This window comes from Sphingomonas sp. jy18 (genome assembly GCF_056931895.1).
Genome location: NZ_JBXPBT010000001.1, coordinates 338,474 through 394,145 on the forward strand (window position 1 = coordinate 338,474; position 55,672 = coordinate 394,145).

Annotated in this window: 56 protein-coding genes (2 of these 56 cut by a window edge); 32 read left to right on the forward strand and 24 right to left on the reverse strand. The window is 66.9% G+C overall.

Features of this window, described 5'->3' with window-relative positions:
• From AC0QC4_RS01660 to AC0QC4_RS01690, 7 genes are all read left to right on the forward strand, one after another.
• A protein-coding gene (locus AC0QC4_RS01660) for a substrate-binding domain-containing protein (RefSeq protein WP_483657976.1) crosses the window boundary here: on the forward strand, positions 1–881 show its 3' portion. 163 nt of this gene lie to the left of the window's left edge; 881 of the gene's 1,044 nt are visible here — the last part of the coding sequence; the start codon falls outside the window, past its left edge; it ends in the stop codon at positions 879–881.
• On the forward strand, positions 878–2,263 hold the full coding sequence (gene pstC, locus AC0QC4_RS01665) for a phosphate ABC transporter permease subunit PstC (protein ID WP_483657977.1): 1,386 nt from the start codon (positions 878–880) through the stop codon (positions 2,261–2,263). The genes AC0QC4_RS01660 and pstC overlap by 4 nt, the downstream gene beginning before the upstream one ends.
• Entirely contained in the window at positions 2,256–3,527 is a 1,272-nt protein-coding gene (gene pstA, locus AC0QC4_RS01670; protein ID WP_483657978.1) for a phosphate ABC transporter permease PstA, read from the forward strand. The genes pstC and pstA overlap by 8 nt, the downstream gene beginning before the upstream one ends.
• Before the next feature lie 2 nt (positions 3,528–3,529).
• On the forward strand, positions 3,530–4,306 hold the full coding sequence (pstB, locus tag AC0QC4_RS01675; RefSeq protein WP_483657979.1) for a phosphate ABC transporter ATP-binding protein PstB: 777 nt from the start codon (positions 3,530–3,532) through the stop codon (positions 4,304–4,306).
• A gap of 98 nt (positions 4,307–4,404) precedes the next feature.
• Positions 4,405–5,094 carry a phosphate signaling complex protein PhoU gene (gene phoU, locus AC0QC4_RS01680; RefSeq protein ID WP_483657980.1) on the forward strand — a complete coding sequence of 230 codons (690 nt, stop codon included), beginning with the start codon at positions 4,405–4,407 and terminating at the stop codon, positions 5,092–5,094.
• A 15-nt stretch (positions 5,095–5,109) separates the two neighbouring features.
• Positions 5,110–5,808 carry a phosphate regulon transcriptional regulator PhoB gene (gene phoB / locus AC0QC4_RS01685; RefSeq protein WP_483657981.1) on the forward strand — a complete coding sequence of 233 codons (699 nt, stop codon included), beginning with the start codon at positions 5,110–5,112 and terminating at the stop codon, positions 5,806–5,808.
• Between the two features lie 310 nt (positions 5,809–6,118).
• Positions 6,119–7,009 carry an SDR family NAD(P)-dependent oxidoreductase gene (locus AC0QC4_RS01690; RefSeq protein WP_483657982.1) on the forward strand — a complete coding sequence of 297 codons (891 nt, stop codon included), beginning with the start codon at positions 6,119–6,121 and terminating at the stop codon, positions 7,007–7,009.
• Positions 7,010–7,046: 37 nt separating this feature from the next.
• Here the strand turns inward: AC0QC4_RS01690 and AC0QC4_RS01695 are convergent, their stop codons facing one another.
• The gene (locus AC0QC4_RS01695) at positions 7,047–8,390 is read right to left on the reverse strand and encodes a methyltransferase family protein (protein ID WP_483657983.1); all 1,344 of its coding nucleotides are present in this window, start codon (positions 8,388–8,390) and stop codon (positions 7,047–7,049) included.
• An 87-nt stretch (positions 8,391–8,477) separates the two neighbouring features.
• Positions 8,478–8,864: a DUF805 domain-containing protein gene (locus AC0QC4_RS01700; protein WP_483657984.1), complete on the reverse strand. Its 387-nt coding sequence runs from the start codon at positions 8,862–8,864 to the stop codon at positions 8,478–8,480.
• Positions 8,865–9,139: 275 nt separating this feature from the next.
• On the opposite strand from AC0QC4_RS01700, the gene AC0QC4_RS01705 reads away from it, so the two are divergent.
• From AC0QC4_RS01705 to AC0QC4_RS01715, 3 genes are all read left to right on the forward strand, one after another.
• Entirely contained in the window at positions 9,140–10,294 is a 1,155-nt protein-coding gene (locus AC0QC4_RS01705) for a M23 family metallopeptidase (RefSeq protein WP_483657985.1), read from the forward strand.
• 1 nt (position 10,295) lies between these two features.
• Positions 10,296–10,691, forward strand: coding sequence for a bactofilin family protein (locus AC0QC4_RS01710; protein ID WP_483657986.1), 396 nt, complete (start codon positions 10,296–10,298; stop codon positions 10,689–10,691).
• A 136-nt stretch (positions 10,692–10,827) separates the two neighbouring features.
• Entirely contained in the window at positions 10,828–11,307 is a 480-nt protein-coding gene (locus tag AC0QC4_RS01715; protein WP_483657987.1) for a hypothetical protein, read from the forward strand.
• A gap of 164 nt (positions 11,308–11,471) precedes the next feature.
• Here AC0QC4_RS01715 and AC0QC4_RS01720 read toward each other — a convergent pair whose 3' ends face one another.
• A complete protein-coding gene (locus tag AC0QC4_RS01720; RefSeq protein WP_483657988.1) occupies positions 11,472–11,783 on the reverse strand; it encodes a chorismate mutase in 312 nt (103 codons plus the stop codon).
• Between the two features lie 215 nt (positions 11,784–11,998).
• Between AC0QC4_RS01720 and AC0QC4_RS01725 the strand changes: the two genes are divergently transcribed.
• Positions 11,999–12,514, forward strand: coding sequence for an RcnB family protein (locus AC0QC4_RS01725; protein ID WP_483657989.1), 516 nt, complete (start codon positions 11,999–12,001; stop codon positions 12,512–12,514).
• A 61-nt stretch (positions 12,515–12,575) separates the two neighbouring features.
• Here the strand turns inward: AC0QC4_RS01725 and AC0QC4_RS01730 are convergent, their stop codons facing one another.
• The 3 genes from AC0QC4_RS01730 to AC0QC4_RS01740 all read right to left on the reverse strand — a co-directional run bounded on the left by AC0QC4_RS01730 (position 12,576) and on the right by AC0QC4_RS01740 (position 14,094).
• Positions 12,576–13,280: a hypothetical protein gene (locus tag AC0QC4_RS01730; protein WP_483657990.1), complete on the reverse strand. Its 705-nt coding sequence runs from the start codon at positions 13,278–13,280 to the stop codon at positions 12,576–12,578.
• Positions 13,277–13,489: a helix-turn-helix transcriptional regulator gene (locus AC0QC4_RS01735; protein ID WP_483657991.1), complete on the reverse strand. Its 213-nt coding sequence runs from the start codon at positions 13,487–13,489 to the stop codon at positions 13,277–13,279. Before AC0QC4_RS01735 ends, AC0QC4_RS01730 begins: the two co-directional genes overlap by 4 nt.
• Positions 13,490–13,587: 98 nt before the next feature.
• Complete coding sequence (locus AC0QC4_RS01740; RefSeq protein WP_483657992.1) at positions 13,588–14,094, reverse strand: SH3 domain-containing protein; 507 nt, start codon at positions 14,092–14,094, stop codon at positions 13,588–13,590.
• 145 nt (positions 14,095–14,239) lie between these two features.
• Between AC0QC4_RS01740 and AC0QC4_RS01745 the strand changes: the two genes are divergently transcribed.
• Positions 14,240–15,439 (forward strand): hypothetical protein, encoded by a 1,200-nt coding sequence (locus AC0QC4_RS01745; protein WP_483657993.1) that lies wholly within the window; start codon positions 14,240–14,242, stop codon positions 15,437–15,439.
• A 7-nt stretch (positions 15,440–15,446) separates the two neighbouring features.
• On the opposite strand, the gene AC0QC4_RS01750 is transcribed toward AC0QC4_RS01745, so the two are convergent.
• From AC0QC4_RS01750 to AC0QC4_RS01760, 3 genes are all read right to left on the reverse strand, one after another.
• Positions 15,447–16,847 (reverse strand): NAD(P)H-dependent flavin oxidoreductase, encoded by a 1,401-nt coding sequence (locus tag AC0QC4_RS01750; RefSeq protein ID WP_483658634.1) that lies wholly within the window; start codon positions 16,845–16,847, stop codon positions 15,447–15,449.
• 62 nt (positions 16,848–16,909) lie between these two features.
• The gene (locus AC0QC4_RS01755; RefSeq protein WP_483657994.1) at positions 16,910–18,064 is read right to left on the reverse strand and encodes a glycosyltransferase; all 1,155 of its coding nucleotides are present in this window, start codon (positions 18,062–18,064) and stop codon (positions 16,910–16,912) included.
• Positions 18,061–18,954 carry an alpha/beta fold hydrolase gene (locus AC0QC4_RS01760; RefSeq protein WP_483657995.1) on the reverse strand — a complete coding sequence of 298 codons (894 nt, stop codon included), beginning with the start codon at positions 18,952–18,954 and terminating at the stop codon, positions 18,061–18,063. Before AC0QC4_RS01760 ends, AC0QC4_RS01755 begins: the two co-directional genes overlap by 4 nt.
• Positions 18,955–18,982: 28 nt before the next feature.
• Here AC0QC4_RS01760 and AC0QC4_RS01765 point away from each other — a divergent pair, with 28 nt between their 5' ends.
• A complete protein-coding gene (locus AC0QC4_RS01765) occupies positions 18,983–20,362 on the forward strand; it encodes a protein adenylyltransferase SelO family protein (RefSeq protein WP_483657996.1) in 1,380 nt (459 codons plus the stop codon).
• A gap of 21 nt (positions 20,363–20,383) precedes the next feature.
• Here AC0QC4_RS01765 and AC0QC4_RS01770 read toward each other — a convergent pair whose 3' ends face one another.
• Entirely contained in the window at positions 20,384–20,896 is a 513-nt protein-coding gene (locus AC0QC4_RS01770; RefSeq protein ID WP_483657997.1) for a hypothetical protein, read from the reverse strand.
• Positions 20,897–20,970: 74 nt separating this feature from the next.
• Complete coding sequence (locus AC0QC4_RS01775) at positions 20,971–24,252, reverse strand: YadA-like family protein (protein ID WP_483657998.1); 3,282 nt, start codon at positions 24,250–24,252, stop codon at positions 20,971–20,973.
• Between the two features lie 395 nt (positions 24,253–24,647).
• On the opposite strand from AC0QC4_RS01775, the gene astD reads away from it, so the two are divergent.
• From astD to AC0QC4_RS01820, 9 genes are all read left to right on the forward strand, one after another.
• On the forward strand, positions 24,648–26,063 hold the full coding sequence (gene astD / locus AC0QC4_RS01780) for a succinylglutamate-semialdehyde dehydrogenase (protein ID WP_483657999.1): 1,416 nt from the start codon (positions 24,648–24,650) through the stop codon (positions 26,061–26,063).
• A gap of 115 nt (positions 26,064–26,178) precedes the next feature.
• Positions 26,179–27,036 carry a uroporphyrinogen-III C-methyltransferase gene (gene cobA, locus AC0QC4_RS01785; RefSeq protein ID WP_483658000.1) on the forward strand — a complete coding sequence of 286 codons (858 nt, stop codon included), beginning with the start codon at positions 26,179–26,181 and terminating at the stop codon, positions 27,034–27,036.
• A complete protein-coding gene (locus tag AC0QC4_RS01790; RefSeq protein ID WP_483658001.1) occupies positions 27,033–27,329 on the forward strand; it encodes a DUF2849 domain-containing protein in 297 nt (98 codons plus the stop codon). The genes cobA and AC0QC4_RS01790 overlap by 4 nt, the downstream gene beginning before the upstream one ends.
• 1 nt (position 27,330) lies before the next feature.
• The gene (locus AC0QC4_RS01795; protein ID WP_483658002.1) at positions 27,331–28,962 is read left to right on the forward strand and encodes a nitrite/sulfite reductase; all 1,632 of its coding nucleotides are present in this window, start codon (positions 27,331–27,333) and stop codon (positions 28,960–28,962) included.
• Entirely contained in the window at positions 28,955–29,377 is a 423-nt protein-coding gene (locus AC0QC4_RS01800) for a DUF934 domain-containing protein (protein WP_483658003.1), read from the forward strand. The genes AC0QC4_RS01795 and AC0QC4_RS01800 overlap by 8 nt, the downstream gene beginning before the upstream one ends.
• Positions 29,370–30,146, forward strand: coding sequence for a phosphoadenylyl-sulfate reductase (locus tag AC0QC4_RS01805; RefSeq protein WP_483658004.1), 777 nt, complete (start codon positions 29,370–29,372; stop codon positions 30,144–30,146). The genes AC0QC4_RS01800 and AC0QC4_RS01805 overlap by 8 nt, the downstream gene beginning before the upstream one ends.
• A 79-nt stretch (positions 30,147–30,225) precedes the next feature.
• The gene (locus AC0QC4_RS01810) at positions 30,226–30,771 is read left to right on the forward strand and encodes a peroxiredoxin (protein WP_483658005.1); all 546 of its coding nucleotides are present in this window, start codon (positions 30,226–30,228) and stop codon (positions 30,769–30,771) included.
• A 101-nt stretch (positions 30,772–30,872) separates the two neighbouring features.
• Positions 30,873–32,579: an Hsp70 family protein gene (locus tag AC0QC4_RS01815; protein ID WP_483658006.1), complete on the forward strand. Its 1,707-nt coding sequence runs from the start codon at positions 30,873–30,875 to the stop codon at positions 32,577–32,579.
• Positions 32,576–34,465, forward strand: a complete 1,890-nt coding sequence (locus AC0QC4_RS01820; protein WP_483658007.1) for a hypothetical protein — start codon at positions 32,576–32,578, stop codon at positions 34,463–34,465. The genes AC0QC4_RS01815 and AC0QC4_RS01820 overlap by 4 nt, the downstream gene beginning before the upstream one ends.
• 4 nt (positions 34,466–34,469) lie before the next feature.
• Here the strand turns inward: AC0QC4_RS01820 and AC0QC4_RS01825 are convergent, their stop codons facing one another.
• The 4 genes from AC0QC4_RS01825 to AC0QC4_RS01840 all read right to left on the reverse strand — a co-directional run bounded on the left by AC0QC4_RS01825 (position 34,470) and on the right by AC0QC4_RS01840 (position 37,497).
• Positions 34,470–34,919 carry a MaoC family dehydratase gene (locus AC0QC4_RS01825; RefSeq protein ID WP_483658008.1) on the reverse strand — a complete coding sequence of 150 codons (450 nt, stop codon included), beginning with the start codon at positions 34,917–34,919 and terminating at the stop codon, positions 34,470–34,472.
• A gap of 107 nt (positions 34,920–35,026) precedes the next feature.
• Entirely contained in the window at positions 35,027–35,809 is a 783-nt protein-coding gene (locus AC0QC4_RS01830) for an SDR family oxidoreductase (RefSeq protein ID WP_483658009.1), read from the reverse strand.
• A 305-nt stretch (positions 35,810–36,114) separates the two neighbouring features.
• Complete coding sequence (locus tag AC0QC4_RS01835) at positions 36,115–36,714, reverse strand: hypothetical protein (RefSeq protein ID WP_483658010.1); 600 nt, start codon at positions 36,712–36,714, stop codon at positions 36,115–36,117.
• Between the two features lie 81 nt (positions 36,715–36,795).
• On the reverse strand, positions 36,796–37,497 hold the full coding sequence (locus tag AC0QC4_RS01840) for a head GIN domain-containing protein (RefSeq protein ID WP_483658011.1): 702 nt from the start codon (positions 37,495–37,497) through the stop codon (positions 36,796–36,798).
• 202 nt (positions 37,498–37,699) lie between these two features.
• Between AC0QC4_RS01840 and AC0QC4_RS01845 the strand changes: the two genes are divergently transcribed.
• The 4 genes from AC0QC4_RS01845 to arsC are packed head-to-tail and all read left to right on the forward strand — an operon-like array spanning position 37,700 to position 39,562.
• Positions 37,700–38,128, forward strand: coding sequence for an ArsI/CadI family heavy metal resistance metalloenzyme (locus tag AC0QC4_RS01845; RefSeq protein WP_483658012.1), 429 nt, complete (start codon positions 37,700–37,702; stop codon positions 38,126–38,128).
• Positions 38,128–38,469, forward strand: a complete 342-nt coding sequence (locus AC0QC4_RS01850) for an ArsR/SmtB family transcription factor (RefSeq protein ID WP_483658013.1) — start codon at positions 38,128–38,130, stop codon at positions 38,467–38,469. Before AC0QC4_RS01845 ends, AC0QC4_RS01850 begins: the two co-directional genes overlap by 1 nt.
• Complete coding sequence (locus tag AC0QC4_RS01855) at positions 38,454–39,146, forward strand: aquaporin (RefSeq protein WP_483658014.1); 693 nt, start codon at positions 38,454–38,456, stop codon at positions 39,144–39,146. The genes AC0QC4_RS01850 and AC0QC4_RS01855 overlap by 16 nt, the downstream gene beginning before the upstream one ends.
• Positions 39,143–39,562, forward strand: a complete 420-nt coding sequence (gene arsC / locus AC0QC4_RS01860) for an arsenate reductase (glutaredoxin) (RefSeq protein ID WP_483658015.1) — start codon at positions 39,143–39,145, stop codon at positions 39,560–39,562. Before AC0QC4_RS01855 ends, arsC begins: the two co-directional genes overlap by 4 nt.
• A gap of 150 nt (positions 39,563–39,712) precedes the next feature.
• Here the strand turns inward: arsC and AC0QC4_RS01865 are convergent, their stop codons facing one another.
• On the reverse strand, positions 39,713–40,270 hold the full coding sequence (locus AC0QC4_RS01865; RefSeq protein ID WP_483658016.1) for an RES family NAD+ phosphorylase: 558 nt from the start codon (positions 40,268–40,270) through the stop codon (positions 39,713–39,715).
• Positions 40,180–40,401, reverse strand: coding sequence for a hypothetical protein (locus AC0QC4_RS01870; RefSeq protein ID WP_483658660.1), 222 nt, complete (start codon positions 40,399–40,401; stop codon positions 40,180–40,182). The genes AC0QC4_RS01865 and AC0QC4_RS01870 overlap by 91 nt, the downstream gene beginning before the upstream one ends.
• 93 nt (positions 40,402–40,494) lie before the next feature.
• Between AC0QC4_RS01870 and AC0QC4_RS01875 the strand changes: the two genes are divergently transcribed.
• Positions 40,495–41,031 (forward strand): GNAT family N-acetyltransferase, encoded by a 537-nt coding sequence (locus tag AC0QC4_RS01875; protein ID WP_483658017.1) that lies wholly within the window; start codon positions 40,495–40,497, stop codon positions 41,029–41,031.
• Between the two features lie 397 nt (positions 41,032–41,428).
• Here the strand turns inward: AC0QC4_RS01875 and AC0QC4_RS01880 are convergent, their stop codons facing one another.
• The 5 genes from AC0QC4_RS01880 to AC0QC4_RS01900 form a co-directional block, all read right to left on the reverse strand.
• Positions 41,429–41,992: a CarD family transcriptional regulator gene (locus tag AC0QC4_RS01880; protein ID WP_483658018.1), complete on the reverse strand. Its 564-nt coding sequence runs from the start codon at positions 41,990–41,992 to the stop codon at positions 41,429–41,431.
• Between the two features lie 270 nt (positions 41,993–42,262).
• Entirely contained in the window at positions 42,263–43,294 is a 1,032-nt protein-coding gene (locus tag AC0QC4_RS01885) for a DNA topoisomerase IB (protein WP_483658019.1), read from the reverse strand.
• 149 nt (positions 43,295–43,443) lie between these two features.
• Positions 43,444–43,782, reverse strand: coding sequence for a ferredoxin FdxA (fdxA, locus tag AC0QC4_RS01890; protein WP_483658020.1), 339 nt, complete (start codon positions 43,780–43,782; stop codon positions 43,444–43,446).
• Between the two features lie 110 nt (positions 43,783–43,892).
• Complete coding sequence (locus AC0QC4_RS01895; RefSeq protein WP_483658021.1) at positions 43,893–44,171, reverse strand: S4 domain-containing protein; 279 nt, start codon at positions 44,169–44,171, stop codon at positions 43,893–43,895.
• Positions 44,172–44,185: 14 nt separating this feature from the next.
• Positions 44,186–47,266, reverse strand: a complete 3,081-nt coding sequence (locus tag AC0QC4_RS01900; RefSeq protein ID WP_483658022.1) for a helicase-related protein — start codon at positions 47,264–47,266, stop codon at positions 44,186–44,188.
• Between the two features lie 270 nt (positions 47,267–47,536).
• On the opposite strand from AC0QC4_RS01900, the gene AC0QC4_RS01905 reads away from it, so the two are divergent.
• From AC0QC4_RS01905 to AC0QC4_RS01925, 5 genes are all read left to right on the forward strand, one after another.
• The gene (locus AC0QC4_RS01905) at positions 47,537–49,063 is read left to right on the forward strand and encodes a peptidoglycan DD-metalloendopeptidase family protein (protein WP_483658023.1); all 1,527 of its coding nucleotides are present in this window, start codon (positions 47,537–47,539) and stop codon (positions 49,061–49,063) included.
• 73 nt (positions 49,064–49,136) lie between these two features.
• Positions 49,137–50,126: a porphobilinogen synthase gene (gene hemB / locus AC0QC4_RS01910; protein WP_483658024.1), complete on the forward strand. Its 990-nt coding sequence runs from the start codon at positions 49,137–49,139 to the stop codon at positions 50,124–50,126.
• A complete protein-coding gene (locus AC0QC4_RS01915) occupies positions 50,119–50,670 on the forward strand; it encodes a GNAT family N-acetyltransferase (protein WP_483658025.1) in 552 nt (183 codons plus the stop codon). Before hemB ends, AC0QC4_RS01915 begins: the two co-directional genes overlap by 8 nt.
• Positions 50,667–52,940, forward strand: coding sequence for a spermidine synthase (locus tag AC0QC4_RS01920; protein ID WP_483658026.1), 2,274 nt, complete (start codon positions 50,667–50,669; stop codon positions 52,938–52,940). The genes AC0QC4_RS01915 and AC0QC4_RS01920 overlap by 4 nt, the downstream gene beginning before the upstream one ends.
• A complete protein-coding gene (locus AC0QC4_RS01925; protein WP_483658027.1) occupies positions 52,937–53,473 on the forward strand; it encodes a gamma carbonic anhydrase family protein in 537 nt (178 codons plus the stop codon). Before AC0QC4_RS01920 ends, AC0QC4_RS01925 begins: the two co-directional genes overlap by 4 nt.
• Positions 53,474–53,486: 13 nt before the next feature.
• Here AC0QC4_RS01925 and AC0QC4_RS01930 read toward each other — a convergent pair whose 3' ends face one another.
• Together AC0QC4_RS01930 and AC0QC4_RS01935 are read right to left on the reverse strand one after the other, a co-directional pair.
• Positions 53,487–54,029 (reverse strand): DUF7010 family protein, encoded by a 543-nt coding sequence (locus AC0QC4_RS01930; RefSeq protein WP_483658028.1) that lies wholly within the window; start codon positions 54,027–54,029, stop codon positions 53,487–53,489.
• A gap of 150 nt (positions 54,030–54,179) precedes the next feature.
• Positions 54,180–55,672: the 3' portion of a TonB-dependent receptor gene (locus AC0QC4_RS01935; RefSeq protein WP_483658029.1), read on the reverse strand. The gene runs 685 nt beyond the window's last position; only the last 1,493 of its 2,178 coding nucleotides appear in the window; its start codon lies off the right edge, out of view — the gene reads right to left on this strand; it ends in the stop codon at positions 54,180–54,182.

The following is a 55,672-nucleotide window of genomic DNA, read 5'->3' on the forward strand; positions in this document are numbered from 1 at the left end:
ATCCGGACCTCGCCGTTCCCAAGATCGAATCGACCGGCACCGGCGGCGGCATCGAACGCTTCTGCAAGGGGCTGGGCGCAGGGACGCCGGATATCGCCAATGCCTCCCGGCGGATGAAGGCATCCGAATTTGCCACCTGCTCGGCCAACGGCGCTGGCGAGCTCATCGAGCTGCAGATCGGCATCGACGGGCTGGCGCTGGGCCAGTCCCGGTCGGCGCAGCGGCTCAGCCTGACGCGCGCGCAGGTCTATGCGGCGATCGCCGCCCGCCCCTATGGCCGCCCCAACACCGCGCGCACCTGGGCCGACATCGATCCGTCGCTGCCTGCCGTCGCCATCTCGGTGCTCGGGCCGCCATCGACATCGGGCACCTGGGATGCCTTCAAGGAACTGGTCATGGCCAAGGGCTGTGAAACCGATCCGGCGATCAAGGCGCTGAAGGACAGCGACCATGCGCGCTACGAGGATATCTGCTTCACGCTGCGCGGCGCGCCTTATTATGTCGAGCAGGGCGAGAACGACAATCTGATCATCCAGAAGCTGGCGCAGAACCCCAACAGCATCGGCATCTTCGGCTATTCCTATCTGGAAGCGAACCGCACGCTGCTGCGGGATATTCCGATGGAAGGCGTCGAGGCCACCCGCGCCACGATCGGCGATGGCAGCTATCCCGGCGCGCGCCCGCTGTTCGTCTATGTCAAGCGCCGCCACCTCGACGTGATCCCCGGCCTTCGCGAGTATATGGACGTGCTGATGTTCGCCGCGCGCCCCAACGGCCCGCTCGAGCGGCGCGGCATGATCTCGCTGCATGCGGAAGATCTAGCGGCGATGACGGCGGTCGCCCGCAACGCGACCCTGCTCGACGGAAGCCAGCTCAAGTGAGCGGAGTCAGCATCTTCCTGATGGTGCTGCTGCTCGGCATCATTGCCTGGGCTTGCGGGCGCGCCCGCGCCATCCAGCAAGCGGCCCCGTCGCATGCCGATGCCACCCAGCCGCGTCCGCACTCGCTGCCGGCCTATCACGGCTGGTATGCGGCCCTGTGGACGATATTGCCCGCCCTCGTCTTCCTCGCCATCTGGTCGGCGCTGGTCCCGTCGCTGGTCACCAGCGATGTGCTGGCGACCCCGGCCGCAGCCGCATTGCCCGACGATGCCTTCAACCGCCAGGCGGTGCTTGCCGAGGCAAGGGCATTGGCCGATGGCAGTCTCGAACGGGGCTTCCACCCCGCCGCACCCGCGCTGATCGAACCGTTCCGCGCCGCCCTGTCGCGCTATTCGACCATCGGTGTGGTGCTCAGCCTGATCCTCGCTTTCGCCGGCGGGGCCTACGGCTTTACCCGCATCCGCCCGGCCCTGCGCGCCCGCACCCAGGTCGAGCGGCTGACCAGCCTCGCACTGCTGGTCGCCTCGTTGATCGCGATCCTCACCACGTTCGGCATCGTCTTCAGCCTGATCTTCGAGACGTTTCGCTTCTTCTCGATGGTGTCGCCGGTCGAATTCCTGTTCGGCACCAACTGGAACCCGACCGCCGGCGAGCCGGTGCCGGGCACCTTCGGCGGCATCCCGCTTTACTGGGGCACGCTGCTGATCGGCGCGATCATCGCGATGATCGTGGCCATCCCGCTGGGCCTGATGACCGCCATCTACCTCACCCAATATGCGCACGAGCGGGTGCGGGCCTGGCTCAAGCCGATCATCGAGATCCTCGCCGGTGTGCCGACCGTGGTCTATGGCTATTTCGCCGCGCTCACTGTCGGCCCGGCACTGCGCCGCGCCGCCGATGCGCTGGGCATTGCCGGGGCGAGTTCGGATTCGGCGCTCGCCGCGGGCATCGTCATGGGCATCATGATCATCCCGCTGGTCTCCTCCATGGCCGACGACAGCATCGCCGCCGTGCCGCGTGCGATGCGCGATGGCAGCCTGGCGCTCGGCGCCACGCCCTCGGAAACAATCCGGCAGGTGCTGATCCCCGCCGCGCTGCCCGGGGTGATGGGCGGCGTGCTGCTGGCGGTCAGCCGCGCCATCGGGGAAACGATGATCGTGGTGATGGCGGCCGGCCAATCGGCCAATCTCACCGGCAATCCCTTTGCCAGCGTCACCACCGTCACCGTGCAGATCGTCAAGCTGCTGACCGGCGATCAGGAATTCGACAGCGCCAAGACGCTGGCGGCGTTCGCGCTCGGCTTCGTCCTGTTCGTCGTCACCCTGCTGCTCAACATCGTCGCGCTGCGCATCGTCAAGCGCTACCGGGAGGCTTATGAATAGCGTCGCACCCGCCGCTGCGGCACCCGCGTCGCGCTGGACCCAGCCCGCGATGCAGGCACGCGTGCGCCGCCGTTACGCGTCCGAACGGCGATTCCGCTGGTTCGGCTTCACGGCGGTCGCCCTGTCCGCCGGCTTCCTCGTCTTCCTGCTCGTCACCATGGCGGCGTCGGGGCTGTCCGGTTTCAGCCAGACGCGCATCGCGCTGACCATCGACGTCGCGTCCAGCGGCCTCACCATCACCCCGCAGCAACTGGTCGGCCCCAATGCCCGCCGCATCCTCGCCCGTCAGGATATCGAGGCTGCAGTCGGCAATGCTGCGGCGCGCGCTTATGGCGAGGATGCCCGCAGCTGGTTCGGCACCGCCGCCGAACGCACGCTGCGTGAGGCCCTGATCGCCGATCCCGGCCTCCTGTCGCGCAGCGTGACGCTCGACCTGCCTGCGGCAAGCGACATCGATGTCGCCTACAAGGGCGAGGGCAATGCGACGGCCGAGGCCGCCGTGGCGCGGCTGGAGCGCGAAGGCCGGCTGTCGAGCGGGCTCGACACCATGTTCCTGTCCAACGCCGACGCCACCGATCCGGTCGTCGCCGGCATCTGGGGGGCGCTCAAGGGCAGCCTGCTGACGATGGCGGTGACGCTCGCGCTCGCCTTCCCCATCGGCACGCTGGCCGCGCTCTATCTGGAGGAATATGCGCCCAAGAACCGGCTGACCGACATCATCGAGGTGTCGATCAACAACCTCGCCGCCGTGCCGTCGATCATCTTCGGCCTGCTGGCGCTGGCGCTGTTCATCAATATCTTCGGCCTGTGCCAGGGCAGCCCGCTGGTCGGCGGCCTCACGCTGGCGCTGATGACCATGCCGGTGATCGTCATCGCCGGGCGCAACGCCATCAAATCGGTACCGCCGTCGATCCGCGATGCCGCGCTCGGCATCGGCGCCTCCAAGGTGCAGGTGGTGTTCCACCATGTCCTGCCGCTGGCGCTGCCGGGCATATTGACCGGAACCATCATCGGCATGGCGCGTGCGCTGGGCGAAACCGCGCCCTTGCTGCTGATCGGCATGCGCGCCTTCGTCGGCGGAACGCCCGATGGCCTGTGCAGCAGCGCCACGGTGCTGCCGATGCAGGTGTTCCTGTGGTCGGACGAGGTCGATGCCGGGTTCGTCGAAAATACCTCGACCGCCATCATCGTCCTGCTCATCGTGCTGCTGACGATGAATGCCGCCGCCATCTTCCTCCGCAACCGCTTCGAAAAGCGCTGGTGATCATGACCGAACCAACCCCAAGCACCCCGAAGATGACCGCGCGCAACGTCAAGGTCTTCTACGGCGCGAAACAGGCGATCGACGATGTCTCGATCGACGTGTTTACCGATTCGGTGACCGCCTTCATCGGCCCGTCGGGCTGCGGAAAATCGACCTTCCTGCGGACGATGAACCGGATGAACGACACCGTTCCCGGCGCCCGTGTCGAAGGCGACATCCGGCTGGACGGCGAGGATATCTACGCGCCGTCGATGGACGTCGTGCAGTTGCGCGCGCGCGTCGGCATGGTGTTCCAGAAGCCCAATCCCTTCCCCAAGTCGATCTATGACAATGTCGCCTATGGCCCGCGCATCCATGGCCTTGCCGACAGCAAGGCCGACATGGACAATATCGTCGAGGATGCGCTGACCCGCGCCGGCCTGTGGGGCGAGGTCAAGGACCGGCTGGGCGACAGCGGCACCGCGCTGTCCGGCGGCCAGCAGCAGCGGCTGTGCATCGCCCGGGCGATCGCGGTCGACCCGGAAACCATCCTGATGGACGAGCCCTGCTCGGCGCTCGACCCGATTGCCACCGCCAAGATCGAGGAGCTGATCCACGAACTGCGCGGGCGCTATGCGATCGTCATCGTGACCCACAACATGCAGCAGGCCGCGCGCGTCAGCCAGAGAACGGCCTTCTTCCACCTCGGCAAGATCGTCGAATATGGCCCGACCACCGACATCTTCACAAACCCCAAGGAAGAGCGCACCAAGGATTATATCACTGGTCGATACGGCTGATGCGTTGACGCGTTGAACCGTAGCCCTGAGCTTGTCGAAGGGCGATTTGCGGTGAAACGCCCTTCGACAAGCTCAGGGCTACGGGAAAAGAGGCAATCATGAGCGACCATACCGTCAAGGCCTTCGACGACGATCTCAACCGTCTGCGTGGTCTCGTCTCCGAAATGGGCAGCCGTGCCACCATGGCGGTGGAAACGGCCATGGACGCGCTCAACCACCGCGACCGTGACCGTGCCGCGCAGATCATTGCGGACGACCGCATCATCGACGAGCTCGAAAACGAGATCGAGAAGCTGGTCGTCACCACCATCGCGCTGCGTGCGCCGATGGCCGACGACCTGCGCTCGATGATCGCCGCGCTCAAGATCGCGGCGGTGCTCGAACGCGTCGGCGACTATGCCAAGAGCATCGCCAAGCGGGTGCCGCTGCTCTCCGCCGACCGCTCGGTCGAGGCGATTCCGCTGCTGATGAGCATGTCCGAAATCGCCTGCGAGATGCTGCGCGACGCGCTCGCCGCCTATGCCGCGCGCGACCCGGAGCTGGCCGAGGAAGTCAGCTCGCGCGACAAGTCGGTCGACGATTTCTACAACGCCATCTTCCGCGCGCTGATCACCTACATGATGGAAAATCCGCGCAGCATCAGCGAAGCGGCGCATCTGCTGTTCGTCGCCAAGAATCTGGAACGCGCTGGCGACCATGCCACCAACGTGGCCGAGATGGTCTATTTCACCGCCACCGGCCAGCACATGGACGAGCGCGAAAAAGGCGACGATCCGGCGGAAGGCTGAGAAGGAGCGACGACCATGGCCCAACCCGACATGCTGCTGGTGGAAGACGATGCGGCGCTTGCCGAACTGGTCGTCTGGCATTTCAGCCGCGAAGGCTTCGCGATCCGGCACACCCCCAATGGCGAGGAAGCGCTGCTGTGGGTGCAGGAAAAACTGCCCGACATCATCCTGCTCGACTGGATGGTGGAAGGCCTGTCGGGGATCGAGCTGTGCCGCCAGCTCCGCCGCAATTCGGATACCGCCAACGTCCCCATCATCATGCTCACCGCGCGCGGCGAGGAGGAAGACCGGGTGCGCGGACTGGAAACAGGCGCGGACGATTATGTCACCAAGCCCTTCTCCCCGCGCGAGCTGGTCGCCCGCGTCACCGCGGTGCTGCGCCGCGTGCGCCCGGCGCTGGCCGGCGAGGCGCTGGTCTATGCCGACATCGAGATGGACACCGTCGGCCACAAGGTGAAGCGCGGCGGCAAGACCGTGCCATTGGGCCCCACCGAGTTCCGCCTACTGCGGCATTTCCTCGAACATCCCGGCTGGGTGTTCAGCCGCGAACGGCTGCTCGACAATGTCTGGGGGCAGGACAGCGACATCGAGCTGCGCACGGTCGACGTGCACATCCGCCGCTTGAGGAAGGCCATCAACATCGACGGCGCGCCGGACATCATCCGAACCGTGCGTTCGGCGGGCTATGCGCTGGATAAGGAACTGGCCTCTTAGAGCGTGATGACCATAGATGGAGTCATCTTTGTCATTCCCGCGAAAGCGGGAATCCAGGGGCGGCAACAACCTTCGCTCTGTTCCGCCCTGGATTCCCGCCTTCGCGGGAATGACACGGGTGGGGTGGTTCAACCTGATGTCATCACGTTCTAAACCATCGTCGCCCCGGACTGGATCCGGGGCCGCTGACAGCGTGGCGCAACCCCGATAGCGGCCCCGGATCAAGTCCGGGGCGACGTGAGGGTTGCAACCCGCGCTGACGCGCGTAATGACGCGGCAACTTAACGCTAACGTCAACGGAGCACCCCTCATGACCATCTCTTTCAAGGACCGCGTCGCCATCGTCACCGGTGCGGGCGGCGGCATCGGCCGCGCCTATGCGCTCGAACTCGCCCGCCGCGGCGCCAAGGTGGTGGTCAACGATCTCGGCGGCGCGCGCGACGGCACCGGCCATTCGGACATGGCGCTGAAGGTGGTCGAGGAAATCAAGGCGGCCGGCGGCGAAGCGATGTCGAACGGCGGCAGCGTCACCGAATATGCGCAGATGGTCGAGATGGTCGCCAAGGCCAAGGAAGCCTGGGGCCGCGTCGACATCCTCATCAACAACGCCGGCATCCTGCGCGACAAGAGCTTCACCAAGATGGACCCGGCCGATTTCGAACTGGTGGTGAAAGTCCACCTGATCGGCTCCGCCTTTGCCACCAAGGCGGTGTGGGACACGATGCGCGAGCAGAATTACGGCCGCATCCTGATGACCTCCTCCTCGACCGGCCTCTACGGCAATTTCGGCCAGGCCAATTACGGCGCCGCCAAGCTGGGCCTCGTCGGCCTGATGAAGACGCTGGCGATCGAAGGCGCGAAGAACAATATCAAGGTCAACTCGATCGCCCCGGTCGCGGCGACCCGCATGACCGAGGATATCTTCCCCGAAGCGGCGATGAACGCCTTTGCGCCGGAGCTGGTCGTCCCCGCGTCGCTGTTCCTGGTGTCGGACGAGGCGCCCAGCAACACCGTGCTCGGCGCGGGCGCGGGCGCGGTGCATGCCGCCGCCGTCACCATGACCCGCGGCATCAAGCTCGACGAGCCGACCCCGGAAGAAGTGGCGCGCCGCTTTGCCGAAGTCACCGACCGCACCGGCGACACGCTGCCGCAGACCGGTGCCGAGCAGTCGATGAACATCATGACGCTGCTCAACAGCTGACCCGATAGCGCCTGACCGGCCTCGCCGGCCCGGCCGGTCAGTCCGGCCGGCCGGCCCGCGGGTCCGGTTCCAGCACGATCGCCGGGCGGGCGAGGCCGGTGAGGCGCGTCATCAGGCGCGGCACCAGCGCATGCGCCTGCGCCCATTCCCAATAGGCGCGATAGGCCGGATCGGCGAGGAGATGCTTCTCCTCGGTCTTGGCGCGCCAGTAATAGACCCCGCTGACCGCGCAGAGCAGCGCGGTATTGCGAAAGGCGGTCAACATCGAGCCGTCCCACGGCAATATCACCAGGCTGGAGAGCCACCAGAAGCTGTTCTTGGCGACATAGGCCGGATGGCGGGTGAAGCGGTAGGGCCCGTGGGTGATGATGCCGCGGTGCGTCAGGTTGGAAAAGCGCAGGCCATAGGCCACCGTCGCCCAGGCATAGACGGCGTTGAGCGTGACCAGCATGCCGCCCCACAGCCACAGCAGACTGGTGTGGCCGGCAAACCAGCCCGCCCAGTCGCCCGCGCCCTCCTGATAGAAGAGCGGGCCGCCGGGGTTCATCAGCACGAAGGGCGGATAACAGGCCAGCGCCGCCACCCACGCCATGCCATAGGGGTTGGCGGTGCGGATATGCGCATCGAGCGGGCGCATGGTCATGATGTAGCCCACGGTCGCAAAATGGACGTCGACCAGATACATCAGGGCGATGCCGAAGACCGCGAAATTCACCGGGTTGTCGATGATGACATCCCAGGGCCTCAGCACGATCGGCATGAAATTGCCGGGGACGATGGAGAGCATGAAGGCGAGGAAGAAGCCCTTCACCACCCAGGCGCGCCAATGCTTCCACACCATCGCAAGATCGGCATCCTCCCCACCGACCAGCCAGCGGCCGAAGTGCCAGGCGGCATCGCGCGGCTCCACCAGCCGCCGGTCGAGCCACAGCACATAGGGGATGGAGAGCAGCACCATCGGCACGATGGCGATGCCCAGCCATTTCATGGCAAAGCCATATTGGCCGACCCAATAGTAGCGCAGCATGACATAGGCCGCCGCAATGATCGCCCAGGTCGCCCACAGGCCGGTGAGCTTGATGCGGGACAGATCCCACGCCTCGGCGATCGGGCGGGCAGGCCCATCCCAGTCGATGCCGGTGGAGGGATTGCGATGGACGCGATCGACGAACAGCGACCACAGCACCATGGCGAGGCCGCAGAAGAAGACGCTGGCGAGCGCGCTATGCTCCCCGTCCATGCTATAGTGGCGGGCGATGAAGAACCAGGCGAACAGCCCCGCCAGCCCGGCCAGGCCGACGCCGCCGCTGACCGCTGAACGCGGGCGCGCCGCATCGCCGGATGCAGGAGCCGCAGGTGCGGGACTGTCGCTGATCGCCATGCCTGTCATCTCGACAGGCTTAGGCGCAATTGGTCAAGGTCAGGTGAATGCGGGCGGCGGGCCATCACCGCCGCCCGCATGCACGGATCAGGCGAAGATGTCGGGCGAGGACCCCTTGGGATCGTCTCCGAAGCGGTTCGGCCCCGGCGTTCCTTCAAGGCACATGAACACCAGCACGACCAGACCGCCGAGCAGCGGGATCAGGCCGATCAGCACGAACCATCCCGACTTGTCCTGATCGTGGAAGCGGCGCACCTGCACCGCGAGCGACGGGATGATGATGGCGAGGAGGAAAAGGGTGGTGATCGGGCCATAGACGCCGCCGACCATGCCGCTCAGCCCCAAAATCCCCTCGACGATGCCCAGCACCACCGCGACGATGAAGATGAACAGCGTGAACATCCAATATTCTTTGCGCCGCGAACGCCCCTGGAAATCGGCGTAGCGTTTCAGCGGCAATGTCATCCATTCCATGGTTCAACCCCCTTGGCATGCGCCCCAACCGGCGCCTTCCGTCGACCCACGGCCTGTTGGCCTGCGGCGCGATGCTGGCCTTGATGGCGACAGGATGCAACCGGCGATTCGCAATAAATGACAAATGCGTGAGAGGTCCGTTTCGCCCCCGATCCTCGTCTGGTCGCACGACTCGTGCGATTCGCCCCGCAAGTCCTGCAATCGATTCGACTCTTGGCCAGCGCCTGCTACCGCGCAGCCAACGTAACGACAGAACAAGTCGGGGGCCGCTTACCGTGGCAATATCGCAAGGCTGGAGGTCGCTCTCCGGCAAGTGGGACAGTCTGTTCCGCGACCATGAGATCTATGTGCGCACCGGCGGCGACGTCCGGTTCCTTCGCCTGTCCGCGAAGCTGCAGCGGCGCGCCGCATCCATCGCGGTTGCGGTCATCGCCTGCTGGCTGCTGGTGACGCTGGCGCTGGTCGGCTGGAACGCATGGGTTGGCTGGCACAACCGCGACGTCGCGGTGCGCGCCGTGCAGGTCGAGGCGGCAGAGGCCAAGATCGCGGCGGAGCGGCAGACCGTCGAAGGCATGGCCGCATCGCTCGACCAGCGGCAGGACTATGTCGAATCGATCCTGAGCACGCATTTCGGCGACGATCCCGAAGCCGCAGCCGCGCTGGCACGCGAGCAGGCGGCATCGGGCGAGGCGGCGACGCCCCCGGCTGCCGACCAGATCAGCCGGCTCAACGCCATTCGCGACCGCCAGCACCGGCTGGTGGCGATCATGACCGGCGCGGTGGAGCGCCGCGCCGCGCGCGCCGAAGCGGCGCTGCGCACCGTCGGCATCCGTCCGGCCTCCGGCACCGCCGCACAGGGCGGCCCCTTCATTCCCGACACGCGCCGCCGCATGCCGGTGCCGGCCGACCCCGCCTTCCGCGCGCTGGCGCTGCAGGTGCAGCGGATGGAGCGGCTGGAAGCGCTGCTGATAGCCCTGCCCTCCAACCTCCCCGCCGATCGCATGGAGCTGTCGAGCGGCTTCGGCTATCGCCACGATCCGTTCAACGGCCGCGGCGCAATGCACGCCGGGCTCGATTTCAAGGGCGCGCATGGCAGCTCGATCCGCGCTGCTGCCGCCGGCCGCGTCTCCTTCGCCGGGCGCAAGGGCGGCTATGGCAATGCGGTCGAGATCGACCATGGCCATGGCATCCTCACCCGCTATGCCCACCTGTCCGGCATCGACGTGCAGGTCGGGCAGATGGTAACGCCCGGGCAGCATATTGCGCGTATGGGATCGACTGGCCGGTCGACCGGCACCCACCTGCATTTCGAGGTCCGCGTCGGCGGCACTGCCGTCAACCCGCGCCGTTTCCTGGAGGCCAACCCCGATGTTCTCGAAATCCAAGCCGATGCCGGCGAGCGAGTCCGCACCCGTGTCGCAGCCCGCTAGAATGGCGACAGGCGCCCGCCACACGACCTTCTCGATCCTCGGGGCGGACGTGATCGTCACCGGCAATATCTCGGCCAGCGTCGACCTGCACGTGGACGGCCGGGTCGAGGGCGATCTGGCCTGCGCCAGCCTGGTCCAGGGCGAGGACAGCCTGATCAAGGGCGCGGTGGTTGCCGAAACCGCCAAACTCGCCGGCACTGTCGACGGCTCGATCGTCGCGCGCGATCTGGTGATCCAGTCGACGGCGCGGATCACCGGCGACGTCACTTATGAAAATCTGACGATCGAACAGGGCAGCCAGGTCGAAGGCCGCTTCAGCCATCGCCGCGCCGGCACCGCTGCCACGCGCGCCGTGACCGACCAGTCCGCGCCGCAGGAAGTGCTGACCGGCCAATAGCTCCTGACCTAGGGTCAGGACCCTAGGCTGTGGCGGGCGTCACAGCGCCGCCCTTTGCATCGGCTAGATACATGCTCCATAATTTGACCGGGGAGCCGGACCGCAAGGGGCGGACGGCGTCGGAGGGAGCAAGACCATGCGCAAGACCATTATTGCATTCGCCGCCACGGCACTGATGCTGGGCGGCTGCGGTTCACTGACCGGAGACAAGGGCGCGTCAGCGGACGAAGGCAGCGCGACTGCCGCAAGCACCGGCGACACGGCCGAGGCCGACGCGCCCAAGGCGGCGGCCAGCTCGCTCGATCCGCTGCTGGCCGATCCGCAGGTCGGCGATATCTGGGCCGCCGATCTCAACCATTTCTCGTCGGTGGATTTCAGCGACGACAACGGCACGCAAAGCGAATCATTCGGTCAGGTCAAGGTCGTCGAGGTATCGCCGGACCGCGTGACCATCATCACCGAGGACGCGGCATGGCCGAACGCGGAAGGCGCCCGCCGCGAGTTGCGGGACCGCAGCGCCGTCATCCGCTGGGATGAGAGCGAGCGTATTCCGGTCAATCGCGCCGATTTCGCGGCGCTGGTGGCCGACGGCAAGATCCTCGAAACGCGGCGCTAAGGGGCAGTCCTGCCCAAACTGAACCGTAGTGCTCAGCTTGTCGAAGCACGCCTGTCGGAGAGGCGTGCTTCGACAAGCTCAGCACTACGGTTCAAACAAAACAGGACAACCTCTAAACTCTACCGGAACGGACTGTTCGCGCCATCGGTCCTGTGCGCGGCGTGTCAGTCGCGTGTCGCGTCCCAGATGTCGAATTCATAGGCAATCGACTGTTCGACCAGCACCTCCCAGACGGCAGCGAGCCGTTCAGGGGGGAGGCCCGCCGCAGCGGCGTGCGCGCTGACATTGGCAATGACCTGCGCCTTGCGCGCCTCGTCGCGCACCGCCGTCCGGTCGGGCTTGATGCGGGCGGCGGCGCGCATGTAGCCGAAGCGGCGCGCGAGCAGCGCGACCAGCTCGGCATCGGTCGCATCGACGCCGCTACGCACTTCGGCCATGGTCGTGCACGTGTCGGGCGCTATCGGCATATCGGTCATGGCGCTGCGCCATAGCGCGCTGGTCGCGCTTGTCGAGCCGGTCCGTTGCGCCCGTCGCCGATCTGTCGCCCTGGGGGCCGGTGTTTGCGACACATGCGCGACACTTATGTCCCTGACCTGACAGGCCAATTCAGGAACCCCTCACAAGCTGGCGCGTAGAAACGCAATGGTCAGGGCAACCCCCCTTACCCCTGACTATTGGAAAGGAACATGCCATGAAGAGCAAGTTGCTCACGGCGAGCCTGATCGCCGCAATGCTGGTCCCGGCGACCGCCGCGACCGCCCAGAACCGCGAATATCAGCGCGATACCCGCGAAATCCGGCAGGAACAGCGCGACGTCCGCGAAGCCCAGCGCGATCTCGACCGGGCCCGCCGCACCGGCGACCGCGACGATGTCCGCGATGCCCGCAGCGATGTACGGGAAGAACGGCGCGATGTCCGCGAAGCCCGGCAGGATCGCCGCGAGGACTGGCGCGAATATCGCCAGCGCAACCGCAACCTCTATCGCGCCCCCGCCTTCCGCGCCCCGTTCCGCTACCAGCGCTTTGGCGTGGGCTCGTCGATCAACGCCCGCTACTGGGGCGACGGCTATCGGGTGAACAATTACGCCCGCTTCCGTCTGCCGCAGCCGGGCCGCTACCAGCGCTATGTGCGCCACTATAACGACCTGCTGCTGGTCAACACCCGCACCGATCGCGTCGTGCGCGTCTACAACGGCTTTTACTGGTAATCCGCGTTCGGCAAGGAGAGCCGATGGCCCCGGAGGAGCAATCCTCCGGGGTCTTTTTGTGCTAGGCGAACATGCCCCGCCGGTGCGAGGCGAAGATGCTGGTGACGAGGCTGGCGAGCAGCAATGTCACCATCGCGGCAAGCGGGGACAGGGCCGGGGCAAGCGCATAGGCATTGAGCACCGCCCAGCCGCCGAACAGTAGCGACACCAGCCCCGATTGCAGTGCGCAGCTTTCGAGTGTCGCCTGTCGCCACAGCTCGTCCATATGGATATAGGTGCGCCAGCCCAGCCATTGTTCGGCGACCAGCAGCAGGGCCGCGACCGCCAGCGCCGGGGCGGCAGGCAGGCCGTTGAAGATGACGAGCAGGATCAACCCGGCCTGGCAGGCCACCGACAGCGCCGAAAGCCGGAAACTCGCCATCATCGCTGGTGCCGGATCGGCATCGTCGAGCTCCATTGCGCGCTGCGTGGCGCGGCGCGAGCTGCCCATCACCAGCACGAACAGGCCCACGAAGAGCAGCAAGCCGGCGAGGAGCAGGGCCACAAACGGCCCGATGCCGCCGATCGCATCGATGCCATTGTCGACGGCTTCGTCACCGAACAGCAGTTCGACCAGAAACACGCTGCTGCCGCCGACCACCGCACCGACGGCGGCGGAGGCGAGCCAATATTTCCAGCCCTGCTGCGATCGCGGCACGAACAGCCGGTCGATCAATCGGTCATTCCAGCGCGGAGAGGCGCGCTGTGGTTCCTGCGTATCGCTCATGCATCATCCTCCGGCTGCCAGTCATCGAGGAAAATGTCCTGCGCATTGACCCCGAACAGCTTGGCAAGGCGCAGCGCCAGCGGCAGGCTGGGGTCATATTTGTCGGTTTCGACCGCGTTGATCGTCTGCCGCGAAACACCGAGCCGCGCTGCCAGCGCCCCCTGCGACCAGCCACGGGCTTCCCTCAGTTCGCGCAGGACATTCTTCATGGCGCAGTCTCTATGTAAAGAACTCTTGTCAGTCAAGAACTCTTTACAGGCATCGCCCGATCAGGTGCGACATAGGTCAGGATGAATCAGTTTGCCTCTCAGTCGCCATCGTCGCCCCAGATGGCATCGCGCGCCACATAGCCCCGGCGGCCGAGCACATCGAACAGGCACCAGCCCGGCGTGCAGTCGCTGATCCGGCCGATGACGCCCTGCTCCGCCCGGTAAGCGACCGGCGCGCCGGCATCGGGCGCGGCGCGCAGCGGCGTCTCGCTTTCGGTGACGATGGCGGTGCGGCGGCCGGTGATCAGGCTGCGGTGCATCCAGCCGGTGGTGCCATCGGGTTCGCGCACCAGGCGCCAGTCGTCATGCAGCCGCAGCACCTTGAGCGGCAGGCCCTGCCGGCGATATTCCCACATCGCCCGCATCTCCTGCGAGGGACCGCGGCGCATGATGGCACGGGTGGCATCGATCGAGGCCCAATAAGGCGGCACCTGGTCCTGCGCGGACGCGCCGCCCGGCCCGATCGCGGCGACAAGCAGCGCGGCGATGCCGATCGTCAAAGTCCCGCGTTGCCGCACCTGCTGCTCCCTGCTCCGGATGATCACCATCCGTTTTGCTAACAGACCAGCGCCGGGCGGCAAAGGCTGCATCGCATGGTAAGCGATTCATCAAGGGTTGCGAGCTAAGCCGCTCCGCCATACCCCCCATCCCGAAAGGCGATGCCGCGTGTCGATTGCAAGATTGTCTCCCATGTTCGCCGCCGTGGTGCTGGCGGCCTCTCCGGCTCAGGCGGCGACGCTGATCGTTCCTGACAGCGGCGATACCGGCTGGCTGCTCGCCAGCCTGCTGATCGGGCTCGGGGCATGCGTGCCCGCGCTGCTGCTGATCTTTTCCGCCGCCTATGGGCGGGGTGCCTCAGAGCGGATGCTGCCTGCCAGCATTGCCGGCATGGCGCTGGTCACCCTGCTCTATTTCCTGGTCGGCTACAGCCTGATGTTCGATCTGGTCGCAGCAGGGGCATTGAACGGCGTGATCGGCGGGGGCACCAACTGGATGCTCAACCTGATGGGTACGTTGCGCGAAGGGACCAGCGTCGCCGAAACCGGTTTCGCCCTGTTCCAGCTCGGCTTCGTGCTGGTTGCGGTGACCCTGCTGAGCAGCGCGCTGGCACCCCGCGCGCGGCCCGGCTGGCTGCTCGGCTTCACGGCATTGTGGTTCCTGCTGGTGCTGGTGCCGGTGTCCCGCTGGATCTGGGGCGGGGGCTGGCTGGCCGAATGGGGCGCACTCGATACGGGCGGCGGCCTCACCATCTTCTATGCCGGCAGCGTCTCCGCGCTGGTGGCGATGGCGATGGTCGGCACCGCAGAGGGCGATGACGCGCCTGTCGATTCGGCGCGGTTGCTCGGCGGGGCGGCACTGCTGCTGCTCGGCCTGCTGGCCTTCACCGGCGGCGCGACGCTGGGCGCGGGGGACAATGCGGCGGTGGCCATGCTGGCGATGCTGACCAGCGCCGCAACCGGTGCCGTGGCGATGGGCGCCGCGCGCCGCTCGCTCGATCCGCAGCCGCTGGCGCTCGGCCTGATGGCAGGCACGATCGCCGCCCTCACCGCCGGCGACGGGCTGTCGATCGGCGGCGCGTTCATCACCGGACTGCTGGGAGCGCTTGCGGCGGCCATCGCCCCGCGCCTGATGCCCAAGCGCCTTGGCTGGCACGACAAGGGCGATGTCGTCACCATGGTCGCTGCAGCGGCCAAGAGCGGCGGCTTCTTCGCGGCGATCTTCCTCGCCTTCGTGCCATTCGGTGGCAGCGGCTATCCCGACGGGATGGGGATGATCGACCAGATCATCGCCCAGACCATCGCCATCGCTGCCATTGCCGGCTGGAGCGTCGTCGGCACCGCCATCGCTGCCCTGATGATGGGCATGGTGGTGCCGATGCGCCGCGCCTGAGGCTGGCTCAATCCCCGGTGAGGATGCGGTCGACCAGCTGCTTCACCGTGGGGGTGAAGTTGTTCGAATAGAAGGGGTCCTGCTTGAACATGTAGGCGGCGTGGCCGGCGAACATCAGATTGCGGTCGATGTCCCCGCCATGCGCGATATCCTGCAGGGTCTTCTGGATGCAGAAGCTGCGCGGGTCGGCGAGGTAGCCGGTGGTATAATCGTCATGGTCCTTCCATGACGAAAAGCCGCAATGCGACAGGCAGCCCATGCATTCCTGCTGATCGGTGTGGATGGTCGCCCGCTCCTCAGGGGTGACGAACACCAGCGTATCGTCCGGCGTTTTCAGCGCTTCGGTATAGCCATCTGCCATCCAGCCCTGCGCCGCCGCCACGCTCTCGGGCGCGACCCAATATTTCTTGCGGGCAATCTCCAGCCGCTGCGAATTCACCCCGCATTCGACCCTGCCGAACGGAATCTGCCGCTGCGAGCGGGCTTCGAGATTGCGCAGGAACGGATTGCGCACCGCAGAGGAATAGAAGCCGGTCGGCGAAAAGCGGTGCAGCAGCACGTCGCCGGGTTCGATGGTGCGCAGCGCATCCTTCCACCCCTGCGGGATCGGGCTTTCCTGCGTCAGCAGGGGGCGGGTGCCGAACTGGAAGGCGATCTGACCGAGCTCGGGATTGTCGATCCAGTCGCTCCAGTCGCGCAGGTACCAGACGCCGCCGGCCATCACGATCGGCACGTCTTCCGACACGCCTTCGGCGCGCATCGTCGCGCGCAGCGCGGCAACGCGCGGATAGGGGGACTGCGGCACCAGCGGGTCTTCCGCATTGCTGAGGCCGTTGTGGCCGCCGGCCAGCCACGGATCCTCATAGACGACCGCGCCCAGCCATTCGGGCACCTTCGAATAGGCGCGCTTCCACAGCGCGCGGAAGGCGCGGGCGGAGGAGATGATCGGGAGATAATAGACGCCGTGCCGCGCAGCGATCTCGCTGAGCTTGTAGGGCATCCCCGCGCCGCAGGTGACGCCGGTGACCAGCCCGCGGGTCTGCGACAGCACGCCCTCGAGAATCGGCTGTGCGCCGCCCATTTCCCACAGCACGTTGATGTTGATCGCGCCTTCGCCGCCGGCAATCTCATGCGCGCGCTGGACCTGCGCGACCGCGCCCTTGATGCCATAGGCGATCAGCTCGTCATGCCGTTCGCGCCGGGTCTGGCCTTCGAAGGTTTGCGGGACGGCGTTGCCATCAGCGTCGTAATGATCGGCATTGACCGCGCTGACCGTGCCGATGCCGCCCGCTGCGGCCCAGGCACCCGAACTGGCATGATTGGTGGCGGACACACCCTTGCCGCCTTCCACCAGCGGCCACATTTCCCGCCCGCCATAAACGATGGGCTTTACCCCTTTGAACAATATCTCGCTCCCTGCGTATCCGTCTCGCGCGGCGCTATAGCCCCGCTATCAAAAAATTGCGCTGCCTATTTCGGCGGGCCGGTCAAGGCCGCGGAATCGATGCCCAATGCTGCTGCATATAGGGAGGCGTAGCGCCCGATCATCACCCGTTCGTCGAAATCACGTCGCGCCGCCGCTGCATTGGCCGCGCCGATGCGGCGGCGCAGCGCCGCATCCGCTGCAAGAGCGGAAAGTGCCGCGGCGAGGGCCGGGGCACTGCGGTCGACAATGAAGCGGGCATTATCGGGCGCGACCATCGCCGGCACGTCTCCCACCGGCGGCGCCACGATGGGCAGGCCGGCAGCCATGCCTTCCATCACAGCGATCGGCTGTTGTTCGGAGAGCGATGACAGCGCCATGATATCGAAATGCCCGACATAGCGGTGCGGTTGCGCCAAGAAGCCGGGCAGCAACAGCCGGTCCGCCACACCCAGCCGCTGCGCGGCAGCCGCAATCGCTTCCCGCTCCGGGCCTTCCCCGACAATCACCAGCCTGACGTTGGGCGGCGTCAGCGCCAAGGCCTCGACCAGCAGGTCAAGCCCCTTGACCGTGCGCAAGCCCGCCACCGTGCCGATGACGACATCGCCGGGCCGTTTCACCAGGCCCGGGATGCTGCCGGCGCTCGGCCGGGCATAGCTGGCCACGTCTATGCCGTTGGAAATGCGGGTGACCGGCAGGCGGCGGCCCCAGGCGCCGTAAGCGGTCCGCTCGAGCAGATGGCTTGGCACCACCACCGCCGTCGCAGTGGGCAGCGCGGCGCGGCGGAAGGCGTTGCGACGCCAGTCGAGCCCGTTTGCCTCATCGGCATTGAACCCGTCCTCATGGTGGATCAGCGGCGGCAGCGGCATCATCCGCGCCAGCAACCGATGCGCCATCACCGCATCCATCGCCCCCCAATTGTAGCTCAGCACCAGATCGAAATTCTGCATGTACCGGGCCAGCGCCAGATAACGGCCCGGACCCGGCTTGCCATGCAGGGCCGGCGCGCGACCCTCGACAGGAAATTCCGCCCAGATCCCTGCGGCAATGGCGGCACGCGCGCCCAGTTGATCGGGCATCGCAGAGATGATGCTGTGCCGCGCAGCCGCGCCGAATGCATTCATGAGCCGCACGGCGCGCGCTTCCTTGCCGCCGAGACTGAATGTCGAGTGGCAGTGGAGGATGTGGACTGGCGGGCTCACAGTCCGGCGAACAGCGCGTCTATGGCCGCAACCGCCTCGGCTTCATCCAGCGTCGGCGCATGGCCGACGTCGGGGATGGTGACGAGGCGGGCATGCGGCAACCGCGCCGCCATCCGCTCGGCAGATCCCGCCGCCAATATGTCAGACAGCGCGCCGCGCAGGATCAGCAGCGGCACATCCTTGAGCGAATCGAAGGCCGGCCACAGATCGACCCCGGCCTCCCCGCCCGGCAGTTTGAAGGGCTGGGCGATATTGCTGTCATAATCGGCAATGATCCGCCCTTCGCGGGTCAGGCGGTGGGTGCGCTTGGCCATCACCAGCCAGTCTTCCAGCCCCCAGCCGGGGTAGACGTGACTGTTCGCGGCCGCGATGGCGCGCGCCGCATGCACCCAGGTGGGATGGTTGCTGTTCTGCCCGACATAGCCGCGAATGCGGTCGAGGCCCGCGGGGTCGAGTTCCGGCCCGACATCGTTGAGCACCAGTGCCGCCACCCGGCCATGCTGGGTCGCGGCTATCAACATCGCGACGATCCCGCCCAGCGAGGTGCCGATGACGGCAAAGCGCCCGATGTCCTCGCTCGCGAGCAGCGCCATGACATCCTGGACATAGGTTAGCGGCACATAGGTCATCGCATCGCGCGCATAGCCACTGTCGCCACGGCCCCTGAAGTCGACGGCATACACCCGGCGATGGCGGGCGAGATGCGGTGCGATGCGATCGAAATCGCGCGCGTTGCGGGTCAGCCCCGGCAGGCACAGCACAGGCATGGCCGAGGTATCGGCACCGGCGGGCGGATCATAGACGCGGGCATGCAGCCTCAGGCCATCGTTCGACCACCAGACCAGCTTGCGCCATTCCGCGCTTTCCCCCGGGATCGCCTGCGTTGCCATGTCCGCCAGCTATCGCCACAAGCGCCCCATGACGCAAGCCCCAGACGCCCGCCACGATCCCGCGATTCTGTCGATTGCGGACTTCCTTGCCGACCCGGTCGAGGCAGCAGACTTTCCCGAGCACATCCTGCGCTGGCGCAATGACCGCGCGGCGGCCGAGATCGGTCTCGACGGACTGGGCGATGACGAGTGGACCGAGAGGTTCGGCCGGTTCGTGCCCTTTGCCGGCAATCTGCCCCAGCCGCTGGCGCTGCGCTATCATGGGCACCAGTTCGGCAGCTACAATCCCGATCTGGGCGACGGTCGCGGTTTTCTGTTCGCGCAACTGCGCGATGGCGACGGGCGGCTGATCGATCTGGGCACCAAGGGCTCCGGGCAGACGCCCTGGAGCCGGTTCGGCGACGGGCGGTTGACGCTGAAGGGCGCCGTGCGCGAGTTGCTGGCCACCGAGATGCTGGCCGCGCTGGGTGTCGAGACCAGCCGGACCCTGTCCATCGTCGAGACCGGCGAGGCGCTCCACCGCGGCGATGAGCCTTCCCCCACCCGGTCGGCGGTGCTGGTGCGGCAGAGCCACGGCCACATCCGCGTCGGCAGCTTCCAGCGGCTGGCCCATCTGGGGCTGGCCAGCGAGATGGAGCGCCTGCTGCGCTACTGCCTGCGCCATTATGTCGGGATCGACGCCGGGCAGGCTGCGAGCATGACGGTGGAGACCGCCGCCGCGACATTGGTCGGCTTCACTGCCCGCCGCTGTGCGCGCACTGTCGCCAGCTATATGGTGGCGGGCTTCGTGCATGGGGTGCTCAATACCGACAACATCAACATCACCGGCGAAAGCTTCGATTATGGCCCATGGCGGTTCACGCCAAGCTGGGATCCCGCCTTTGTTGCGGCCTATTTCGATCATGGCGGGCTCTATGCGTTCGGCAGACAGGCGCAGGTGATGCACTGGAATGTCGGGCAGCTCGCCGTTTCGCTGCGACTGCTGTGCGAGGCCGAACCTCTGGTCGCCGCGCTCGAGGATTTCGCCCCGGCCTATGAGGCAGCGATTGCCGAACGCTTCTGCTGGCGGTTGGGGGTGAGCAAGGCCAGCCCGGAGCAGGATAGAGCGCTGGTGCTGGCTGGCGAGCAGGTGATGCGCGCCGAGGGCGGGTTGATCGACGACTTCTTCGTCGACTGGGCCGGAGGAACGGTGCCGGACGGAGCACCGAGCGCCGAACGCGCGGCGCTGGTCGACGCGCTGGGCGGACGCCGAGCGGTGCGCGGATCATGGTGGACCATCGTGCCGCCACAGTCGCTGGCCATCGAAGAGGTCGAAACGCTGTGGGCGCCCATCGCCGACGCAGACGACTGGCAGCCGCTACGCGACAAGGTGGCGGCGATCAGGGCGATGGGGGCAGCGCTGGGCTGATGATAGGGAGGTCGACCGCCGTCAGTTGCGACGACGGCGGCCCTCCTGCTGTGCCGGGGCGGGCGGTGCCGGCGGTGCCGCGCCATCGGTGCCGAGCGGCTGGATGGTAGCCAGCGGCTGGGGGCTGATGCCGATGCCGTACAGGCGCCAGCGACCATTGACCCACTGATAATAGAGCTCGAACCCCACTGCAGTCGGACGCAGGCCGAAATAGCCGCGCACGCCGAAAGCGCCGTTCTCGATCTGCTGCGGCGTGCCGACATAGGTCGGGGCCAGCAGTAGCGTGTTGGAAAGGTCGATGCGGCTGGCACGGATCGGCGCGAATATCTGCGCGAGCCGGGCAGGATCGTTGAGCTGCTGGAAACTGGGCGCTGCCATATCGCGCAGCACCGAATAATTGCCCGAAACATTGGCCTGTTCGACCGCGATCATCGTCGACCAGATCAGCTTGGCCATTTCGAGCTCGGTCGGAACCGGCGCGATCGAGGGGGGCGGCGGTGCCGCCTGCGCGCGCACGACAGCCGGACTGGCCATCGCTGCCAACGCGAAGAAAACGGCCGGGGCGAAACGCCCCGGCCGAACCATTTTCGACAAAATCGAAATCATGCTTACCACGCGATCTGGAACCCACCGCGAGCGCCGACTTCGCCGCTGTTGATACCGACGCCGACGCCACCACCGATGGAGGCGTTTTCGCCGACGCGAGCGGTGAAGGCAAGCGAACCGGCGGTGCGATCCGAATAGTAGCCGAAGCCACCCGACAGCGCGAAGTTGGTACCCGCCGGCAGGGCCGGGGATTCCATCGCCAGCGCCATCGCGACGCCTTCATAGGCGACGCGGATGTCGCGACGGTTGCGCTCGGTCAGATCGAACAGCGTTGCAGTCTGGCCCTGCAGGGTCAGGATCTGCGCGGTCTGCGTGGCGTTGACGGCTTCGATCGCGGTCGCACGGGCAGCCAGCGTGTTGTCACCGGCGATGCGTGCAGCGATTTCCGCGTTGAGTGCGGTAACCGTTGCGAGGCTGGCGACCGACGGGCCGCGGCCCATGGTGCCGCTGGCATCGGCGGTCAGCACGTCGACGCTGCCGGTCTGCGCGGCGGTCGAGGCGGCGAGATCGCCGATCGTCACCGAGCTGCCGGCCCCGCCGATCACCACCTGGTTGGCGCGGGTGGTGGTGGCACCGGTGCCGATCGCGGTCGAATTGGCCTGAGCCGCATTGGCACCGAAGCCCAGCGCGGTCGACTGAGCGCCGCCTGCGTTGGCCTGACGACCGACGGCGGTCGACTGGACACCGCTTGCGACGGCCTGGTGGCCCGAAGCGAGGCTGAGGTTGCCGGTAGCAGCAGCCTGCCAGCCGAAGGCCTGCGCGCCGGTGCCCGAGGCAACCGATTCGGCACCGACCGAGGTCGAGTGGAAGCCGGATGCATTGGCGAGCTGACCGATGGCCACCGCGTCTTCGTTGGTGGCACGGGCCTGATCGCCGATGGCGGTCGAGGTCGTGCCGGTCGCGACCGAGTCGCTACCATAGGCAACGCTGTTCGCGCCGGCGAGGGCACCGATGCCGGTTGCAACACCGCGGTTGCCGGTCGCCTGGGCGCCTTCACCGATGGCGATGGCCTGATCCGCGGCGCTGGCGATGCGGCCGACAGCGGTACCGCCGGCACCGGCCGAAGCCTGGGTACCGAGCGCAGTGCCGTCGACGGCAGCGGTGGTGTTGTTACCGACGGCGGTCGAACGATCGCCGTTGGCGCGGGCGTTGTCACCGAAGGCCGACGACTGGGCGCCGGCGGCAACCGCCTGACGGCCGGCGGCAACCGAGAGGTTGCCGGTGGCAGCGGACTGCCAGCCGAAGGCCTGCGCGCCGCGACCGGTGGCGTCCGATTCGCCGCCGACGGCGGTCGAATGGAAGCCCGAGGCCGTGGCGAGGTCACCGATGGCGACCGCGTCCTCGTCCGTGGCTGCCGCGGCATTGCCGATGGCGACAGTGGTCAGGGCCGAGGCGGTAGCGCCGGTGCCGACAGCGGTAGCGCCGATAGCGGTAGCATCCGCGCTCCAACCGAAGGCGGTGGCACCGGTGCCGATGGCCGAGGCTTCGCCACCGACGACGGTGGTCGAGTTGCCGACCGCACGGGTGCGGACCGCGCCCTGATCGTCACCACCGATGGCGACCGCGTCGAGGCCGGCTGCCTGGGCGTTGACGCCGATGGCAATGGCACTGTTTTCGGTTGCTTCAGCATTGCCGCCGATGGCGACGGTCGAGGCCGCAGCAGCGTTGGCGCCGTTGCCGAGTGCGGTGGCCAGCGTGTCCGACGCACGCGCGTCGGAACCGATGGCGGTCGAGAGCGGGCCGGTGGCAAGCGAAGCGTCGCCGACAGCCGTGGTGCCGACACCGCTGGCGGTGGTACCGCCTTCACCGACGGCGACCGAGCGGTCACCGCTGGCGACGGCATCGACGCCGAAGGCAGCCGAGCTGACGCCGGTAGCCTGCGCCCCGGCGCCGACGGCAGTCGAGCCAGTGGCAAGCGCGCCGGCACCGATCGCGGTCGAGCGGTCAGAGAGCGCGGTGGCACCATTGCCGACCGCAGTCGAATCGGCTCCGGCAGCGTTTGTTGCGCCACCGACAGCCACTGCGTTGGCCCCCGTGGCGCTTGCAACGCCATTGCCCTGCACCTCGAAGCTCAGTAGCTCGGTTTCGGTAGCGGTAAGCCGGACATCCAGCGCAGCTTCTGCGGCAAGTGCACGCGCCTCTTCAGCATCGACATCGGCGATTCGCGCGGCTTCCTCAGCGTCGACATCGGCGATTCGCGCCGCTTCCTCGGCATCGACATCTGCGATACGGGCAGCTTCTTCCGCGTCGACATCGGCAATCCGGGCAGCCTCTTCTGCGTCCACATCGGCAATCCGGGCGGCCTCTTCGGCATCGACATCGGCGATGCGGGCTGCCTCTTCGGCGTCCACGTCGGCGATACGCGCGGCTTCCTCGGCATCGACGTCGGCGATGCGAGCGGCTTCCTCGGCGTCGACGTCGGCGATGCGAGCGGCTTCCTCGGCGTCGACATCGGCGATGCGGGCGGCGGTTTCAGCGGCGAGCGCAGCGGCTGCAGCGGCGGCGGCCGCGTCAACCTGGCCGACATTGGCGGCATCGGTCGGGGCGGTGCCGGCGGCAACGTTGGTCACGCGGCGCTCATTGCCGGCCGTGCCGACCGAGACGGTGTTGGCCTGATCGGCCACCGAGTTGGCGCCAATCGCGACCGAATCGGTTGCCGTCGCCTGGGCACCATGGCCGAGCGCGACCGAGCTTTCAGCGGTCGCGCCGCTCAGGCCGCCGATGGCGGTCGAGCGCGGGCCGGTGGCCTGGGCGCCGGCGACGCCATTGGCATCGCCACCGATGGCGACCGATTCAGCGCCGGTTGCCGAAGCGACCGCACCGATCGCGACCGAAGCGTTGTCGGTGGCCGAAGCCTGACCGCCCACGGCCACCGCGCCACCGCGCGACGCGAGCGAGTTGGCGCCGATGGCGACCGTCACGGTGTTGGAGGCGGTTGCACCGAAGCCCGAAGCTACCGAGAGGCCGCCGGAAGCGACCGAGCTGGTGCCGAGTGCCGAGCTGTTGACGCCCGACGCGGTCGAAACCGCACCGACAGCGGTGGAGTTGGCACCGGTGGCCTGCGCGCCGTAGCCCGTTGCAGTCGCGCGATCAGCCGTGGCGTCCGAATCGGCACCGACCGCGACAGTCTGGTTGGCGTCGGTCGCATTGGCATCCTGACCAAGCTGGGTGGTCTGCGGGCCGTTGACGGCGAGCAGATAGCAGTCGCCGCCAGAGTTGCTCTGCACGCCCGCAGTAACGCCGGGTCGAATGACGCAGTTCTGCGCGGAGGCGTCAGTTGCCATGAACATCAGTGCCATAGCGCTGATGGAGGCGGAGGTTGCGACCACAGTCTTGCCGTTCAACAGGCGACGCTGAGCGGCCGTTGAGCGCTTGGAATATGTACCAGCCATTTCGAAACTACCCCTATGCAATGACGTGCGGAATCATGCCCGCCGCCTAACCTCTGCGACCCTGACGCGCCTCTCGCCCGGAGGCGTCGCCGGAATTCCCGCCGGGAAACTAGCAGCGGAACCGCAGTTGGCAACGAAATAATGTCGCATCATCGTTAACCGATGCGCGCTTGTGTTGCGGTGTGGTTACTGCGCTTTGCTTCGACCGCAATATCGCCCTATGGAAGCAATTCTGATCAAGAGACGCGCCCGCTGATGCACCGGCCAGCGTCCGTTTCGGGGATGGCATGACGAGCGAACTGGTTTCAATCGATCCGGCGACCGGCGGACAGATCTGGCGCGGGATGCATGGCGACGTCGATGCGGAAGTATCCCGCGCGCGCACTGCCTGGCCCGAATGGGTCGCCATGCCCTTCTCCAAGCGGGTCGACCTTATCAAGCGCTTCGGCGAGCGGCTGAAGGCAAACACCGAGCCGCTGGCAACGCTGATCAGCCGCGAGACCGGCAAGCCATTATGGGAAGCACGCACCGAAGCGGAGAGCGTGGCCGGCAAGGTCGATATCTCGGTCAAGGCCTATAGCGAGCGCACCGCGCAACGCCGCAGCGATGGCGCGATGGGCGCGCGCACCGCGCTGCGCCACAAGCCGCACGGGGTGATGGCGGTGCTGGGCCCCTATAACTTCCCCGCGCACCTGCCCAACGGCCATATCGTTCCGGCGCTGCTCGCGGGCAATGCAGTGGTGTTCAAGCCATCCGAGAAGACCCCCGCGGTCGGCGAGATGCTGGTCAGGCTGCTGCACGAGGCCGGCGTGCCGGAGGGTGTGCTGCGGATTGTGCAGGGCGGGCCGGACGAGGGCAAGGCGCTGGTCGGCCATCCGGATATCGACGGCGTGCTGTTCACCGGGTCGGCACGCGCAGGCATCGCCATCAACCGCAGCCTGGCTGCCCGCCCCGACAAGATCGTGGCGCTGGAAATGGGCGGCAACAATCCGATCGTCGCATGGGACACGCCGGACCTGCGCAGCGCTGCCACGCTGATCGTGCAGTCGGCGTTCCTGTCCGCAGGCCAGCGCTGTTCCAATGCGCGGCGGCTGATCGTGAAGGACAGTCTTGCCCCGCAACTGCTGGCCGAAGTGAAGGCGATGGCAGACCGGCTGATCGTAGGCGGTCCGTTCGACGATCCCGCGCCGTTCATGGGGCCGGTGATCGACAATGAGACCGCCGACGGGCTGCTCGACAGTTTCCTGTTCCTGATTTCCAATGGCGGACAGGCGATCCGCTTCATGACCCGTCCGAGCGAATCGCTGCCGTTCCTGACGCCGGGCATCGTCGATGTCACCAATGTCACCGAACGGCCCGACGTCGAGCTGTTCGGGCCGCTGCTGCAGGTAGTCCGCGTGCCCGATTTCGACAGCGCCATCGCCGAGGCCAATGCCACCGCCTATGGCCTGTCCGCTGCGCTGATCGGCGGCAACCAGCGCGATTACGACATCTTCTGGGCAAACATCCGCGCCGGCGTGATCAACTGGAACAAGCCGACCAACGGCGCATCCTCGGCGATGCCTTTCGGCGGGGTCGGCCTGTCGGGCAACCACCGGCCGAGCGCCTATTATGCCGCCGATTATTGCGCCTATCCGGTCGCCTCGACCGAGGCCGATGTACCGCGCGCGACCATCGGCATCGGCCTCGCCAACGAGAATTGACATCGGGTACCTTTCCCGCGGCGGGAAAGGTGCTGATGGTCTGCATAGCCACGCTATCACCCCTGCAATGCATCCTGCCTTGGGATCGTAACGCAGCGGGCGCACATGCGGCATCATGACTGCCGAAACATCATCCCATCCCGGCACCGTCTATCTGGTCGGCGCCGGTCCCGGCGCTGCCGATCTGATGACGGTGCGCGCCGCGCGACTGGTCGCTGCGGCCTCCATCATCGTGCATGACGGGCTGGTCGATCCCGAGATCCTGACCACGGTGCGCGCCGACGCGCGTTTGATTTCCGTCGCCAAGCAGCGCAGCCGCCATTCGATGGCGCAGGAGGACATCAACGCGCTGCTGGTGAGCGAGGCGCTGGCAGGCAACGATGTGGTGCGGCTGAAAGGCGGCGATCCGTTCATTTTCGGGCGTGGCGGCGAGGAGGCCGAGGCATGTCGCGCTGCCGGCGTGCCCGTAGAGGTCGTGCCCGGCGTGTCGGCCGCGCTCGCCTGTGCCGCGCAGGCCGAAATGCCGCTGACCCACCGCGACAGTGCCAGCGCCGTCACTTTCGTCGCCGGCCAGTGCAAGGGCCTGAGCGATCAGGACTGGTCGGGCCTTGCCGGGCATGGCCGCACGCTGGTGATCTACATGGGCATCGCCACCGCGCATGACATTTCCGAAAAGCTGATTGCCGACGGCGTCGACCCGGCACTGCCGGTCGCGGTGCTCGAAAGCGGCGGCCGCTCCGCCTTTCGCGCCAAGCGCAGCCTGCTTGCCGATCTGGGCGCCATGGTGGCGCGGGAGCGGATCAAGAGCCCGGCACTGCTGGTGATCGGCGACGTCGCGCGGCGCGGGCTGGCGGATGATGCGCTTGCTCCACTTTTCTCCGCCAGCCCTGAGCGTGTCGAAGGGCAGTTTGCGGTCGAGAGCCGTCCTTCGACAGGCTCAGGACTTACGGTTTTGGGGGCAAGCAATTCATGAAAATTCTTACCGGTAACAATCTTGGCGACGGGCGCGTAACGTGGTGGACCGGCAGCGGCTGGTCGATCCATGTCGAAGACGCCGTCGATGTCGGCGAGCATGGCGAGGCCATTGCCGCCGAGGAAGAGGGCGCACGACGGGTCAACGCCCCCTATGTCATCGACGCCATCGCCACGCCCGAAGGCCCGCGCCCGGCGCATATCAAGGACCGGGTGCGCGCGCTGGGCCCGACCGTCCGCCCCGACCTGACCCTCAAACCAGCCGACCCGACCGCGGGCGAATGGGTGATCTGACATGTACAAATATGACGACTATGATCAGGCGATCGTCGACGCCCGGGTGGAGGAGTTCCGCGACCAGGTGGCGCGCCGCGTCGCCGGGGAGATGAGCGAGGACGAGTTCAAGCCGCTGCGGCTGATGAACGGCCTCTATCTGCAGCTGCATGCCTATATGCTGCGGGTCGCCATTCCCTATGGCACGCTGGACAGCCGGCAGATGCGGATGCTCGCCCATATCGCGCGCAAATATGACCGGGATTACGGCCATTTCACCACGCGGCAGAATATCCAGTACAACTGGATCAAGCTGGAGGAGTGTGCCGACCTGCTCGCCGACCTGGCGTCGGTCGAGATGCACGCCATCCAGACCAGCGGCAATTGCATCCGCAACATCTCCAGCGATCAGTTCGCCGGCGCGGCTGCAGACGAGGTGACCGACCCCCGCCCCTGGGCCGAGCTGCTTCGCCAGTGGTCCAGCTTCCACCCCGAATTCAGCTACCTGCCGCGCAAGTTCAAGATCGCGGTGATCGCGGCCGAGGAAGATCGCGCGGCAATGCGGCTGCACGACATCGGCATCCGGATCGTCGAGAAGGACGGCGTGCATGGCGCGGAGGTCTATGTCGGCGGCGGCATGGGCCGCACCCCGATGATCGCCCCACTGATCGGTACATTCGTGCCGATCGAGGATCTGCTGAGCTATGTCGAGGCGTGCCTGCGGGTCTACAACCGCTATGGCCGGCGCGACAATATCTACAAGGCGCGGATCAAAATCCTGGTCCACGAGATCGGTGCGGACGAGTACCGCCGACAGGTCGAGGAAGAGTTTGCGCATGTTAAGGCGCTGGGCATCGACCCGCCGCGCGCCGAGTTCGACCGCATCGCTGCCATGTTCGCGCTTCCCCCTCTGGCTGCGGACGCCAGCGATGCGGTCGATCTGTCCGACCCGGGCTTTGCCCACTGGGTCAGCCAGAACAGCCACCCGCACAAAGTCCCCGGCCATGCCATCGTCACCATCAGCCTGAAGGCGGTGGGGGAAATACCGGGCGACGCATCCTCTGCGCAGATCGACCTGATGGCCGATCTCGCCGAACGCTACAGCCACGACGAGCTGCGCGTGACGCACAGCCAGAACATCGTGCTGCCGCACGTCGCCAAGGCCGACCTGCGCGCCGTCTATGATGCGCTGGTCGGTGCGGGCCTCGCCACGGCCAATGTCGATCTGGTCAGCGACATCATCGCCTGCCCCGGCCTCGACTATTGCAGCCTGGCCAACGCCCGCTCGATCCCGGTCGCACAGAAGATCGCGCAACGCTTTGCCGATGCCGACCGGCAGCGCGACATCGGCGAGCTCAAGCTCAAGATCTCGGGCTGCATCAACGCCTGCGGCCACCATCATGCCGGGCACATCGGCATCCTCGGCGTCGACCGGAAGGGCACGGAAAACTACCAGCTGCTGCTCGGCGGATCGGGCGCGGAAGATGTCAGCCTGGGCAAGATCATGGGCCCCGGGTTCGACGAGGATGGCGTGGTCGATGCGGTCGAGAAGGTGGTCGAGCGCTATCGCGAAGTCCGCGAGGATGGCGAGCGTTTCCTCGACACCTATCGCCGGGTCGGCATGGACGTGTTCAAGGAGGCTGTTTATGGGTGAGCTGCGTTTCCGCACCGATGAGGCGCTCGAGCAGCCGGCGGTCACGCTCGACGCCTTCCTCGACCAGACCAACGCCACTGCCGTCAGGCTCGAGCCGGACGACGACGCGCGCGCGCTGCTGCCGCATCTCGGCCGCATCGCGCTGATCGAGATCGCCTTTCCCAAATTCCGCGACGGGCGCGGCTATTCCTCCGCCCGCATCCTGCGCGAGGCGGGCTATACCGGAGAGCTGCGCGCCGAGGGCGACGTGCTGGTCGACCAGATCGGCTTCATGCGCCGCTGCGGCTTCGACAGCTTCGCCCCGGCCCGCCCGCTCGACATGGCGGCGGTGGAGCGAGCGCTGACCCGCTTCGATCATGTCTATCAACCGGCGGCCGACGGCGCGGTGCCGGTGTGGAAGCTGCGCCATGGCTGAGCTGCGCCAGCGCGACCGGATCGCCCTGCCCCCGCGCGCGACCGCGCAGGACGTGATCCGGCTCAACAACATGTTCCGCGGCGGGACGCCGCACGATGTGTTGCGCGCGGTGCTGTGCGACCGCATCGCCGGCGACGTGGCGCTGGTCTCCTCCTTCGGGGCGGAGAGCGCGGTGCTGCTGCACCTGGTGGCGGCGATCGACCCGGCGACGCCGGTGTTCTTCCTCGATACGGGCAAGCATTTTCCTGAAACGCTGGCCTATCGCGATCTGCTGGAGACAAAGTTGGGGCTGACCCGGCTGATCACGCTGCACCCGGACGAGGCCGAACTGGCCGCGCGTGACGACAAGGGATTGCGCTGGTCCTATGACCCTGACGGCTGCTGCGACCTCAGGAAAGTGCGGCCGCTGGAACGCGCGCTGGCCGGTTTCGATGCCACTATCTCCGGCCGCAAAGCCTTCCAGTCGGCGACGCGGGCCAATCTGCCGCATTTCGAGATCGATGGGGCGACGTCGCTGCTCAAGGTCAATCCGCTGGCGAGCTGGACCAAGGCCGATCTCGATACCTATGTCGCCGAGCATGCGCTGCCGGCGCACCCGCTGGTGGCGCAAGGCTACCCCTCCATCGGCTGCGCGCCCTGCACATCCAAGGTGCTGCCGGGCGAAGACCCGCGCGCCGGGCGCTGGCGCGGTTGGGACAAGACCGAATGCGGCCTGCACGGCGAAGTGACGCCGCTGCCCACCAAGCCGGGCGAAGAGCCGGTATTCTGAGTGCAGCCGTCACTTTGTGACGTATCGCCTTTGCGGTCGGCTTGCCGTATCGCAAGCGAGACCTATGGGGAGTTCCGTCATGCGCCGTCTCGTCACCGCCGCCACCCTCGCTTTCGCCTCTGTCGCACTGACGGCATGGCCGACACCGGCGGCGCAGGCCTCCCTCGCCCAAGGCGCGCGGGCGCCCGAGTTCACCGCGCCGGGGGCGCAGGGCGGGCGGCGGATGACGGTGTCCCTCAGCAATGCGCTGCGCCGCGGGCCGGTGGTCCTCTACTTCTTCCCGCGCGCCTTCACCTCCGGCTGCACCATCGAAAGCCGCGCCTTTGCCGAGGCCATGCCGCAGTTCCGGGCGGCAGGGGCAACGGTGATCGGCATGTCGGGCGACGATGTCGATACGCTCGCCCGCTTTTCCACCGAGGAATGCCGCAGCGCCTTCCCCATGGCGTCGGCAAGCAGCAACCTGATCGCGCAATATGACGTGGCCCTGCGCCCCGGCATCACCACGCGCACCAGCTATGTCATCGCCCAGGACGGCACCATCGCCCATGTCCATAACGACATGAACCCGAACGACCATGTCCGCGAGACTCTGGCGGCGGTGCAGCGACTGCGCGCGCGCCGCTAATCGATCCGGTCCGACACATAAATTGCAGATGATGCGACGGACATTATTGCCGTTCGCACGGCTTTGTGCACAAGCGGCAAGTACAAAGTCGGGGAATATCAGTGCTCGTCGGAATCGATCTGGGAACCACCAACAGCGCCGTCGCGATCTGGCGCGACGGCCAACCGCAACTGATCCCCAATAGTCTGGGCGATCTGTTGACGCCGTCGGCGGTGAGTCTGCTCGACAGCGGCGAAATCGTTGTCGGCATGGCCGCCCGCGAGCGGCAGGCGACCCATCCGGCCCAGACCGTGACCGCATTCAAGCGCTACATGGGCACGATGCAGGAAGCGAAGCTCGGCAAGAAGGGCTATCGCGCGGAGGAATTGTCGGCGCTGGTGCTGTCCAGCCTGAAGGCCGATGTCGAGGCGGCAACCGGCGAAACGGTGACCGGCGCAATCATTACGGTGCCGGCCTATTTCAACGACCGCCAACGCAAGGCGACGCGGCGCGCCGGGCAACTGGCCGGGCTGGATGTGCGGCGACTGGTCAACGAGCCGACCGCCGCCGCGCTGGCCTTCGGCATCCAGCAGCGCGACGATCATGAGCCGTTTCTGGTGTTCGATCTGGGCGGCGGCACCTTCGACGTATCGATCGTGGAAGTGTTCGACGGCATCGTCGAGGTGCGCGCGTCGGCCGGGGACAATCGGCTGGGCGGCGAGGACTTCAACCAGTTGCTGGTCGACCTGGCCCGCCGCAAGCTCGACGTCGCGGTGCTGGCGCGCAACGACGATGCGATGCTGGTCGACGAACGGCTGCGGCAGGCAGCGGAAATCGCCCGCCGCGCGCTGAGCGATGCGGACAGCGCCACGATGCGGGTGGTGCTGGGCGGGGCGCAGCATGAACTGACCATTACCGGCGACGAGTTCGAGGAGGCCGCCAAGGAGCTGATCGCCCGCCTGCGCGACCCGGTGCTGCGGTCGCTGCGCGACAGCAGCATCCGCGCCGACACGTTGTCCGACGTGGTGCTGGTGGGCGGCGGCACGCGCATGCCGGTGGTCCGCCGCGCGATCACGCGCATGTTCGGGCGTTTCCCCAACAGCACCGTCCACCCAGACCATGCCGTCGCGCTCGGCGCGGCCGTTCAGGCAGGTCTGGTCGAGAAGGATGCGGCGCTCGACGAAGTGCGGCTGACCGATGTCTGCCCCTTCACCCTGGGGGTCGATTCGTCAGAGCGGGACCAGCATGGCAAGCTGCACAGCGGCCTGTTCTCCCCCATCATCGACCGCAACACCCCGATCCCGACCAGCCGGGTGGAGATGTTCAGCACTGTCGCCGACAACCAGAAGCAGGTCGAGTTCGGCGTCTACCAGGGCGAGGCGCGGCTGGTGGCCGGCAACGTCAAGCTGGGCCAGATCCGCATGAACGTGCCGCCCAAACCGGCCGGCCATGTTCGCATCGATGTGCGCTTTTCCTATGACAGCTCGGGCCTGCTGGAGGTGGATGTGACGGTCCCCGAAACCGGGCAGACCCGCAATCTCGTCATCGCCGACCAGGAAGAGGATATGGACGATGGCGAGCTGGCGCGCCGCCGCGCGGCGCTTGCCAAGCTGAAGGTCCATCCGCGCGAGCAGGACGCCAATGCCGCCATTTTGGCCCGGGCGCAGCGCCTGTACGAAAGCTTCATCGGCGATCGGCGCGACATCATCGGCCGCTGCATCCTGGCGTTCGAAGCTGTGCTCGACAAGCAGGACAGCCGGTTGATCGAGGCGGCGCGCACCGAGCTCGCCGACCAGCTCGATGAGCTGGAAGGCGAGCGCTATCTGTGAGCCGGGTCTTCCCCTGGAGCCTGCTCGGCATCGACGCCGACGCTGACGAGCGCGCGATCCGCCGCGCCTATGCCACCAGGCTCAAGGCGATGGACCCGGACAGCGACCCGGCCGGTTTCGAAAGGCTGCGGAGTGCGCGGGATCGTGCCCTGGCTCTGGCGCGCAGCCGCGCCGCCGGCGAGACTGAGGATGAAGCGGCGTGGGACGATTGGGACGATGCGCCCGTGCGCACGGAGTGGGACGGCGAGGAGACTGCCGGCCCGACCGGTGACGGCGTCGGCCTGGCCGACGGCGATGGAGCTGGCGATGTGCCGCTGCCAACGCCGCCGATCGATGGCTATCCTGTCGATCTCGGCCCGAAAACGCTCCCGTCGCTGACCGCGCCGTCGATCGCCGCCAGGGCAACGGATGATGCCATTGTCGCACCCCCAGGCGAGGAAACGCCTTTGCCGCGCGCGACGGGTGACCTGGCCATTGCGTCTGGCCGCCCCACCCCAGTCGACCTGCGCTTCACGCTTGCCGCACCGCAGCTCGACCGGCCGTGGCATCAGGAGGGAACCGTCACCCCGCAATTGCTGGCGCTGACGGTCGACGGCCGGCTGGAGCAAAGCCAGGACGCGCTCTACCGCCTGCTGATCGCGGCCGACCCCAATGTCGCGCTGTCGATCGATGAGGAGAGCGCGATCGGGCGGCATCTCGACGTGGTGCTGGCTGCACAGGCAGAGATGGAGATCGGCCGCGCCGCGGATCTCGAGCTTTGGCTGGCCGAGATATTCGCCCGATCCACCCCGCGCTCGCACCCTTTCGCCCAGCGGCTTGCCGACCATTTCAACTGGCGCGCCGAGGCCGGTAACCTCAACCAGCCGCGCTCGATTGCCTGGCTTACCGATCGCGCGCTCGCCTTCGATTTCCGCGATCGCGTCACCCAACCGACGAACAAGGGCTACAAGGCGTGGATCGAGCTGACCACGCCGGCGATGGAAGGCACCAAGCGCGGCCGGGTCAAATATGTCCGCGAATTGCTGGACACGGTGCGCAGCCAGCACCCGATCCTCGAAAGCGAGTTCGACTGGCATCGCGTGAGCCTATGGGAACGCGCGCCGGCCGCCAGCTCGGGCGGTGGCGGCACCAATTGGTGGGTCGTCATCCTGCCGATTCTGTTCATCCTCAGCGCCATCGGCCGGCTCGGCGACTCCGACCGGCCATATGACAGCGACCGGATCGATCGCGAACAGGCAGCGGCCGTCGATCTGGCGGAATTCGACGACGAAACGCTCCGCCGCGTCACCATCGACGATGCGCTGCGCAGCGTCGGTGGCGAGGCATTGACCATCGAGATTGTCGAAGCGCGCAAGCCGCTGATCATCGAGGAACTGGATCGCCAACTGGTTGCAGGCAAATCCCGGTTCCGGGCTTTGCGCAATACCGAAAGCGCGCTGGTGCAATCGCTCCACCAGCGGCTGCGCGGCGGGCTGTCGACGGCGCCTTGGCGGCAGCTACGCGATTATCGCGCTGCGCAGGGGGCGATGCTGCTGCGGCTCAAGGAGCGCAATCCTGCCCGCTGCTTGGAGTTCTATTCCGGCGAGTCACCCGGCGTCGGGATGGATGTGGCCGACCTGCTCGATCCGCTGCAGCGCGCGCAGGCCGGGATCATCCTGTCTACCGACAGGGTCGAAGCCACGGCGGAGGGTTCGAGGCAATTTTCCGCATCGACGCGCATCCTCGACCTAGCGGCGGAGCGTGCCGGGATGAGCCGTGACCGCCTGCTTGCCGTCATCGCCGGCACCGGATCGGAGACGGAAAAGTGCATGGCGCTGGGATCGCTGATCGCAACGGCCGCCGCAGGGCCGCGCGAGGAAACCGAGGAAACGCTGCGACAGTTGTGAGCGCTCAGGCCGAGCGCTTGACCAGCGCCGAGCGTTCGCAGGCGCAGACGCATTCGCCGCGCTGGTTCCACATCTCGTGGCGGAAGGTGACGATGCCTGCCGTGGGCCGGGACTTGGAGTCCTTGAGGCCGATCACCTCGCTCGTCGCGCGCAGCGTATCGCCCAGAAACACCGGCTTGGGCATGACCAGCCGGTCATAGCCGAGATTGGCGACAAGCGTGCCCAGCGTCGTATCGCCGACGCTGAGGCCCACCATCAGGCTGAAGGTGAAAGTGCCATTGACGAGGATCTGCCCGAACTCGCTGGCTCTGGCTGCCTCGACATCGATGTGCAGCGGTTGCGGATTGTGGGTCATCACCGAGAACATGAGATTGTCGGTCTCGGTCACGGTCCGGCGGATCTCATGCTCGATGCGGTCGCCGATGGTCCACTCGTCGAAATGCCTGCCAGCCATGCGAAGGGTCTCTTTTCAATCCGCAGCCCTGAGCTTGTCGCAGGGCGTATCTCGTTACTGCACTACGCCCTTCGACACGCTCGGGGCTACCGGGAATCCATTCCGTCTCAGCTGAGCCCCGTCAGCATCCGCCCGGCGGTCGACCCGCCGTCGACCGGGATGACCGCGCCCGAGATATAGCGCGCGGCATCGCTCGACAGGAACAGGCAGGCGTCGGCGATTTCATCCACCGTGCCCATGCGGCCGAGCGGGACGCTGGCGTTGACCCGCGCTTCGGCCTCAGGCGTCGGGGCGAGACGGGCCATGCCCTCGGTGCCCTGGATCGGGCCGGGTGCGACCGAATTGATGCGGATCCCTTCCCGTCCCCATTCCATCGCGAGGCAGCGGGTGATCATGTCGACCCCGGCCTTGGCGGCGCAGACATGCACTTGCAGCGGCATCGCGATCCAGGCCTGTGCGGCGGAGATGTTGATGACGCTCGCCCCCGGCTTGGTCAGCGCGTCATAGCTGGCGCGCATGACATGCCAGGTGCCGAGCGTGTCGATATCGGTGACCGTACGGAAGCCCTTGGCGCTGATCGCGGTGGCGGGCGCCGGGAAATTGCCGGCAGCGCCCGAAATCAGCACATCGATGCTGCCGCGTTCCGCGACATGTGCGTCGACCGCCGCCTTGACCGCATCCCAATCGCGCACGTCGAGCGCGAAGCCGAGCGCGGGGCTGGTGTGCGACAGCGCCGCACGCGCAGCCTCGACCTTGTCCGGATTGCGGCTGGCGACCGACAGGTTCGCACCCGCCGCGGCAAAGCCGTGCGCGATGCCCAGATTGATGCCGCTGGTGCCGCCGAACACGAAGACATTCTTGCCGCGAAAATCGAAGGTCGGTCGGGTCATGGCTGCTCTCCCTGCTGCTCAGCGTCTGAGCCGGGGGGATTAGGTCGTAAACTCATAAAATGCACGTTCGAGGCGGCGAAATGGCGAAGATATCGGGTTCAGGTGGCCGCCGCGGGTGGTGGTTCCACCTGCAAGGCCGCGTGGGCCCGAGATCGAAGCCATTTCACCGCCCCGAAGGGGTTCGACCCATTTTGTCCATGGCTGCGTCGGCAAGTCTTGAAATATCGACATATTCCTTCGCCTTGCCTCCTTGCCCTGAACAAAATGGCCTCGAACCTCGAACGCGCATTTTATGAGTTTACGACCTAGACCAGTGCCGTGAATTTGACCACCGCCGTGCCCGGCATCGGATCCGGCGCGCCGCCAAGGCTGTGCCGCAGCCGCATCAGGGCGAGCCCGAGATGGTTGCCGCCGCTGCCATCGGCATTGTCGCTCCAATAATGATCGCGGCCTGTCGCGCTGTTATGTTCCAGTAAATAGGCGGAACCCGTGGCGAGGAGTCCGGCCGCCAGCGCGGCGTCGGCAAATTTGGCGGCCAGAACCGCATCCATCCCGCCGTCCCGGCCGAGGCCGGCATAGCCGGGATCGGGCGGCGGGCCGGATTTCTCCAGCTTCCTTTTCTGGCTGAATGCGGCATCGCCGGTCTGGCAAGACGAGAAAAGCTGGCGCAGCGCTGGGTGCGACCACCATTTGAGCGCCTGGAAGGCGGCTTCCGCGACATGAAACGGCGCGGTGGCGCCGGCGACGGTCATCTGCATCTGCACCGGCCAGAAGTTGCCGAGGAAGGGTGCCATATAGACATCGTCCCACGGCGTATTGGAGCCGGGAAAATAGAAGGCGACCAGAGCGGTTGCGGTGCCATCGACCGTGACCGGCTTAGGTATTGGTGCGAAGCCCTGGCTCATCGACATGTCCCCCTGTCGGCGACTCCGCAGATGGAGCCACCGACAGGCTGACACATGTGCCCTGCCGCGACAATCGGCCGGTCAGCTGCAGGTGACGCGGCCGCCGCCGACCTTGCTGTGCGTGCAGGTGCCGCCGCCGGTCACGGTGACGTCGCCCGAGCCCATCGTCGAGACGTCGGCATTGCCGGTCACTGCCAGCGCGATATTGCCCGAGCCGACGATGCTGATGTCGGCGCGCTGCGCGGTCAGCGAAGGGGCGGCGATGTCGCCCGATCCGGCGATGGTCGCATCGACCTCCTCGGCAGTGCCGGTTGCCTCGACCTTGCCCGAGCCGGTGATCACCAGCTCGAGATCGCGCACCGCGACACCATCGAGCTTGATATTGCCCGATCCCGCGACGACCAGCTCGGCCGACTCGCCGGTCAGCGAATCGGCGATGACATCGCCGCTGCCGGCAACGACCACGGTCGAGAGCGTCGGCATGGTGACCCGCACCAGCGCGCTGCCCCTGCCCGACCACTGACCGGAGCGCCGGCGCACTTCGAGCTTGCCGTCGTTGACGCGGATGATCAGCCGGTCGAGCACCTCGTTGCTGCCGGTCGCGGAGACGGCGAAGGCATCGCCCTTGACCACCTCGACCTTGTCCGATCCGGCGGCGATGATGCCTGTGAAGCCGGAGACGGCATAGGTGCGGCTGACGTTGTCGCCCGATCCGCCAGCAGGGGTGCCGGCGACCGCGCCCTTGGTCTCTTCGGCTGCGGCGGCTTCCTCATCATCACCCATATACGCGCAACCGCCGAGCGCCGTTGCCGACAAAGCCAGAGCTGCAACCGCCATCAAACCACGCATAAACTTACTCCTCCAGCGCCCCTTGCTGTATTATTCTTATAATACGCGCCCTAAAATATGGCGTCAAGCAGCGAAGGCACTTGCGCTTGTCCATGTTTCGTATATTCTCGAATTATCGAATCATTGGAGACAGCATATGAAACGACTGCACCTGCACATCAGCGTCGGCGAGATGGAACCGGCGATTGCCTTTTACAGCACCCTGCTCGATGCCGCGCCGAGCGTGGTCAAGGATGACTATGCCAAGTGGATGATCGACGATCCCTGCGTCAATCTGGCAGTATCGTCGCGCGCGCGGGCGAGCGGCGTCGATCATGTCGGCATCGAGGTCGATAGTGCCGACGAGCTCGGCGCGCTGGCCGGTCGACTGAAAGCAGCCGGAGCCGAGACCCTCGATCAGCAGGCGACCACCTGCTGCTACGCCCGTTCCGACAAGAGCTGGGTGACCGACCCGGCCGGCGTTCGCTGGGAAACCTTCTTCACACACGGCGAGACGGTGCATTATGGCGAGGACGTCATCGCCGACGCGGCCGGTACGCCGCCGCCGATGAAGGCCTGCTGCTGATGCAGACCCCGGTCGCGGTGGAGGCGCTGTCGGCGCTGGCGCACGGGCACCGGCTGGCGGTGTTCCGCCTGCTGGTGCGCGCGGGCGAGGAGGGATTGGCTGCGGGCGACATAGCCAGGGAAATCGGCGTGCCGCCCAGCACCCTGTCGAGCCATCTGACCATCCTGGGCCACGCCGGGCTGGTGCAGTCGCGCCGCGATGGCCGCTCGGTCATCTACAGCGCCGACTATGCCGGAATGCGCGATTTGCTCGCCTTTCTGGTCGCCGATTGCTGCGCTGGGCGCGCCGAAATCTGCGGACCGCTGGGCGCATTGGCGGACAGCCCATGCCCGGCCCGCTGACCGACGGGCCGGTCGATCTGCCCCGCCGCCTGGCAGCCGAAGCCATCGGCACCGCGCTGCTGCTGGCGATTGTCGTCGGGTCGGGCATCATGGGCGAGCGACTGGCGGGCGGCAACGACGCCCTTGCCCTGCTGGGCAACACGGTGGCGACCGGCGCGGGGCTGGTGGTGATGATCTGGATGTTCGGGCCGGTTTCGGGCGCGCATTTCAATCCGGCGGTGACCATGGCGATGCTGTGGCGGGGCGCGATCGATACGCGTGCCGCCGCAGCCTATGTCGCCATCCAGATCGCCGCGGCGGCAGCGGGCGTCTGGTTGGCCCATGCCATGTTTGCAGCAGACACCCTGCAGGTCTCCGCCAAGCTGCGCGACGGATGGCCCCAGGCCCTGTCCGAAGCGGTGGCGACAGCGGGCCTGATCGGCACTATCATCGCCACAGGCCGCACCCGCCCCGATGTGACGCCGGTGGCGGTCGGCCTCTACATCACGTCGGCCTACTGGTTTACGGCATCGACCAGCTTCGCCAATCCGGCGGTCACGCTGGCGCGCAGCCTGACCGACAGTTTTGCGGGCATTGCCCCGACATCGGTGCCACTGTTTCTCGCAGGACAGGCATCAGGCACCATCATCGCCGTCATCCTGTTCGGCTGGCTTTTCAGAGAGGACAACCCCGCGTGACCGAACCATTTCCCGTCACCATCTATCACAACCCTGCCTGTGGCACGTCCCGCAACACGCTGGCGATGATAGAGGCTGCGGGATATGTCCCGACGGTAATCGACTATCGCGTCATCGGGTGGACAGCCGAGCTGATCCGGCAACTCTGCGCCGAGATGGGCGTGCGCCCGGCGGCCCTGCTGCGCGAAAAGGGCACGCTGGCCGCCGAACTGGGGTTGACCGATCCGGCCACGACAGACGAGCGGCTGATCGAGGCGATGGTCGAGCACCCGATACTGGTCAACCGGCCGATCGTCGGCACCCCCATCGGCACAAGATTGTGCCGCCCGTCCGAACTGGTTCTGGATTTGCTGCAACGCCGGCCGGCCAGCTTCACCAAAGAGGACGGCGAAGTCGTGGCCTTCCCCCCGGGGTGAGTGCGGGGCGCCGGAAAATGGCGACAAGATATTGGCACATTGTGTTGAATCGGGATGCCTGAATGACCGCTTTTGGCGAGGCAGACGGAGTGGCCGATATGGGGTGGGGAGCGGAATGGCGGCTTTTCGCCTCCATTTGATCCTGAAAGGCTACAGACCCCACTTCGGACCGTCGCTTGACAGCGTGATTGCGACTGGCTCGCCGCAGACTTCTACAGATGGCCCTCCGAGGTGGTTCCAGTGGAACAGATTGACGTGCCATCCGCCTGGGATCATCCGTGAACGATCAATTATGCCGTCCGCTCCACTCGCGCGTGCCGCATCAGCATTGCGCCAGGATGGTGGCTCTTCTCCGGCTTCTAGCGCAGCTCGCCAAGGAGCATTCGATAGTTCCCGATCAACGCCTACGGCTCGACAGGCTTCCTCGTCGTGTTGATCGAGAACATGTGCAACGCCAACCATCAAAGGGATGACTACGCGCGGCCGACCATCCTCTCTGATGTAGCCAGAAACCGCAATCATCGCCCATTCAAGCTTTGGGCTCATATAGAGCGTGGCCTGCCCGGGGCGATGATACCTACCGGCGCTCTCAGGCAAAGGTGGAGCGAGGACGTCGTTCACGCGATCGACGAGGACTGATCTAAAAAATGGCCCGCTGACCTGCCGAAATCGCGGCGTCCGTCGGTTCGTCTCTGTGCGCACATCCATGTGAAAAAGATAGCATGGGAGGCGCTTAGCGCCACGACCGATATGGGGTCGGTTTCTGACCGGCAGAAATATTCCGCGAGCAGGGCAATGCCGTCATGCCGCTTCCGGGATCGCTGTTCAGCCTCGCTCATGACGGCAGTTGGGTGGTTTGCTGAAGGTCCGGAAAATGACTATGTTTTGAAACAGACCCGTTTTTGGGGCTTGAGCGAAGTGAGCGATGCTGGATGAACATGGTCATTCGCGACGAAATTTTTGCTGACCAGCGTGCGATTTTCCAACTCACCAAACGAGCCTTCGCCCCGATGCCGTTCTCCGCTGGTGATGAGCAACACTTGATCAATGCCCTTCGGAACAGTGGCGCGCTCGCGATTTCAATGGTCGCGGTTCAGGGCGAACGAGTGGTGGGGCATATTGCGTTCTCGCCTGCAGAGTGCATCGACAAGAATGACAAGTGGTTCGCGTTAGGATCTGTTGCGGTTGAGCCAGAACTTCAAGGACAGAAAATCGGGAGCGCTTTGATTAAGGCTGGGATACAGCGTCTCAAAAGCATCGAGGCCTCGGGCTGTATTCTCATCGGAGATCCAAATTTCTATTCGAGATTTGGTTTTAAGCCATTTCCAGCCCTTTGCCCGCCGGGTGAGCCGCCCGAGTACTTCATGATACTACCGCTTCTATGTGCTTCGCCCTGCGAAGTGGTGGAATTTCACCCGCTGTTCCATTCCGCCGCCGATGGTGTCGCGCCGCCGGTGGAGGCACCATGACCGGCGTGCGCGCTTTGTGTCCGTTTCGGGGTCGTTAGCGGACAGGCTCCTTCCGGGTTTCGGTCGCGCCGCTGCCAATGGTTTCCATGCGCTCGATTTGCGCCCTGCTGCCCCGTCGCATCGTGCTTGACGCGGGGCTTGGCCTTTCCACCAGCCCGCGGCCAGCGGGAGCAGCCTAGCCCCGGATCAAGTCCGGGGCGACGATTGGGGAGGAGGCGCCGTGGGATCGTTAGCCGCCTGTCGGCTTTTGGTGTCCGGCAACCGCCGGGTCACCGCACGGCGGAACAAGGCGTGGGCCGTCATGCAACCCAAACGCTGCGTCCAGCATCCGCTTGCCAAAAGAAAAGAAAAGGGGCCGCATCGCTGCGGCCCCTCTGTTTTGCGTTTCGCGCTGCGCTCAGGCGGCGGGGGCTTCTTCCACCGCCGCTGCACTGCCGCCTACCGGCGGGTGGAACTGGGGGGCATATTTGTTGAGGATTTCGAGGATCTTGGCCTGGGCGGCCTTTTCGTCGATTTCCTCCATCGCGGCGATTTCACGCGCGAGGCGGCTGCACGCGGCTTCGAAAATCTGCCGTTCCGAATAGCTCTGCTCGGGCTGGTCGTCGGGGCGGAACAGGTCGCGGGTCACTTCGGCGATCGAGATGAGATCGCCCGAGTTAATCTTCGCTTCATATTCCTGCGCGCGGCGCGACCACATGGTGCGCTTGACCTTGGGCTTGGTCTTGAGGATGTCGAGCGCATCCTTGAGGGTCTTGTCGCTCGACAGCTTGCGCATGCCGACGCTTTCGACCTTGCTGGTCGGGACGCGCAGGGTCATCCGCTCCTTTTCGAAGCGCAGCACATAAAGCTCCAGCTTCATGCCGGCGATTTCCTGGTCGAGGATTTCCATCACCCGGCCTACGCCATGCTTGGGATAGACGACATAGTCACCGACATCGAACGCATGCGCCTTGGCAGTCATAAACATCCTTTCCTGTGCGCCCGCGTGGCGGAGACGGCGGAAAGTCGTAAGGCCCGGGATCGGGCGGGTGTCGAATACGGCAGCAGACGAAGGAGCGACGAGGCGCGCATTCGTTGCGGCAAGCTGGCAGGGTTCAGGCTAAGCTTTGCGTAAGCGGCACTTTTCGAGCGACAATCCGGTAGCTTTCCGTCAGGCGGGGTCAGCGCGGGCGATTCCCTCGAGCGGGAACGCGCTGTTGGACTCGTGATTAGCACAATTGTAACAAAAAACCTAGTCCGCCTGCTCCGGTTCCCTCTCCGCCGCCGCCACATCGTCGAGAAAGGCGAGAAAACCGCGTTCGGCCCGGCTGAGGCCGCCGACGGCGCGGGGCAGCCGCGACCAGCGCGGGTCCCACGCCCGTTCGCCCGACATCAGCGCGATCAGCGCGGGATGCACATAGCTTTTGCGCGCCACCGCAGGCGTGTTGCCGAGATGCATCGACACCTGATCGAGCACCGTCTTGATGCGCGCCGCGCCGTCGGCCTCCGCTAACGCCGCAAAGGCGATGACACTGGCATGCCAGGTGCGGAACATCTTGGCGGTGAAATCGCCGCAACATTGCCCCAGCCAGGCGTTGACATCGCCGGAATCGACCGGGTGCCGCACCCCCTCGTTATCGACATATTGGAACAATCGCTGACCGGGCAGATCGCTGCACTGGCGCACCACGGTGACCAGGCGACGGTCGAGGATGGTGATCGACTGCAGCTTGCCGGATTTGCCGGTGAATTCGAGCTTGAGCCGGTCCCGGCCGACGCGGGCATGGCTGGTGCGCAAGGTGGTGGCGCCATAGCTGCGGTTCGATGCGGCATAGGCGCGGTTGCCGATGCGGATGTGGCCGGTGTCGAGCAGGCGCACCAGCGCGGCGATCACCCGCTCACGCGGCAGGCCACGCTGCGCGAGATCGGCTTCGACCTGGCGACGGATGCGCGGCAGCGCCCGGCCGAAGGCAGCGAGCGCGGAGAATTTCTGTTCCTCGGCCGCGGCGCGATAGGCGGGATGATAGCGATATTGGCGCCGCCCGCGCGCATCCATGCCGGTTGCCTGGATGTGGCCGCGCGGACTGGGGCAATACCAGGCCTGCTGATAGGCGGGTGGCAAAGCGATCGCATCGAGCCGCGCGATCGTCGCCGCCGACCGCACCGGCTTGCCGGTGGCGGTGACATAGCGGAACCGCTCGCCCCTGCGCTGGCGGGTCAACCCGCCGGAGAAGCTGTCGACATAGGTACAAGGAGTCAGGAACGGATCGCGCAGCGTGGCCATCCGCGCTGAAAGCATGATGCGGACGGGAGTTCCCGCTCCGCACTGCCGCGCGCAGCTCGGCCCGAACGCGCCGCACCACGCGGTCGGGCGGATTGCACATGGCGTGATTGGCTTATCAGCAGGCGCCGCCGGTCAGCGCCGCGGAGAGATCAGTCGCCTTCGCCGGGCTCGGGCGAGAAATGCGCTTCATATTTGCCCTCGACGCCCTTCCACTCGTCGGCGTCGGCCGGGCTTTCCTTCTTCGAGGTGATGTTGGGCCACTGCGCCGAGAAGCTGTTGTTCAATTCCAGCCACTTTTCGAGACCGCTCTCGGTATCGGGCAGGATCGCCTCGGCCGGGCATTCCGGCTCGCACACGCCGCAATCGATGCATTCGCTGGGGTTGATGACGAGCATATTCTCGCCTTCGTAGAAACAGTCCACCGGGCAGACCTCGACGCAATCCATATATTTGCATTTGATGCAGGCGTCGGTGACGACGTAGGTCATGGCGGTCTAGCTCCCGGTTCGCGGCGGGTGGCAGTTGGCCATCCGCTGTCTGTTCCGCCTTGCTATGCCGCAAGTCACGGCAAGGTCAAGCAAGCTTGGCTTTGTATCGGCTAAATGGCGCCTTCTTCCAGCCCCATGTCGGCGAGACAGGCGGCTGCTTCCTGCGGCGGTCCGCGCCGGGTCGGCAGGGCGACGATCCGCAGCACGCGCACGCGCGGCGGCCCGGGCTGCACCAGCAAAGAGCCCTCGCGCACCAGCACGCTCGAACGTTCGACGCGCCGCCCATCCAGCCGGACATGCCCCGATTCCGCCATCGCCTGGGCGGCACTGCGGCTGCGGGCGAGCCGCAGATACCAGAGCGCCTTGTCGATGCGGAGCGTGGCGTCCAACTGGGCTTTCTCCCCTATTTGTCCTTGCCGAACAGATCGGCGAGGCTGCCGAAAGGATTGTTGATGGGGCGTGCGGACTGGCCGCCGGCGCTGCCCCCGTCGCGCCCGCCGTCCCGCCCGACGCGCCGGCCCTTGCCGTCACCATCGCCCCGACGCCGCTCGTCGCGCTGCTTTCCGGCATTCTTGGCCTGATAGCGATTGCCCGGACGAGCGCCTTCAGGCCGCGGCTGATCGGGCGCTGCCGCCGCCGGCTTGCGAAACGCGGGCTTGCCGGGCGCACCGTCGCGACCCTGACCGGCGCGCGGCGGACCACGGCGGCCCTGCGGCTGGCGCGGGCCCTTGTCCCTGCCCCGCCAGGTCCACCACAGGCCGGCCTCTTCCTCGATGGTCACGTCGCGTGGCGGGGTGACCGTGCGGAAACCGAGCATGCGGTACAGCTTCATCCGGTCGGCCAGCGGCAGGCCGATCGAGCGGGCCAGTTCGGGGTCGATGCGGAAGGCGCCTTCCGGTGCCGGTGCCTCGGGGGTGGCCGCTTGGGGTGCGGCGGGTTCGGGCGCTTCGGCTTCGGTTGCGGCTGCTTCGGGTGCAGCTGCTTTGGGAGCAGGCGATTCAGCCGCAGGCGTTGCCGCCGCAGGTGCTTCGGTGGCGGGCGCTTCCGCAGTAGCAGGCGGCGCTTCGGCCTCGCCAGCGGGAGCGGCGGGTTCCACTGCGGCGGCGGGCGACGCAGCGGCTGCGCCAGCACGTGACCGCTTGGAGCGCGGCGCCGGCTGGGCGGTGGCACGGCGCACCCCGTGCAGATGCAGGGCGACGCGTTCGGCGAGATCGACCCGCAGCCAGAAATCGCCGACCCTGCGGAAACCGATGGTCACCGGCGGCTCGTCCCCGGTCGCCGCGATCAGGTTGATGCCCGGTTGCGGCAGCGGTGGCACCGACGCGCCACGCCAGGCGCCGTCGAGCGCGGCAATCCAGCGCAATGCCCCCGGCTTGAGAAGCAGCCCATGATAGACGTCGAGCGAGCCGACCTTGATGCCGAGCGCGCGCAGTTCGTCCCGCTGGGCGGGGTCCATGCCAGCCAGCGAGCTGTCGACATCGTTGCGCGCGATGCAGCCATAATGTTCGGCAAGCCCCGCCAGCACCGCGCGGATCGCCGGTGTCGCCTCGGGATCGCGGGCGCGGGCGGCGATGGCCAGCAGCGGGCGGATATGTTCGGCCGCGCGCGAATCGATCCACGATTTGAGCCGGGCGATGACCGCGGCGACGATGGCCGGATCGAGCGCGGCAATCGCGGGATCGAGCCCGATGCGCGGCGCCAGGCGGGTGCGGCCGCGTTCGAGCGCGCCGATCTTGCGTCCCTGCCAGTGCAGCTCGGGCGGGCCATCGCCTTCCACCTGCAACGTCAGTTCCGCATCGGCGGCACCGGCGAGCGCGCTGGCGCGCCCGGCCAGCTCTACCGCCAGATGCCGTTCGGCGGCCGCGAGCAGCATCTTGCGATCGCTGGCGCGCGCCGCCGGATCGACCCGGAAAGCGAAGCCTTCGAGATGGCCGATCACTTCGCCATCGACGCGCACCGCGCCATCTGCGTCGACTTGCACGGGCAGGCTGCCTGCGCCCTGCCCGAGGCTGCGCAGCAGCACGGTGGTGCGGCGGTCGACGAAGCGGGCGGTCAGCGCATTGTGCAGCGCGTCGGACAGGCGGGTCTCGACCGCGCGCGCGGCCTCCGCCATCGCCTCGGGCTCGGCCAGCCAGTCCGGACGGTGGGCGATGTAGCACCAGGTCCGCACCTTGGCGATGCGATCCCCGATCGCCTCGACCGTGCCTTCGGGCTTGTCGAGCTCGGCGAGCTGGCGGGCGAACCAGTCGTCATCGATATGGCCGTTGCCCTGGCCAAGATCGCGCCACAGCCGCGCGACCAGGCGGCCGTGCGCCTCCGGCCCCGCCTTGGTGAAATCGGGCAGCGATGCCGCCGACCACAGGCGACGGACGCTGTCCCTGCCCGCCACCAGCGCCATCGCCTCGGCGTCGCCTTCCAGCCGGCGCAGCACGGCAAGGTCGGTCGATTCCGGTGCGGCGCGCAGCATCGCATCGGGCGGAGGCGCTTCGAGCGCGGCGATCAGCGCGGCGACGCTATCCATCGCCGGATCGGGGTTGCGCCAATAGAGCCAGTCGAGCGGCGGGAAGCGATGTTCGGTGATCGCTTCGACCTCCTCGTCGGTGAAAGCGGCTTCGCTGCCGATCGAGCCGAAGGTGCCGTCGCGCTGATGACGGCCGGCGCGGCCGGCGATCTGCGCCATCTCGGCCACGGTCAGGCGGCGCTGGCGGGTGCCGTCGAACTTGGAGAGGCTGGCGAAGGCGACATGCGCGACATCGAGGTTGAGGCCCATGCCGACGGCATCGGTGGCCACCAGATAATCGACCTCACCGGCCTGGAACATCGCCACCTGGGCGTTGCGGGTGCGCGGGGACAGTGCCCCCATCACCACCGCCGCGCCGCCGGAGAAACGGCGCAGCGCCTCTGCGATCGCATAGACTTCCTCGGCCGAGAAGGCGACGATCACCGAGCGCGGGGGCAGTCGCGACAGTTTCTTCGGCCCGGCATAGGACAGGGTGGAAAAGCGCGGGCGGCCGATGATGTCCGCCGTCGGCAGCAGGTGACGGACGACCGGGGTCAGCGCCGCGCTGCCCAGGATCATGGTTTCTTCGCGGCCGCGCGCGTGCAGCAGGCGCGAGGTGAAGACATGGCCGCGTTCACGGTCCTGCCCGATCTGCGCCTCGTCGAGCGCGACGAAAGCGACATCGCGCGGCCCTTCCGCGCCCTTGCTGTCGCGGACTTGGGCGCCGAGCGGCATCGCTTCGGCGGTGCAGAGCAAATAGCGGGCGGATTCGGGCCAGATGCGCTCTTCCCCGGTGACCAGCGCCACCGATTGCGCGCCGCGCGCGGCGACCACCCGATCATAGACTTCGCGGGCCAGAAGCCGCAGCGGAAAGCCCATCATCCCGCTGGAATGGCCGAGCATGCGCTCGACCGCGAGATGCGTCTTGCCGGTGTTGGTGGGACCAAGGACTGCCGAAAGCGGCGAACGGGTGAAGTGCGACATTATGCTCACTCCCTTGCCGCTGGCTGAACCGCGGGCAAGCCTTTTCCTCGTCCGCGATGGGACAGACGCGATGAACGGTTCGCCGCAAGCAGGCCACAGTTTGCAGCGGTTCGTCGCGAAAACCGAAGCGATGGTCGCCACAAATCGAGCCGGGCCCGCGACTTAAATTGACATTAACCAGTGCCTGCCTAGGACCATGACCGAAAATCCGGCGTTGCGCCTCGGCACATCCTCATCCGTGCCGCGCCGCAGCGCCTGGGGGGGCCGCTGGTGTTTCGTACCGCAAAGACCGATCTGCCGCGCGACCGGACCGAAGCCGGGGTGGCGGCGCTGTCGCTGGCGCACGCATTGCCCCCGGTTCCCGAAGCTGCGCCATCGCATGGCTGGTCCGACCGGCTGGCCGCCCTCGCCGATGTCGACTGGGCACCGGATCTTGCCCGCGACATCGGATCGCGCACCTGGTGGCGCGGGGTCGGCACGCTGGCGCTGCTGTGCGGCACCGCCTTTGCATTGTGGCCCGGCATCCGCCCGGTCGAGGCGATGGCCGCGCCATTCAACGAAGGCGACCAGCAGTATGTCCGCGCGCAGGCGATCACGCCGCTGGCGTGGGGGGCCGACACCGGCCGCCGCATGGCGCCCACCGATGCCGTCCAGCCGCTCGCCTTCGCCCCCGAGCGACCGCGCGTCGAGCTGACCGCGACGCTGGGCCAGGGCGACAGTTTCGCGCGGCTGCTCGAACGCTCCGGCGTCGGTGGCGGGGAAGCGGCACGCGTCGCGGCAATGGTTGGCGATGCAGTGCCGCTGAGCAGCATCCCGGCCGGCACCAAGCTCGACATCGTGCTGGGTCGCCGCGCCAAACGCACCGATCCGCGCCCGCTGGAGAGCCTGGCATTCCGCGCCGCGCTCGATCTCAAGCTGGAAATCGCCCGGGCCGGCGACGGCCTGTCGATGGACCGGATCCGCATCGCCATCGACGACACGCCGCTGCGTGTCCGCGGGCGGGTGGGCGGCAACGGCCTGTATCGCGCCGCGCGCGCCGCGGGCGCCCCGGCCAGCGCCGTCCAGAGCTACCTCAGGACCATCGCCGGGCAGATGCCGGTGCGCGAGCTGCGCGCCACCGACGAATTCGACATCATCGTCGCCCATCGCCGTGCCGAGACCGGCGAGACCGAGGTCGGCGACCTGATCTATGCCGCGCTCTATCGCGATGGTCGGCCGCGCCTGCGCATGCTGCCCTGGACCATCGACGGCCAACGGCAATGGTATGAGGCATCGGGCGTCGGCCAGCAGCGCAGTCGCCTGGCCTGGCCAGCCAATGGCCGGTTGAGTTCGGGCTTCGGCATGCGCGTCCATCCGATCCTTGGCTATCGCCGGATGCACTGGGGCGTGGACATCGCCGCGCCGCACGGATCGCCGATCTATGCGGCGATGGACGGCACGGTGGAATTCGCCGGCTGGCGCGGCGGCGGCGGCCGCACCGTCAAGCTGTCGCACGGCGGCAATCTGGGCACCGGCTACCTCCACATGAGCCGCATCGCCGTGTCCCCCGGCCAGCGCGTGCGGCAGGGACAGATCGTCGGCTATGTCGGATCGACCGGCCTGTCGACCGGCCCGCACCTCCATTACGAGGTCTATCGCAACGGCACTGCGGTCAATCCCGCGTCGGTCAGCTTTGCCTCGCGCGCGGTGCTCGAAGGTAGAGAGCTCGCCGCCTTCCGCGCGCGCCTGGCCGAGATGGACCGGGTACCGGTCGGTGCGGCGCTTGCCGCCCCGGTGCGCAGCGGACCCGGGCGTTGAACAAGGCTGTAGCCGCACGCATCGCCGGCCGACGCTTGCCGCGACGCCGCGCATGGGCAATAGCGACAGCGTAATGAGCGCTTATCCTTCCACCCGCCTGCGCCGCACCCGGATGACCGGGTGGAGCCGCGACCTGTTCCGCGAGCATCGGGTGACCCCGGCCGACCTGATCTGGCCGCTGTTCGTCACCTCCGGCGACGAGGCGCAGCCCATCCCCACGCTGCCAGGCGTCAGCCGCTGGCCGGTGGCCGCAATTGTCGAGCGCGCGCGCGAAGCGGTGGCGCTTGGCATCCCGGCGGTGGCGCTGTTCCCCAACACACCGCCCGAGCTGCGCAGCGACAATGGTGCCGAGGGGCTCAATCCCGGCAACCTCGCCTGCACCGCGATCGCCGCGATCAAGGATGCGCTGGGCGACCGGATCGGCGTGATCGCCGACGTCGCGCTCGACCCCTATACCAGCCACGGGCAGGACGGGCTGGTCGATGCACACAACATCGTGCTGAACGATCCGACCGTCGAGGTGCTGGCGCAGCAGGCGCTGGTCTTGGCGCGCGCCGGCGCCGACATCGTCGCGCCGTCGGACATGATGGATGGCCGCATTGCCGCGATCCGTGCCGCGCTGGAAAGTGATGGCCGCAGCGATGTGCAGATCATGAGCTATGCCGCAAAATATGCGAGCGCCTTCTATGGCCCGTTCCGCGATGCGGTCGGCTCGCGCGGTCTGCTGAAGGGCGACAAGCGCAGCTACCAGATGGACCCGGCCAATGCCGAGGAAGCGTTGCGCGAGGTGGAGCAGGATCTGGCCGAAGGCGCGGACAGCGTCATCGTCAAGCCGGGCATGCCCTATCTCGACATCGTGCGCAGCGTGAAGGACGCGTTCGGCGTGCCGGTGTTCGCCTATCAGGTGTCCGGCGAATATGCGATGATCGAGGCGGCCGCAGCCGCCGGCATGGGCGATCGCGACGCGCTGGTGCTGGAAACATTGACCAGCTTCAAGCGCGCCGGATGCACCGGCGTATGGACCTATCATGCGGCCCACGCCGCACGCCTCATCAATGGCTGAGACCATCGTCGAGACCCAGCGGCTGACCCTGCGCACGTGGGACGAGGGCGACATCGCCCCGTTCATGGCGCACCTCAACACGCCTGCGGTGATGCGCTGGCTGGGCGGCGTGGGGGACGAAGCGCTGTACCGCCGCATCTACGAGCGGATGACCGCCTGCCAGGCGGCGCATGGCTATTGCTTCTGGATCGTCGAGCGGCGCGAAGACCGCGCCTTGTTGGGCTTCTGCGGGCTGTTTCGCTGCGAACGGCCGGGCACGCCGGTCGACGGCATGACCGAGATCGGCTGGCGGCTGCGCGAGGACGCGTGGGGCCATGGCTACGCCCGCGAGGCAGCGGAGGCCAGCCTGACACAGGGTTTCGGTGCGCTCGGCCTGGACCGCATCGTCGCCTTCACAGTGCGCGGCAATGCCGCCTCATGGGGCCTGATGCAGAAGCTGGGCATGACTCGCGCCGCGTCGCTCGACCACCGTATCGAAGGCTATGCGCCCGAACTTTCCGACCATATCGTCTACAAGATCGACCAAGAGGACTGGACCCAATGACAGCGACAACCGCCGACAGCACTGCGACCGCCGGGGGGGCGGCACCGCGCTGGCTGTTCACCCTGACCATATTGGTCGGGTCCTTCCTTCTGTTCCTGGTGCAGCCGATGGTGGCGCGCATGGCGCTGCCCAAGCTTGGCGGGGCACCGGCGGTGTGGAACAGCGCAATGCTGGTCTATCAGGCGCTGCTGCTGGGCGGTTATGCCTGGGCGCACTGGCTGGGCCGTTTCAGCCAGCAACGGCAGTTGATCCTGCACGGCGGCCTGCTGGTCGTCGCCATGTTGTTCCTGCCGGTCGGCCTGGCCAGCCTGACGCCGCCTTCCGACGACCAGGTGTTCCTGTTCGTGCCGCTGCTGCTGCTGGCCTCGATCGGGCCGCTGCTGTTCGCGGTGTCGGCGCAGGCACCGCTGATGCAGCGCTGGTTTTCGGTCAGCGCGCCCGATGCCAACCCCTATGCGCTCTATGCGGCGTCGAACCTCGGCAGCTTCGGCGGCCTGATCGCCTATCCGCTGATCGTCGAGCCCAACCTCAACCTGTTCACCCAGAGCTGGGGGTGGAGCGCGCTGTATCTGGCGCTGGTGGCGCTGGTGTTCGCCTGCGGTGTCGCCTCGGTGCGCGCCAGCGGCGGCCGTGCGGCCGCTCCGGCTGCGGCACCGACCTCCGCACCGGTGCCGATGCGGCGGGTGCTGCTGTGGATCGCATTGTCGGCGGTGCCTTCGGGCCTGATGCTGTCGACCACCACCCACCTCACCACCGACATCATGGCGATGCCCCTGATGTGGGCCATCCCGCTCGGCCTCTATCTGCTGAGCTTCAGCATCGCCTTTGCCGACAATCGCCGGCTCGCCGACTTTTTCACGCTGCTGGCGCCGCCGATGGTGCTGTTGGCCGGGGGCCTGGCACTGATGAGCGGCGGCGGGGCCGGCGTGGCGATTGCCGCGAGCAGCCTGCTGATGCTGTTCACCGTCGCCATCTCGCTGCACGCGCGCCTCTATCGCCTGCGGCCGGAGGCGGACCGGTTGACCTTCTTCTACCTGATCATGGCGGTCGGCGGCGCACTGGGCGGGCTGTTCTGCGCGCTGATCGCCCCGCTGCTGTTCGACTGGGCCTATGAGCATCCGCTGCTGGTGATCGCCGCAGCGCTGCTGCTGCCCCTGCCGGCGCTGATCCCGATTGCCGACTGGCTGCGGCTCGACCGGCAATGGCAGCGCATCGTCAGCCTGTTCCTGCTGCTGCTCGCAGCGCTGATCAGCTGGTGGATGACCAAGAACTGGGCCGGCTTCCAGCTCGACAGGCCGATGCAGCTGGCGATTGCCGCGCTGGTGCTGATCGGCATCGTCGGCATCGGCTGGCGGCTGTCGTTCATCGGCACGCTGCTGGCGCTGATGATGGGCATCGGCGGGCTGCAGACGCTGCAGACCAGCCTGGATGGCGCACGTACGCGCAGCTATTTCGGCATCTACACGGTCCGCGAAAATCCGTTGCTCAACACCCGCACGCTGGCGCATGGCACGACCCTGCACGGCACCCAGTTGCAGACCCCCGGCCTCACGAAGACGCCGACCAGCTATTATGGCCCCAACAGCGGGGTCGGCCTCGCCTTCCAGCGCGCCGGGCAGCTCTACGGGGCGGATGCGTCGATTGGCGTGGTCGGCCTCGGCACCGGCACGCTCGCCTGCTACCGGGTGCCGGGCCAGCGCTGGACCATCTTCGAGATCGATCCGGCGATGGTGCATATCTCCCGCGATTCGGGCACTTTCCGCTTCGTGCCTGACTGCGCGCCCAATGTGCCGATCCTGATCGGTGATGCGCGCATCCGCCTGCAGGAAATACCTGCGGGCAGCCTCGACCTGCTGGCGGTCGACGCCTTCTCGTCGGACGCCATCCCGCTACACCTGCTGACCCGTGAGGCGTTCGACGTCTACGCCCGTGCCTTGCAGCCGGAAGGCATCGCGCTGGTGCATATCTCCAACCGCTATGTCGATCTCGAGCCGGTGTTGCGCGCCTTCGAACTGCAGGCAGGCTGGCACGCCATGGTGCGGGACGATGCGCCCGACGCCAATGACGAGCTGCTGGCGCGCACCGGGTCGATCTGGGTGGCAATGGCTCGCGACCAGTCGGCGCTCGACCGGCTGGCAGTAGCCACCGAAGCGGTGCCGAACGGCCGCGGCCAGTGGCGCCCGCTGAGCGACGCCAAGCAACCGCGCCTGTGGACCGACGATTATGCCTCGGTGCTGCCGCTACTCTCGTTGCCGGAATTCAGACAATGATCGATCGGCTCGATGTCACGCTGGTCACCATCGACGGCAAATCGCCGCAGATTGCCGACAGCGCCTTCATCGCACCGGGTTGCCGGCTGATCGGTGACGTGCACGTCGGAGAAGACGCCAGCATCTGGTACAATTGCGTGATCCGCGCCGATGTCGACCGCATCGTCATCGGCGCGCGCAGCAATATCCAGGACGGCAGCGTGGTCCACTGCGACGCCGGCGTACCGACGCTGATCGGCGAGGATGTGCTGATCGGCCACATGGCGATGGTGCATGGCTGCACCCTGCACGACCGGGCCTTCGTCGGCCTGGGCGCCATCGTCATGAACCAGTGCATCATCGAAGGCGACGCGATGCTGGCCGCGGGCGCGATGCTGACCGAGCGCAAACATATGCTGGCGGGCGAACTGTGGGGCGGCCGCCCGGCGGTGAAGATGCGCGATCTGCCGGAAAAAGCGATCATGGGCATGCGCATGGGCACCGCCCATTATGTCGAGAACGGCAAACGGCATCGCGCCGCGCTGGGCGGCTGAAGCGGCGGCCGGCTCAGGCCTCTGGCTTGGCCCGCACCAGCATGGCGATGCCGAACACCGCCTCGATCAGCGCAACGAGGAAGGCCGTGCTCAGCGGCAGAACGTCGCCGACGAAGATCCCCGCCAGCCCGGCGAGCGTGATCGCGGCGGCGAGCGCCCAGTAGGTGCGGTCGCCATACAGCGTCTTGAACGGGAAATAATGGGTGCCGACAGCGATGGCGGCAGCCGGAAAAACCAGTTCCGGCGCGTCGAGCCGCAGGAACAGCCACGCAACGAGCAGCCCGCCGATCATGGCAATGGTGCTTTCCAGCGCGATGCCGGTCAGCCCGTTGCTCGCCGCCTTGCCACGGCCCCGAAAGAAGATGGCAACGACCAGGCTGGACAGCGGAAAGATGAACATGCCGCCGATGAACAGGGCGGCAAAGCCGGTTGCGGTGCCGCTCCGCGGCTCGACAATGGCGGCCATCAGCCATACCGCTGCAGACACCAGCACGCCGGGCGCGCCGCCGACATAGCTGTGGCGGACCTGCCGCTGCGCCTCTTCGATCGTCATCATGCCCGTGCCCCCGCATAGACTGTGTTCTGGGAAGACACTGGACCGCCGAAGGGCCCGCTTCAATCCCTCAACGGCAAACCGCTATGGGTGGCCCCTTCCGCTGCAGTCTTGGGGGGAATGCTGCAGCGGAAGGGGCCGGGGGAGAGCCGGTCAGAAGCTGAAGCGGACGGTTAGGCGCGCGTTGGTCGGCGCGCCGGTCGAGATATTGTTGTCATTGTGGGCGACCGGGAAATAATCCTCGCCGAAGATGTTCTCGACATTGACCTGGGCATCGATGCCGTCGGCCAGCTCGACGAACAGCGCCGCGTCGACGCGGGTGTAGCCGGGCAAGCGGGTGGCGTTGCTGATCGAGGCGAAGCTCGACGACTGGTGATAGACGCCGAGGCCGAGGCCGATACGATCCGACACGTCATAGCGGTTCCACAGCGTCAGCTGGTCGCGCGGCACCTGCGCGACGCTGCGCCCGGCCGGCGCGGCACTGGTCGTGGCGGTGATGTCGGCATCGAGCCGCGCGTAGCCGAAACTCGCCTGCCAGCGGCGGGTGATCTGCCCGACCAGCGACAGTTCGACGCCCGAGGTGCGCTGCGCGCCGGTCAGCACCACCGTGCCCGCCACGGGCCCTGCGGCGCGGGTGTTGCTGCGGTCGAGCCGGAACACCGCGACGGTGGCGGTAAGTGAGGGCGCGATGTCCCACTTTGCCCCGACCTCGTAATTGTCGAACTTTTCCGGCTCCAGGCTGGCGAGGCTGGCGTCGAGCGACAGGAACTGGTCCCCCGACTGCGGCAGGTAGGAACGCGTCCAGCTGGCATAGAGCGAGGCATTGGGCATCGGCTTGACCACCAGCCCGACGCGCGGCGACCACAGATCGTCGGTACGGCTGACCGTCGCGCCGGTGAAGCGGTTGGTGACGGCAAGGTCGAAGCGGTCGTAGCGGACGCCCGCCACCAGATCGACCGCGTCGGACAGGCTGATCTGGTCCTGCACATAAGCGGACCATTGTTCGAGTTCGCTGCGCACCTGGCGGTTGCTGTTGCCCGCGGGGCCGGCGACAAAGAACACCGCCGGGATCGAGGCGGGATCGCGGAACAGGATGTCGGTGCGGCGCCCGGCGCTGGTCAGCACATTGGCGTTCCAGAAGCCGTTGATCCGTTGGTTGTCGGTATCCTGGCTGGTATATTCGCCGCCCACGAGCAGCACATGCTCGATCCCGCCGGTGGAGCCGCGCCATTCGCCGTTGATCTGGCCGATCAAGGTTTCGCGCTGGGTGGGGTCCGAATAGGCTTCAATGCCGATCACCTGGCTGCCGGCAAAGACCCCGCTGGTGGCGGTGCGCACCGCAGTTGCCGGGAAGATGTTGGTGTAGATCTTGTCGTAATGGCCATAGAGCGCCTGCGCGGTCAGCGTGAAGCTGTCGCTGAGCGCGGCGCGCCCGCGGAAGCTGACGACATGCGCTTCGAGATCGCTTTCATTGACATCGGCATCGCCGAAGAAGGCGTCCCGGAAACCGCGCACCGGCCCAGCCGGGGTGGCCAGCGTGCCGGGGAAGGCCGAGGGCACGCCGCGGTCGATGACCCGCTCGTCGCGCACATATTCATAGCCGAGCTGGACGCTGACCCGGTCGGACAGTTCGGCGCCGATCACCG

What these genes read in the sequence shown, in the direction of transcription:
- AC0QC4_RS01770 (WP_483657997.1), bottom strand. Translation starts at nt 20,896, where the DNA reads ATGGCCAGTCCGGCTGTCGTGCGCGCGCAGGCGGCACCGCCGCCCCCC.
- astD (WP_483657999.1), top strand. Translation starts at nt 24,648, where the DNA reads ATGACGAGCGAACTGGTTTCAATCGATCCGGCGACCGGCGGACAGATC.
- AC0QC4_RS01765 (WP_483657996.1), top strand. Translation starts at nt 18,983, where the DNA reads ATGACGCAAGCCCCAGACGCCCGCCACGATCCCGCGATTCTGTCGATT.
- AC0QC4_RS01745 (WP_483657993.1), top strand. Translation starts at nt 14,240, where the DNA reads ATGTTCGCCGCCGTGGTGCTGGCGGCCTCTCCGGCTCAGGCGGCGACG.
- fdxA (WP_483658020.1), bottom strand. Translation starts at nt 43,782, where the DNA reads ATGACCTACGTCGTCACCGACGCCTGCATCAAATGCAAATATATGGAT.
- AC0QC4_RS01845 (WP_483658012.1), top strand. Translation starts at nt 37,700, where the DNA reads ATGAAACGACTGCACCTGCACATCAGCGTCGGCGAGATGGAACCGGCG.
- AC0QC4_RS01855 (WP_483658014.1), top strand. Translation starts at nt 38,454, where the DNA reads ATGCCCGGCCCGCTGACCGACGGGCCGGTCGATCTGCCCCGCCGCCTG.
- AC0QC4_RS01700 (WP_483657984.1), bottom strand. Translation starts at nt 8,864, where the DNA reads ATGGAATGGATGACATTGCCGCTGAAACGCTACGCCGATTTCCAGGGG.
- AC0QC4_RS01695 (WP_483657983.1), bottom strand. Translation starts at nt 8,390, where the DNA reads ATGGCGATCAGCGACAGTCCCGCACCTGCGGCTCCTGCATCCGGCGAT.
- AC0QC4_RS01725 (WP_483657989.1), top strand. Translation starts at nt 11,999, where the DNA reads ATGAAGAGCAAGTTGCTCACGGCGAGCCTGATCGCCGCAATGCTGGTC.
- AC0QC4_RS01735 (WP_483657991.1), bottom strand. Translation starts at nt 13,489, where the DNA reads ATGAAGAATGTCCTGCGCGAACTGAGGGAAGCCCGTGGCTGGTCGCAG.
- AC0QC4_RS01715 (WP_483657987.1), top strand. Translation starts at nt 10,828, where the DNA reads ATGCGCAAGACCATTATTGCATTCGCCGCCACGGCACTGATGCTGGGC.
- phoB (WP_483657981.1), top strand. Translation starts at nt 5,110, where the DNA reads ATGGCCCAACCCGACATGCTGCTGGTGGAAGACGATGCGGCGCTTGCC.
- pstA (WP_483657978.1), top strand. Translation starts at nt 2,256, where the DNA reads ATGAATAGCGTCGCACCCGCCGCTGCGGCACCCGCGTCGCGCTGGACC.
- AC0QC4_RS01925 (WP_483658027.1), top strand. Translation starts at nt 52,937, where the DNA reads ATGATCGATCGGCTCGATGTCACGCTGGTCACCATCGACGGCAAATCG.
- AC0QC4_RS01730 (WP_483657990.1), bottom strand. Translation starts at nt 13,280, where the DNA reads ATGAGCGATACGCAGGAACCACAGCGCGCCTCTCCGCGCTGGAATGAC.
- AC0QC4_RS01810 (WP_483658005.1), top strand. Translation starts at nt 30,226, where the DNA reads ATGCGCCGTCTCGTCACCGCCGCCACCCTCGCTTTCGCCTCTGTCGCA.
- pstB (WP_483657979.1), top strand. Translation starts at nt 3,530, where the DNA reads ATGACCGAACCAACCCCAAGCACCCCGAAGATGACCGCGCGCAACGTC.
- AC0QC4_RS01805 (WP_483658004.1), top strand. Translation starts at nt 29,370, where the DNA reads ATGGCTGAGCTGCGCCAGCGCGACCGGATCGCCCTGCCCCCGCGCGCG.
- AC0QC4_RS01690 (WP_483657982.1), top strand. Translation starts at nt 6,119, where the DNA reads ATGACCATCTCTTTCAAGGACCGCGTCGCCATCGTCACCGGTGCGGGC.
- AC0QC4_RS01930 (WP_483658028.1), bottom strand. Translation starts at nt 54,029, where the DNA reads ATGATGACGATCGAAGAGGCGCAGCGGCAGGTCCGCCACAGCTATGTC.
- AC0QC4_RS01915 (WP_483658025.1), top strand. Translation starts at nt 50,119, where the DNA reads ATGGCTGAGACCATCGTCGAGACCCAGCGGCTGACCCTGCGCACGTGG.
- AC0QC4_RS01835 (WP_483658010.1), bottom strand. Translation starts at nt 36,714, where the DNA reads ATGAGCCAGGGCTTCGCACCAATACCTAAGCCGGTCACGGTCGATGGC.
- AC0QC4_RS01920 (WP_483658026.1), top strand. Translation starts at nt 50,667, where the DNA reads ATGACAGCGACAACCGCCGACAGCACTGCGACCGCCGGGGGGGCGGCA.
- AC0QC4_RS01790 (WP_483658001.1), top strand. Translation starts at nt 27,033, where the DNA reads ATGAAAATTCTTACCGGTAACAATCTTGGCGACGGGCGCGTAACGTGG.
- AC0QC4_RS01720 (WP_483657988.1), bottom strand. Translation starts at nt 11,783, where the DNA reads ATGACCGATATGCCGATAGCGCCCGACACGTGCACGACCATGGCCGAA.
- AC0QC4_RS01870 (WP_483658660.1), bottom strand. Translation starts at nt 40,401, where the DNA reads ATGAGCGAGGCTGAACAGCGATCCCGGAAGCGGCATGACGGCATTGCC.
- phoU (WP_483657980.1), top strand. Translation starts at nt 4,405, where the DNA reads ATGAGCGACCATACCGTCAAGGCCTTCGACGACGATCTCAACCGTCTG.
- AC0QC4_RS01830 (WP_483658009.1), bottom strand. Translation starts at nt 35,809, where the DNA reads ATGACCCGACCGACCTTCGATTTTCGCGGCAAGAATGTCTTCGTGTTC.
- AC0QC4_RS01900 (WP_483658022.1), bottom strand. Translation starts at nt 47,266, where the DNA reads ATGTCGCACTTCACCCGTTCGCCGCTTTCGGCAGTCCTTGGTCCCACC.
- AC0QC4_RS01760 (WP_483657995.1), bottom strand. Translation starts at nt 18,954, where the DNA reads ATGGCAACGCAGGCGATCCCGGGGGAAAGCGCGGAATGGCGCAAGCTG.
- AC0QC4_RS01800 (WP_483658003.1), top strand. Translation starts at nt 28,955, where the DNA reads ATGGGTGAGCTGCGTTTCCGCACCGATGAGGCGCTCGAGCAGCCGGCG.
- cobA (WP_483658000.1), top strand. Translation starts at nt 26,179, where the DNA reads ATGACTGCCGAAACATCATCCCATCCCGGCACCGTCTATCTGGTCGGC.
- AC0QC4_RS01875 (WP_483658017.1), top strand. Translation starts at nt 40,495, where the DNA reads ATGAACATGGTCATTCGCGACGAAATTTTTGCTGACCAGCGTGCGATT.
- AC0QC4_RS01795 (WP_483658002.1), top strand. Translation starts at nt 27,331, where the DNA reads ATGTACAAATATGACGACTATGATCAGGCGATCGTCGACGCCCGGGTG.
- AC0QC4_RS01865 (WP_483658016.1), bottom strand. Translation starts at nt 40,270, where the DNA reads ATGGATGTGCGCACAGAGACGAACCGACGGACGCCGCGATTTCGGCAG.
- AC0QC4_RS01710 (WP_483657986.1), top strand. Translation starts at nt 10,296, where the DNA reads ATGGCGACAGGCGCCCGCCACACGACCTTCTCGATCCTCGGGGCGGAC.
- AC0QC4_RS01840 (WP_483658011.1), bottom strand. Translation starts at nt 37,497, where the DNA reads ATGGGTGATGATGAGGAAGCCGCCGCAGCCGAAGAGACCAAGGGCGCG.
- AC0QC4_RS01850 (WP_483658013.1), top strand. Translation starts at nt 38,128, where the DNA reads ATGCAGACCCCGGTCGCGGTGGAGGCGCTGTCGGCGCTGGCGCACGGG.
- AC0QC4_RS01880 (WP_483658018.1), bottom strand. Translation starts at nt 41,992, where the DNA reads ATGACTGCCAAGGCGCATGCGTTCGATGTCGGTGACTATGTCGTCTAT.
- hemB (WP_483658024.1), top strand. Translation starts at nt 49,137, where the DNA reads ATGAGCGCTTATCCTTCCACCCGCCTGCGCCGCACCCGGATGACCGGG.
- AC0QC4_RS01775 (WP_483657998.1), bottom strand. Translation starts at nt 24,252, where the DNA reads ATGGCAACTGACGCCTCCGCGCAGAACTGCGTCATTCGACCCGGCGTT.
- AC0QC4_RS01825 (WP_483658008.1), bottom strand. Translation starts at nt 34,919, where the DNA reads ATGGCTGGCAGGCATTTCGACGAGTGGACCATCGGCGACCGCATCGAG.
- AC0QC4_RS01885 (WP_483658019.1), bottom strand. Translation starts at nt 43,294, where the DNA reads ATGGCCACGCTGCGCGATCCGTTCCTGACTCCTTGTACCTATGTCGAC.